Source organism: Plantactinospora mayteni, from assembly GCF_016862935.1.
In the GTDB taxonomy this organism is placed as follows: domain Bacteria; phylum Actinomycetota; class Actinomycetes; order Mycobacteriales; family Micromonosporaceae; genus Plantactinospora; species Plantactinospora mayteni.
In genome coordinates, this window is the sequence record NZ_BONX01000011.1 from 57,672 (window position 1) to 115,342 (window position 57,671).

50 protein-coding genes and 1 pseudogene (2 of these 51 cut by a window edge) are annotated in these 57,671 nt (G+C 73.3%); 28 read left to right on the plus strand and 23 right to left on the minus strand.

Annotated elements, in window-relative coordinates; translation table 11 throughout:
- Positions 1–661 carry the 3' portion of a response regulator transcription factor gene (locus tag Pma05_RS10580; RefSeq protein WP_130460771.1) on the plus strand. 8 nt of this gene lie to the left of the window's left edge, so 661 of the gene's 669 nt are visible here — the last part of the coding sequence; its start codon lies beyond the left edge, outside the window; the stop codon is at positions 659–661.
- A 103-nt stretch (positions 662–764) separates the two neighbouring features.
- On the opposite strand, the gene Pma05_RS10585 is transcribed toward Pma05_RS10580, so the two are convergent.
- From Pma05_RS10585 to Pma05_RS10610, 6 genes are all read right to left on the minus strand, one after another.
- Positions 765–1,205 (minus strand): DUF4395 domain-containing protein, encoded by a 441-nt coding sequence (locus Pma05_RS10585; RefSeq protein WP_203857168.1) that lies wholly within the window; start codon positions 1,203–1,205, stop codon positions 765–767.
- Between the two features lie 185 nt (positions 1,206–1,390).
- Positions 1,391–1,954: a TlpA family protein disulfide reductase gene (locus Pma05_RS10590; RefSeq protein WP_239312149.1), complete on the minus strand. Its 564-nt coding sequence runs from the start codon at positions 1,952–1,954 to the stop codon at positions 1,391–1,393.
- A gap of 131 nt (positions 1,955–2,085) precedes the next feature.
- Entirely contained in the window at positions 2,086–3,210 is a 1,125-nt protein-coding gene (locus Pma05_RS10595) for a glycosyltransferase family 4 protein (RefSeq protein WP_203857169.1), read from the minus strand.
- A complete protein-coding gene (locus Pma05_RS10600; RefSeq protein WP_203857170.1) occupies positions 3,207–4,466 on the minus strand; it encodes a M48 family metallopeptidase in 1,260 nt (419 codons plus the stop codon). The genes Pma05_RS10595 and Pma05_RS10600 overlap by 4 nt, the downstream gene beginning before the upstream one ends.
- A 104-nt stretch (positions 4,467–4,570) precedes the next feature.
- A complete protein-coding gene (locus tag Pma05_RS10605; protein WP_203857171.1) occupies positions 4,571–4,795 on the minus strand; it encodes a hypothetical protein in 225 nt (74 codons plus the stop codon).
- Between the two features lie 402 nt (positions 4,796–5,197).
- The gene (locus Pma05_RS10610; protein ID WP_239312171.1) at positions 5,198–6,538 is read right to left on the minus strand and encodes an NYN domain-containing protein; all 1,341 of its coding nucleotides are present in this window, start codon (positions 6,536–6,538) and stop codon (positions 5,198–5,200) included.
- Between the two features lie 658 nt (positions 6,539–7,196).
- Between Pma05_RS10610 and Pma05_RS10615 the strand changes: the two genes are divergently transcribed.
- From Pma05_RS10615 to Pma05_RS10640, 6 genes are all read left to right on the plus strand, one after another.
- Positions 7,197–8,963, plus strand: coding sequence for a DEDD exonuclease domain-containing protein (locus Pma05_RS10615; RefSeq protein ID WP_203857172.1), 1,767 nt, complete (start codon positions 7,197–7,199; stop codon positions 8,961–8,963).
- Positions 8,964–9,106: 143 nt separating this feature from the next.
- The gene (locus Pma05_RS10620; protein ID WP_203857173.1) at positions 9,107–10,888 is read left to right on the plus strand and encodes a RelA/SpoT family protein; all 1,782 of its coding nucleotides are present in this window, start codon (positions 9,107–9,109) and stop codon (positions 10,886–10,888) included.
- A gap of 55 nt (positions 10,889–10,943) precedes the next feature.
- On the plus strand, positions 10,944–11,477 hold the full coding sequence (locus Pma05_RS10625) for an NUDIX hydrolase (RefSeq protein ID WP_203857261.1): 534 nt from the start codon (positions 10,944–10,946) through the stop codon (positions 11,475–11,477).
- A 77-nt stretch (positions 11,478–11,554) separates the two neighbouring features.
- Positions 11,555–12,439 (plus strand): nucleotidyltransferase family protein, encoded by an 885-nt coding sequence (locus Pma05_RS10630; protein WP_203857262.1) that lies wholly within the window; start codon positions 11,555–11,557, stop codon positions 12,437–12,439.
- Positions 12,440–12,668: 229 nt separating this feature from the next.
- Positions 12,669–12,956 carry an Lrp/AsnC family transcriptional regulator gene (locus Pma05_RS10635; protein WP_203857263.1) on the plus strand — a complete coding sequence of 96 codons (288 nt, stop codon included), beginning with the start codon at positions 12,669–12,671 and terminating at the stop codon, positions 12,954–12,956.
- A gap of 198 nt (positions 12,957–13,154) precedes the next feature.
- Positions 13,155–14,156 (plus strand): alpha/beta hydrolase family protein, encoded by a 1,002-nt coding sequence (locus tag Pma05_RS10640; protein ID WP_203857174.1) that lies wholly within the window; start codon positions 13,155–13,157, stop codon positions 14,154–14,156.
- 235 nt (positions 14,157–14,391) lie between these two features.
- On the opposite strand, the gene Pma05_RS10645 is transcribed toward Pma05_RS10640, so the two are convergent.
- From Pma05_RS10645 to Pma05_RS10660, 4 genes are all read right to left on the minus strand, one after another.
- Positions 14,392–15,051: a DUF4142 domain-containing protein gene (locus tag Pma05_RS10645; RefSeq protein ID WP_203857175.1), complete on the minus strand. Its 660-nt coding sequence runs from the start codon at positions 15,049–15,051 to the stop codon at positions 14,392–14,394.
- A gap of 318 nt (positions 15,052–15,369) precedes the next feature.
- A complete protein-coding gene (gene trpD, locus Pma05_RS10650) occupies positions 15,370–16,431 on the minus strand; it encodes an anthranilate phosphoribosyltransferase (protein WP_203857176.1) in 1,062 nt (353 codons plus the stop codon).
- 61 nt (positions 16,432–16,492) lie between these two features.
- Entirely contained in the window at positions 16,493–16,903 is a 411-nt protein-coding gene (locus tag Pma05_RS10655) for a response regulator (RefSeq protein WP_203857177.1), read from the minus strand.
- Positions 16,904–17,046: 143 nt separating this feature from the next.
- Positions 17,047–17,967 carry a cytochrome c oxidase assembly protein gene (locus Pma05_RS10660; RefSeq protein WP_372441453.1) on the minus strand — a complete coding sequence of 307 codons (921 nt, stop codon included), beginning with the start codon at positions 17,965–17,967 and terminating at the stop codon, positions 17,047–17,049.
- A gap of 142 nt (positions 17,968–18,109) precedes the next feature.
- Here Pma05_RS10660 and ctaE point away from each other — a divergent pair, with 142 nt between their 5' ends.
- The 4 genes from ctaE to qcrB all read left to right on the plus strand — a co-directional run bounded on the left by ctaE (position 18,110) and on the right by qcrB (position 22,334).
- Positions 18,110–18,709 (plus strand): aa3-type cytochrome oxidase subunit III, encoded by a 600-nt coding sequence (gene ctaE, locus Pma05_RS10665; RefSeq protein ID WP_203857179.1) that lies wholly within the window; start codon positions 18,110–18,112, stop codon positions 18,707–18,709.
- Between the two features lie 75 nt (positions 18,710–18,784).
- Entirely contained in the window at positions 18,785–19,633 is an 849-nt protein-coding gene (qcrC, locus tag Pma05_RS10670; RefSeq protein ID WP_203857180.1) for a cytochrome bc1 complex diheme cytochrome c subunit, read from the plus strand.
- Positions 19,630–20,715, plus strand: a complete 1,086-nt coding sequence (gene qcrA / locus Pma05_RS10675; protein ID WP_203857181.1) for a cytochrome bc1 complex Rieske iron-sulfur subunit — start codon at positions 19,630–19,632, stop codon at positions 20,713–20,715. The genes qcrC and qcrA overlap by 4 nt, the downstream gene beginning before the upstream one ends.
- The gene (gene qcrB, locus Pma05_RS10680) at positions 20,712–22,334 is read left to right on the plus strand and encodes a cytochrome bc1 complex cytochrome b subunit (RefSeq protein ID WP_203857182.1); all 1,623 of its coding nucleotides are present in this window, start codon (positions 20,712–20,714) and stop codon (positions 22,332–22,334) included. Before qcrA ends, qcrB begins: the two co-directional genes overlap by 4 nt.
- Before the next feature lie 113 nt (positions 22,335–22,447).
- On the opposite strand, the gene Pma05_RS10685 is transcribed toward qcrB, so the two are convergent.
- Complete coding sequence (locus Pma05_RS10685) at positions 22,448–23,356, minus strand: alpha/beta fold hydrolase (protein WP_203857183.1); 909 nt, start codon at positions 23,354–23,356, stop codon at positions 22,448–22,450.
- Positions 23,357–23,415: 59 nt separating this feature from the next.
- Here Pma05_RS10685 and Pma05_RS10690 point away from each other — a divergent pair, with 59 nt between their 5' ends.
- Complete coding sequence (locus Pma05_RS10690; RefSeq protein ID WP_203857184.1) at positions 23,416–24,072, plus strand: TetR/AcrR family transcriptional regulator; 657 nt, start codon at positions 23,416–23,418, stop codon at positions 24,070–24,072.
- A 71-nt stretch (positions 24,073–24,143) separates the two neighbouring features.
- Here Pma05_RS10690 and Pma05_RS10695 read toward each other — a convergent pair whose 3' ends face one another.
- Positions 24,144–24,569 carry a cytochrome c oxidase subunit 4 gene (locus Pma05_RS10695; protein WP_203857185.1) on the minus strand — a complete coding sequence of 142 codons (426 nt, stop codon included), beginning with the start codon at positions 24,567–24,569 and terminating at the stop codon, positions 24,144–24,146.
- A gap of 10 nt (positions 24,570–24,579) precedes the next feature.
- Positions 24,580–25,542, minus strand: coding sequence for an aa3-type cytochrome oxidase subunit II (gene ctaC / locus Pma05_RS10700; protein ID WP_203857186.1), 963 nt, complete (start codon positions 25,540–25,542; stop codon positions 24,580–24,582).
- A gap of 171 nt (positions 25,543–25,713) precedes the next feature.
- Between ctaC and Pma05_RS10705 the strand changes: the two genes are divergently transcribed.
- Together Pma05_RS10705 and Pma05_RS10710 are read left to right on the plus strand one after the other, a co-directional pair.
- On the plus strand, positions 25,714–26,865 hold the full coding sequence (locus Pma05_RS10705) for a cysteine desulfurase family protein (protein WP_203857187.1): 1,152 nt from the start codon (positions 25,714–25,716) through the stop codon (positions 26,863–26,865).
- A gap of 74 nt (positions 26,866–26,939) precedes the next feature.
- Positions 26,940–27,173 (plus strand): sulfurtransferase TusA family protein, encoded by a 234-nt coding sequence (locus tag Pma05_RS10710; RefSeq protein ID WP_203857188.1) that lies wholly within the window; start codon positions 26,940–26,942, stop codon positions 27,171–27,173.
- Between the two features lie 68 nt (positions 27,174–27,241).
- Here the strand turns inward: Pma05_RS10710 and Pma05_RS10715 are convergent, their stop codons facing one another.
- The 3 genes from Pma05_RS10715 to Pma05_RS10725 form a co-directional block, all read right to left on the minus strand.
- Positions 27,242–28,216 carry a carbohydrate kinase family protein gene (locus Pma05_RS10715; RefSeq protein WP_203857189.1) on the minus strand — a complete coding sequence of 325 codons (975 nt, stop codon included), beginning with the start codon at positions 28,214–28,216 and terminating at the stop codon, positions 27,242–27,244.
- Between the two features lie 435 nt (positions 28,217–28,651).
- Positions 28,652–29,020 (minus strand): iron-sulfur cluster insertion protein ErpA, encoded by a 369-nt coding sequence (erpA, locus tag Pma05_RS10720; RefSeq protein ID WP_203857190.1) that lies wholly within the window; start codon positions 29,018–29,020, stop codon positions 28,652–28,654.
- Between the two features lie 306 nt (positions 29,021–29,326).
- Positions 29,327–30,463 (minus strand): glycerate kinase family protein, encoded by a 1,137-nt coding sequence (locus Pma05_RS10725; protein WP_203857191.1) that lies wholly within the window; start codon positions 30,461–30,463, stop codon positions 29,327–29,329.
- A 68-nt stretch (positions 30,464–30,531) separates the two neighbouring features.
- Between Pma05_RS10725 and nadA the strand changes: the two genes are divergently transcribed.
- From nadA to Pma05_RS10745, 4 genes are all read left to right on the plus strand, one after another.
- Positions 30,532–31,701, plus strand: a complete 1,170-nt coding sequence (nadA, locus tag Pma05_RS10730; protein ID WP_203857192.1) for a quinolinate synthase NadA — start codon at positions 30,532–30,534, stop codon at positions 31,699–31,701.
- Between the two features lie 258 nt (positions 31,702–31,959).
- Positions 31,960–33,315, plus strand: coding sequence for a UDP-N-acetylglucosamine 1-carboxyvinyltransferase (gene murA / locus Pma05_RS10735; RefSeq protein WP_203857193.1), 1,356 nt, complete (start codon positions 31,960–31,962; stop codon positions 33,313–33,315).
- 195 nt (positions 33,316–33,510) lie between these two features.
- The gene (locus tag Pma05_RS10740) at positions 33,511–34,119 is read left to right on the plus strand and encodes a DUF3043 domain-containing protein (RefSeq protein ID WP_203857194.1); all 609 of its coding nucleotides are present in this window, start codon (positions 33,511–33,513) and stop codon (positions 34,117–34,119) included.
- Positions 34,120–34,367: 248 nt separating this feature from the next.
- Positions 34,368–34,649 (plus strand): helix-turn-helix domain-containing protein, encoded by a 282-nt coding sequence (locus Pma05_RS10745; protein WP_203857195.1) that lies wholly within the window; start codon positions 34,368–34,370, stop codon positions 34,647–34,649.
- Here the strand turns inward: Pma05_RS10745 and Pma05_RS10750 are convergent.
- From Pma05_RS10750 to Pma05_RS10760, 3 genes are read right to left on the minus strand one after another with little or no spacing between them, the layout of a single operon-like run.
- A complete protein-coding gene (locus tag Pma05_RS10750; RefSeq protein ID WP_275414672.1) occupies positions 34,595–35,647 on the minus strand; it encodes an ABC transporter ATP-binding protein in 1,053 nt (350 codons plus the stop codon). The genes Pma05_RS10745 and Pma05_RS10750 overlap by 55 nt on opposite strands.
- Complete coding sequence (locus Pma05_RS10755) at positions 35,644–36,465, minus strand: ABC transporter permease (RefSeq protein ID WP_239312155.1); 822 nt, start codon at positions 36,463–36,465, stop codon at positions 35,644–35,646. The genes Pma05_RS10750 and Pma05_RS10755 overlap by 4 nt, the downstream gene beginning before the upstream one ends.
- Positions 36,458–37,312 (minus strand): ABC transporter permease, encoded by an 855-nt coding sequence (locus Pma05_RS10760; protein ID WP_203857196.1) that lies wholly within the window; start codon positions 37,310–37,312, stop codon positions 36,458–36,460. Before Pma05_RS10760 ends, Pma05_RS10755 begins: the two co-directional genes overlap by 8 nt.
- 238 nt (positions 37,313–37,550) lie before the next feature.
- On the opposite strand from Pma05_RS10760, the gene Pma05_RS42485 reads away from it, so the two are divergent.
- Positions 37,551–41,963 carry a WG repeat-containing protein gene (locus tag Pma05_RS42485; protein ID WP_239312157.1) on the plus strand — a complete coding sequence of 1,471 codons (4,413 nt, stop codon included), beginning with the start codon at positions 37,551–37,553 and terminating at the stop codon, positions 41,961–41,963.
- 184 nt (positions 41,964–42,147) lie between these two features.
- Positions 42,148–43,146 carry an aldo/keto reductase family protein gene (locus Pma05_RS10770; protein WP_203857197.1) on the plus strand — a complete coding sequence of 333 codons (999 nt, stop codon included), beginning with the start codon at positions 42,148–42,150 and terminating at the stop codon, positions 43,144–43,146.
- 107 nt (positions 43,147–43,253) lie between these two features.
- On the opposite strand, the gene Pma05_RS10775 is transcribed toward Pma05_RS10770, so the two are convergent.
- Positions 43,254–44,051, minus strand: coding sequence for a site-2 protease family protein (locus Pma05_RS10775; RefSeq protein ID WP_203857198.1), 798 nt, complete (start codon positions 44,049–44,051; stop codon positions 43,254–43,256).
- Between the two features lie 4 nt (positions 44,052–44,055).
- On the minus strand, positions 44,056–44,256 hold the full coding sequence (locus Pma05_RS10780; RefSeq protein ID WP_203857199.1) for a hypothetical protein: 201 nt from the start codon (positions 44,254–44,256) through the stop codon (positions 44,056–44,058).
- A 148-nt stretch (positions 44,257–44,404) separates the two neighbouring features.
- Between Pma05_RS10780 and Pma05_RS10785 the strand changes: the two are divergent.
- From Pma05_RS10785 to Pma05_RS10795, 3 genes and pseudogenes are all read left to right on the plus strand, one after another.
- A pseudogene (locus Pma05_RS10785) lies at positions 44,405–46,627 on the plus strand (bifunctional adenosylcobinamide kinase/adenosylcobinamide-phosphate guanylyltransferase); the annotation flags it as partial.
- A 193-nt stretch (positions 46,628–46,820) separates the two neighbouring features.
- A complete protein-coding gene (locus tag Pma05_RS10790) occupies positions 46,821–47,579 on the plus strand; it encodes an adenosylcobinamide-GDP ribazoletransferase (protein WP_203857201.1) in 759 nt (252 codons plus the stop codon).
- 85 nt (positions 47,580–47,664) lie between these two features.
- Positions 47,665–48,957, plus strand: coding sequence for a DUF2314 domain-containing protein (locus tag Pma05_RS10795; RefSeq protein ID WP_203857202.1), 1,293 nt, complete (start codon positions 47,665–47,667; stop codon positions 48,955–48,957).
- A gap of 149 nt (positions 48,958–49,106) precedes the next feature.
- On the opposite strand, the gene gcvT is transcribed toward Pma05_RS10795, so the two are convergent.
- Positions 49,107–50,294, minus strand: a complete 1,188-nt coding sequence (gene gcvT, locus Pma05_RS10800) for a glycine cleavage system aminomethyltransferase GcvT (RefSeq protein WP_203857203.1) — start codon at positions 50,292–50,294, stop codon at positions 49,107–49,109.
- A gap of 162 nt (positions 50,295–50,456) precedes the next feature.
- On the opposite strand from gcvT, the gene Pma05_RS10805 reads away from it, so the two are divergent.
- Complete coding sequence (locus Pma05_RS10805) at positions 50,457–52,040, plus strand: leucyl aminopeptidase (protein WP_203857204.1); 1,584 nt, start codon at positions 50,457–50,459, stop codon at positions 52,038–52,040.
- Positions 52,041–52,086: 46 nt separating this feature from the next.
- Here the strand turns inward: Pma05_RS10805 and Pma05_RS10810 are convergent, their stop codons facing one another.
- Entirely contained in the window at positions 52,087–52,410 is a 324-nt protein-coding gene (locus tag Pma05_RS10810) for a hypothetical protein (RefSeq protein WP_203857205.1), read from the minus strand.
- A gap of 269 nt (positions 52,411–52,679) precedes the next feature.
- Between Pma05_RS10810 and lpdA the strand changes: the two genes are divergently transcribed.
- The 4 genes from lpdA to Pma05_RS10830 form a co-directional block, all read left to right on the plus strand.
- Positions 52,680–54,068, plus strand: coding sequence for a dihydrolipoyl dehydrogenase (lpdA, locus tag Pma05_RS10815; protein WP_203857206.1), 1,389 nt, complete (start codon positions 52,680–52,682; stop codon positions 54,066–54,068).
- 70 nt (positions 54,069–54,138) lie between these two features.
- A complete protein-coding gene (gene sucB, locus Pma05_RS10820; protein WP_203857207.1) occupies positions 54,139–55,959 on the plus strand; it encodes a 2-oxoglutarate dehydrogenase, E2 component, dihydrolipoamide succinyltransferase in 1,821 nt (606 codons plus the stop codon).
- Positions 55,960–56,076: 117 nt separating this feature from the next.
- On the plus strand, positions 56,077–56,979 hold the full coding sequence (locus tag Pma05_RS10825) for a TIGR01777 family oxidoreductase (protein WP_203857208.1): 903 nt from the start codon (positions 56,077–56,079) through the stop codon (positions 56,977–56,979).
- A 320-nt stretch (positions 56,980–57,299) separates the two neighbouring features.
- On the plus strand, positions 57,300–57,671 hold the 5' portion of the coding sequence (locus tag Pma05_RS10830; protein WP_203857209.1) for a hypothetical protein. It continues 45 nt past the right edge of the window; the window shows 372 of its 417 coding nt (coding positions 1–372); the start codon lies at positions 57,300–57,302; its stop codon lies off the right edge, out of view.

Below are 57,671 nucleotides of genomic sequence, written 5' to 3' on the forward strand. Positions count from 1 at the left end.
CAGCCCCACACCGACCACTCGGACCAAGGTCCTGCTCGTCGACGATCACGACCTGATCCGTAAGGGCCTGCGGCACGCGTTCGAGCGGGACCGGCAGTTCGAGGTCGTCGGCGAGGCCGCCACCGCCGCCGAGGGGGTCCGCCAGGCCGGCGCCCTGCAACCCGATGTAGTGATCATGGATCTGCGCCTTCCCGACGGCAGCGGACTGGAGGCGACCCGGGCGCTGCGCAAGTCCAGCGCCACCATGGGCATCGTGGTGCTCACCATGTACGCGGGCGACGACCAGCTCTTCGGCGCCCTCGAAGCCGGTGCGAGCGCCTTCGTGCCGAAGACCGCCCCCGCCGACGAGGTCGTCGCCGCCGCCCGGCACGCGGCCTCCTCGCCGAGCGCGTTCACCGCCGCCGACCTGGCCGAAGCGATGAAGCGCCGGCTCGCCCCGTCCGGCCCGCAGCTCTCGCCCCGGGAGGGGCAGGTGCTCCGCCTGCTGGCCGACGGGATGAGCGTCGCCGGCATCGCCAAGCAGCTCTTCGTCAGCGAGTCGACGGCCAAGACGCACATCTCCAAGCTCTACGAGAAGCTCGGTGCCGCCAACCGGGCCCAGGCCCTGATGACCGCGCTCCGGCTGGGCCTGCTCGAAGCGCCGGACGCCCCGAAGTTCTGACCGTAGGCCGGTGGGGTCGCCGGGCCGGATGCGAGCGGCACAGCCGCTGGTGTCCCCAGGCCCGGCGACCCGCCCGGCACGAGTGGGCAGCCAGGGACGGTGGTCAGTTCGACGGGTTGGGTACCCGGGCGGGGATCGACCGGCCGGTCATCCGGCGGAACGCCAGGTAGGTCTCGCAGCCCAGGCAGAGCCCGAACGCCCCGTTGAGGAAGGCGGCGGCCAGGGCCAGGCACGACACGACCAGCCCCAGCCAGGTGACGCCGGAGAGATAACCGGCGGCGGCGACGAGCATGAAGCCCAGCCCGAGAAGCTGGGCGAAGCGTACCGGCGCCACGGGTTCCAGCTCGGCGGGGCGGGCCAACCGAGGCGCCACGACGGCCCGGAACAGCAGGCCGTACGGGCTGCGGCGCGGGTCGACAGCGCCGATCGCGAAGACCACCGCCTGGGCCAGGGCCAGCCAACCGGAGCCGGTGAGCAGGACGACGACCAGGACGAGCGTGGTGACGGCCGCGGCGAAGCGCGGTCCACGGGGGTCGAGCAACATGTTTCACCTCGGTGGGCAGGGACGGCGCCTGGTCGTCGACCACGGCGCTCGTCGGACGTGGGCGCGGGGGTTTGCCGCTGGTCGTGGGCGTGCTCAGTACCGGAGGTACCCGGGCGGACGGCGGGAGCCGACGGCCCGGCGCCAGGCCGGTACGGCCACCCGAACCCTCCCGGCGGCCCGCCGGGTCATGACGGTCTCCGGCCGAGCAGTGGCGCCACCGCCGCGAGGAGCTGGGCCCTGGCCGGTACTCCGGCGGCACGCTGGACGATCCGCCCGTCGGCGTCGACCACCAGCACCGTGGGGGTACGCCAGATGCCCAGGGCCCGCACCGCCGGCAACTGACTCGCCGCGTCGACCTCGACGTGCCGTACCCCGTCGAGAGTGCCGCTGACGTCGGCCAGGATCTGTCGGGTGGCCCGGCACGGCGCGCAGAACGCCGACGAGAACTGGAGCAGGGTGGCCGGGGCGCCCGGCCGGACCCCGAGCGCGGCCAGCAGTCCGGGGTCGACCGGCAGCCCGCCGGCGGCACCCGGCGCGGAACCGTCGCCACCCGCGGGGTCGGCTCCCGGGTCACCAGCCGGGACGAGAAGGCCGCCCGACGGGAGCGCGAAGCCGGCCCGGGCGAGCCGGCCGGCGGTCGACTGCCGCCGGAGTCGTCCGTCGCGGCGGCGGCGCCACAGGCCGAAGCCGGTAGCCAGCAGCAAGGTGGCCACCACCGCGACGGAACCGCTCAGTGCGGCGTTCTGCACGACTACAGACTGCCACGCCAGGGCGTCGATGACCATCATTGTGTTTGCCACGTGTTCCGGGCAAGGGTCCGCCGCCTGCCGAGCACCGAATCCCGGTCAGCCGGTCAGCAGCTCCGTGCACCGGATCCCGGTCAGCCGGTCAGCAGCTCCGTCATCCGCCGCGCCTGCCGCTCCCAGCGCCACTCCCGCTCGACCCAGGCGCGGCCGGCGGCACCCATCCGGCGGGCCAGCTCCGGGTCGGCGAGCAGGGTTGCCACCCGGTCGGCGAGCTGGTCGACCGCCCGGCCGTCGACGACGTAACCGGTCTCGCCCTCCCGGACCGCGTCCGGGGCGCCGCCGGAGTTTCCGGCCACCACCGGCAGCCCGGTCGCGGACGCCTCCAGATAGACGATGCCCAGGCCCTCGACGTCCAGCCCGCCGTTGCGGGTCCGGCACGGCATCGCGTAGACGTTCCCGGCGGCATAGTATGCCGGCAGTTCGGCGGTCGGCACCGAACCGGTGAAGACCACATCGTCGGCGACCCCGGCCCGGCGGGCGAGCCTCTCCAGCGCCCCCCGGTACGGCCCGCCGCCGACCACCAGCAGCGCCGCCCCCGGCACCCGGCGACGGATCTCCGGCAGCGCCCGGATCAGCGCGTCCTGCCCCTTGCGCCGTACCAGCCGGGAGACGCAGACCACCACCGGCCGGTCGGCCAGCCCGTGTCGGGCCCGCATCCCGGCGCCGTCCACGTCCGGGTGGTAGACGTCCACGTCCACCCCGGGAGCCAGCCGGCGCAGCTCGGTGCGACCGCGCAGCACCCGGTCCAGCCGGACGCGGGTGTATTCCCCCAGGTAGGTGGTGACGTCGACGCCGTCACCGATCCGGCACAGCGCCGCACGGGCGCCCGGCAGCGCCGCCCAGCCGACCTCGTGACCGTGCGTCTGGGCGACCACGCGGCCGATACCGGCCCGGCGGCGCAGCCCGGCGGCGAGCAGCCCCAACGGGGCCGCCGCACCAAACCAGACTGTGTCGCAGTCGTACGCCCGGGCCAGCTCCGCCGCCCGCCGCGCGACGTTTGGGGTCGGCAGCAGCACCCCGGTCGACTCGCGGACCACCTCGAACGGCTGGTCGGCGTCGAACTTGTCGGCGCCGCGCCAGGTGGAGGCGTAGACCACGACCGATCCGGCCGGTTGCCGGACCGCGAGTCCGTGCACGAAGGACTGGATCCCACCGGGGCGCGGCGGAAAGTCGTTGGTGACGAGTAGGGTCCTGGTCAACCGCCGGCTCCTCGGGCGTACGCGCGGGCTGCGGCCATGCGCTCCACTGTGGATGGGTGACTCGCCCGGTAGAGGTATTCCCACCGGGGCGGATCGGGGTCGGCGAGGTTGACGCTGGAGAGCCGCCGCTGCATCGCCTCGAAGGAGGCCGGGTCGCCGGTCAGCGCCAGGGCGTGTGCGTCGGCCCGCGCCTCGACCTGCCGGGAGACCCATGCCTGGGCCGGCGCCGCCACCAGACCGGCCACCGTCACCAGGGCGAGCAGCAGCGGAAACGCCCGTGGCTCGGCCACCGAGTCGACCCCGGCGGCCCGCAGCAGCGCACCCGACGAGCCGAGCAGATAGAGCGCGACGACCGCCGCCGCCGCGCCGAGCGCACCGGTGAGGGTGCCGGCCAGCACGTCCCGGTCCTTGGCGTGGCCCAACTCGTGCGCGACCACACTGGCCACCTCGGCGGGCGGCGCCTCGCGCAGCAGGGTGTCGTAGACGACGATCCGCCGGGTCGGACCGAACCCGGAGACGTACGCGTTGACCGCCCGGGTCCGCCGCGACGCGTCCGCGACCAGCACGTCCTTCACTGGTACGCCGTCGGTGTCGGCCAGCGCCATCAACTCGGTACGCAGCGGCCCTGGCTCCATCGGGGTGAACCGGTTGAAGATCGGCTCCACCAGCACCGGAAGGATGAAGGAGAGGAGCGTGACCAGCACCGCCGCGCCGGCTGCCCCGAACGCCCACCACCACCTCGGGGCCAGTCGGATCACCGTGTAGAAGCCGAGCAGCGCCACCGCGCCGATCACGGCGCTGACCGCGTAGGACTTGAGCAGGTCGACGGTCCACCCGCCCCAGCCCTGGGTGGAGAGCCCGTAGCGGGCCACCACCGCGTGCCGCCAGGCGGCGAACGGCAGGGTTACCAGGTCGGCCACCAGCACCACGCCCAGGCCACCGAGCACGGCCTGGGCGATCCAGTTGTCGCCGAAGGGGCGCCCGACCAGGGCGATCAGCTTCGCGCCGAGCGGGGTGAGGCCGAGCAGCAGGGCGACCACCAGCCCGACGGCCAGCGCACCGTAGCCGCCCGGGCGCAGCGCGGCGGCGAAGGCCCTGCCCCGAGCCACGTCGGCCGGATCCAGCTCGTCCAGCGCGGCGAGCTGGTCGGCGCGGGGCGCGGGCGGACGGTGCCACGGCACCAGCAGCGCCGTGGCGACGACGAGCAGCACCACGAGGGCGACGAGGGTCAGCCCGGCCCAGGCACGCGGCGTCATGCCGTCGCCCGTACCCGCTCGGTCATCCGATCCGCCCTTCGCCAGCCCGATCGCGCGGCCAATCCTATGCCGGACCGCCCGTCGGAATCCCGCTGGCGGCCGGACTACGCGACCCGGCGGCGTCGGCGCCGGTTGGCGAGCCGCAGCGGCGCCGAGACCGGGGCGTCCAGGATCTCGACGTCGAAGCCGGCCCGGGTGAAGACCTCGATCGCGTGCATCTCGTCGGCGGTCAGCGCGGCCTGCCCGGGTGGCTGGTCCAGCAGGGCACTCACCAGGCACCCGGAACAGGCCGCACCCCGCAGGGTGCAACCGTCGCAGTCGATGAGCATCTGCTCACTCCTCAAAGCAGCGGGAGACGGCGGTTGTCGTGACGCGGCCACCGTCCGTGACATCGACGCTAGAACAGGGGTACGACAAAACCTCCGTTGCCGCCCAACGCCCCCATCAGGATGATCAACGGACAAAGGGCGCCGGGCGTATCGCGGGCGCTCCCCGGGGTGGGGACAACGGTCGTCGGGAGCGCCTCGCCCAGCGTTCGTCGCCGACGTTCCTCGCCGAGCGGTTCGTCGCCAACGGTTCTCGCTCCGGGCGGAGCCGAGCGTTCTCGCTCCGAGCGTTCTCGCTCCGAGCGGAGCCGAGCGTAGCCGCCCGGGCAACGTCGCACGGCCCCCCGGCAACGGCACCGTCGGCCCGTCACCCGTCGGAGGCGGGTTGCCCGGCGGGCGCGCTGCTCAGGAGCGGGCGAGCCGGCGGAGCAGGGAGTCCGCGCCGAGCGGATAGGCGCCGTGCCGGCGTACCCCGTCGGCGACCTCGCGGTCGGAGGAGACCACCACGATCGGCCGGCCGGCCGGCTCGGCCCGGACCAGCCGGCGGATCAGGTCGTCGGCGGTCTCGCCCTTCCGGGAGAACAGCACCCGTACCCCGCGCGGCGAGGGCGGCAGCCCGTGCATCCGCTCGGCGCCGTCGAAGACGACCGTCACCTCGTCACCGGTCTGCGCCGCGATGCCGCCGAGGCCGGTGATCAGACGCTTGCGCTGCTGCTCCAGGGACATGTCGCCGAAGCCGCGCTTGGTGACGTTGTAGCCGTCCACCACCAGGTGCGCCCGGGGCAGCGCCAGCAACTCGTCCAGCCGGGCCGGGTCGTCGGTGTCCAGCGCACGGGCCGAGTTGGCGGCCGCCGGGCGCTCGGCGAACGCGTCGGCGACGTAGTCGGCCGGCAACCGGTCGGCGGGATCGAGGGCGAGTTCCCTGCGCAGCCCGACGGCGGCCCGGCCGATCGTCTCCAGCAGCAGCCAGAGCCGGGCGTCGTCGACCGAGCGGGCCTCCTTGGCCGTCTGCCGGACCGCACCGGCGGTCGCCTCGGCCTCGGCCAGCCGGGCCCGTACCCGGCGCAGCTCCGCCTCGTGGTCGGCCGTGGCCCGGTTGGCCCGGCCCTTCTCGGTGGCCAGCAGCTCGGCCGCCCGCCGCTGCCCGGCCTGGGTCTCCCGCAGCGTCCGGCCCAGTACCCGGTTCTCCTCGCGGAGCTGGCCCAACTCCTCCCGGAGCCGGGCCACCTCGTCGCGCAGCTTGTCCGCCTCCACCTTCGCCACCGCACGGTCGTGCTCGGCCCGGGTGGCCCGCTGTTCGGCCTCGCGGACCAGTTCGGCGACGACCGCGCTGTCCACCTCGGCCCGGACCGCCGCACCGGCATCCTCGACCAGGTGACGCCAGCCCGGCGGCCGGGTCAGGTAGGCGAGCGCGGCGACCTCCACCGGATCGGCGGCGGCCGGACTTCCCCCGGAGACCACCACGGACCCGAGTTCGCCGGCCTCGGAGAGCACCCGGCTGGCCACCCGCTGCCGGAACAGCGGGTCGGCGGCGAGCTGGGTGGCGATCGGTCCACCGCCGAGCCGGGCCCGCCGGTTCGGCGCGAACTTGGCGACCCGGCGCAGCGGCGGCGGCAGTTCGTCGGCGGGCAGCGTCGGCAGCGCGGCGGCGGCCAGGCTGACGATCCGGGCCCGGACCGGCTCCGGCAGCGTCGGCTCCGGCTCCCGATCACCCGCCTCCCGATCGGCCGACCCGTCACCACCCAGCTCACTACCGGCCGGCCCGCCATCACCCGCCTCCCGATCGACCGACCCGCCGCCACCCAGCTCACTACCGGCCGGCCCGCCATCACCCGCCTCCCGATCGACCGACCCGCCGCCACCCGGCTCACTGCCGGCCGGCCCGCTCCCGGTCAGGTCGGTGCCGTCCGGCTCATGGTCGGCCGGGTCGACGCTGGTCGCATCGGCGCTGGTCGGATCGGCGTTGGTCGGATCGGTGCCGATCGGATCGGTGCCGGCCAGGTTGCCGCCGGCCGGCTCGGGACCAGCCGGGTCAGGACCGGTCCGGTCGCCGCCGGTCGGCTCCGTCGGATGGTCGGTGGGTGGCACGGCTTCGCCGCCGGTGGAGCCGGGCGGGGTGTCGGTGAGCAGCGTGGGCTCCGGCTCCTCGGCACCGGGTACGGCCGGACGCGGCTCGTCGGTACCGTCGTCCCGCCCGGGATCGCCAGCACGCTCGGAGCGCGCGAGCTGCGCCGCCTCCTCCGGGAGGCGGTCGTCGGACGGTTCGGCGCGGGGCATGTCGCCAGTCTCCCACCGACACCCACCCGAGCGCCCGACACCTCAGATGATCTCGCCCCGTCGGCCCCCGGTAACGAGTGGTACGGATGATACGGAAGTGTCGTACGTGCCGCCTAACCTGCCCGCCGTGGTCCCACCTCAATATGTCCAGGGCACGTTGGACGGCCTGCCACCCGGCACTCCCGGCGCGGACGGCTGGCCCGACGAGGCGACATCGCTGCGCCAGACCACCTTCGTGGTGCTCGACCTGGAGACGACCGGGGGTGCCCCGGACGGCGGCGGGATCACCGAGATCGGCGCGGTCAAGGTGCGCGGCGGCGAGGAGCTGGGCATCCTGGCCACCCTGGTCAACCCGGGTGAGCCGATCCCGCCCTTCATCACGGTGCTGACCGGGATCACCCAGGCGATGCTGCTGCCGGCCCCGCCGGTCGAGGAGGTGCTGCCCAGCCTGCTGGAGTTCCTCCGCGGCGCGGTGCTGGTCGCGCACAACGCGCCCTACGACGTGGGTTTCCTCAAGGCGGCCTGCGCCCGGCACGGCTACACCTGGCCGAACCCGCGGGTGCTGGACACGGCGGCGCTGGCCCGCCGGGTACTCACCCGGGACGAGGTGCCCAACCGCAAGCTCGGCACCCTGGCGGCCTACTTCCGCACCCCGCACCAGCCGACCCACCGGGCGCTGGCCGACGCGCACGCCACCGTGGACGTGCTGCACGGGCTGATCGCCCGGCTGGGCGGGCACCGGGTGGAGACCCTCGGCGAGGCGATCGAGTTCGCCAGGGCGGTCACCCCGACCCAGCGCCGCAAGCGGCACCTGGCCGAAGGGCTGCCCAAGGTGCCCGGGGTCTACATCTTCCGGGCCGCCGACGACCGGCCGCTCTACGTCGGCACCTCCGGCGACATCGCCACCCGGGTCCGCAGCTACTTCACCGCCGCCGAGAAGCGGGCCCGGATCTCGGAGATGCTGGCCGCCGCCGAGCGGGTCGAGGCGGTCGAGTGCGCCCATCCGCTGGAGGCGGAGGTACGCGAGCTGCGGCTGATCGCGGCGCACGCTCCGCCGTACAATCGCCGGTCGAAGTTTCCGGAGCGGGTGGTCTGGCTCAAGTTGACCTCGGAGCCCTACCCGCGACTCTCCCTGGTCCGGTCGCTGGGCCCGGACGACGCGGCCTATCTCGGCCCGTTCAGCTCCCGCCGCTCGGCAGAGTTGGCCGCGGCCGGGGTGCACGACGCGGTGCCGCTGCGCCAGTGCACCCCCCGGCTCTCGGTCCGGACCACCAGCCCGGCCTGCGCCCTGGCCGAGCTGGGTCGCTGCCCGGCGCCCTGCGAGCACCGGATCTCGGTCGAGGACTACACGGCCCGCGCGGTCGAGCCGGTCCGCTCCGCCCTGGCGGACGACCCCCAGGTGGTGGTCGACGCGCTGCTGGCCCGGATCGGGGTGCTCGCCGACGCCCGGCGCTACGAGGAGGCGGCGGTGGTCCGGAGCCGGCTGGCGGCGGTACTCCGGGCCACCGTCCGGATGCAACGGCTGGTCGGGCTGACCCGGATCGGCGAGTTGGCCGCCGCCCGCCGGGCCGCCGACGGCGGTTGGGAGATCGCGGTGATCCGGCACGGCCGGCTGGCCGGGGCCGGCACCGCCGCGCCGGGCGTGCCGCCCCGGGGGGTACTCGACCTGGTCCGGGCCACCGCCGAGACCGTGCTGCCGGGGCACGGCCCGGTGCCGAACGCCTCGGCCGAGGAGTCCGAACGCATCCTGTCCTGGTTGGAGCGACCCGACACGCGGCTGGTGGAGACATCAACCGGTTGGGCCTCCCCGGCCAGGGGCGCGGGGCGGTTCCGTGACCTGCTGGTCCGGGCCGAGGCGGCGTCGTCGCGACAACTCCCGACCGAACGCACATAGGCAAGTGACCGATCGGACGACCTTCACTCCTTTAGGCTGTTAGAGAAGTGCAGTCCTGCCCGATTTCGGGGCTTGCGTTCGCACCGGCACTCCGGTGTGTCCGTCGGCACCGGACGCGGCGGTGAGTGAGGGGGTGGCTCCGCGTGGACCTCGAAGCCGGTCACGGTGCTGCCTTCGGAAGCGCCCGCCCGACGGAGATCACGCTGAGCAGGCGGCTGCGCTCGCTGCTCTCCTGGCCGTCCGCTGAGGACGATCCGGTGACCCACCTGGTCCGGGCCCACCGCAGCGTGCACCCCAGCGCCGACGTCGGGGTGCTGCGCCGCAGCTACGCCATTGCCGAGAGCATGCACCGGGGGCAGTTCCGCAAGAGCGGCGAGCCGTACATCACCCATCCGCTGGCGGTGGCGCAGATCTGCGCCGAGTTGGGGATGGACACCGTGACCCTGGTCGCCGCGCTGCTGCACGACACCGTGGAGGACACCCGCTACACCCTTCAGGCGCTCACCGGCGACTTCGGACGCGAGGTGGCGCACCTGGTCGACGGGGTGACCAAGTTCGACAAGGCGTTCTACGGCAAGGCCGCCGAGGCCGAGACGATCCGCAAGATGATCATCGCTGCGGGCAAGGACGTCCGGGTGCTGATCATCAAGCTCGCCGACCGGCTGCACAACATGCGTACCCTCGACGCCCGTTCGCTCGCCTCCCGGGCCCGGATCGCCCGGGCCACCCAGGAGGTACTGGTCCCGCTCTGCGACCGGCTCGGCATCCAGGCACTCAAGCGCGACCTGGACGACGTGGTGCTGCGCCACCTCGAACCCGAGGCATACTCCCGGATCGACGAATACGTGCAGAGCCGGCCGGACTGGGCCGGCTATCTCGTCGACGTGGTGGGCCAGGCCAAGGTGGTGCTCCGGCGCGACAAGATCGTCTCGACGGTACGGCGCCGGGACCGGCACTACTACTCGATCTGGAAGGACACCGTCGCCCGGGAGCAGACCACCCCGTTCGACCTGCCCCGGATCGCCATCGTGGTGGACGGGCCGGACACCGACTGCTACGCCGCGCTCGGCTCGATCCACGGGCTCTGGCGGCCGGTCGCCGGGCGGTTCAAGGACTACATCGCCGCACCGAAGAACAACCTCTACAAGTCCCTGCACACCACGGTGATCGGGCCGAACGAGCGGACCGTCGAGGTGCTGATCCGGACCAGGACGATGGACCAGTCCGCCGAGTACGGCATCGCCGCCGACTTCCGCTTTCCCAAGCTCGGCGTGGACGCCGCAGGCAGCGCCGAACAGCTCGACTGGCTGCAACGGGTGCTCAACTGGGAACGGGACACCGCCGACCCGGCGCAGTTCCTCCAGTCGCTGCGCTGCGACCTCGCCGAGACCCAGATCCAGGTCTTCGCCGAGGGCCGGCAGATCGTCCTGCCGGCCGGCTCCACCCCGGTCGACCTGGCGTACGAGCTGGGTCCGCACCGGGGCGACCACTGCCTCGCCGCGAAGATCAATGGCCGGCTGGCCCCGCTCTCGTCGGAGCTGGACGAGGGCGACGTGGTCGAGATCTTCAGCGAGACCGACGCGCAGGGCGAGTTCGACCTGGCGGTCGCCCCACCGGGGCCGCGCAAGGAGTGGCTCGGCTTCGTCAAGTCACCGCACGCGCAGATGCAGATCAACCGCTGGTTCGCCGAGCACCAGGAGCCGGCGATCTCGATCACCGACAAGGTCCGGCTCGGCCGGGCCACCATCGGGCTGACGCTGCGCAAGCACGACCGGGGGCTCGCCAACGACCTGCCGCTGCGCCGGCTGGCCGAGGAGCAGGGCTATCCCGACCTGGAAACCCTGCTGGTCGCGGTGGTGGACCGGACGGTCGAGCCGGACACGGTGGTCGAGCAGTTGATCGCGTTGGTGGACCACCAGGAGTGAGAGCTGTGCCCCGGGTCACACGCCGGGCCCGTACGCCATCTAGCCTGGTCCGGTGATCTCCCGCCGCTCGTCGACGCGCGCCGTCGGCTACAAGATCTTCTATCGTCTGCCCCTCGGGGTGCGCCGCCGGTTGGTCCGGCTGGCGGTGCCGAAGTACATCGTCGGCGCGGTCACCCTGGTCCACGACGCCGAAGCGGCGGCGCCGGGCCGGATCCTGCTGCTGCGCCAGCCCCCGGGTCGGGGGTGGACGCTGCCGGCCGGGCTGCTCCAGCGCCGCGAGGCCCCGCTGGTCGGCGCCGCCCGGGAACTGCACGAGGAGACCGGCATCGAGCTGCCGCTGACGGAGTTCCAGCCGGCCGTGCCGAACGCGGTGGTACACCTCAAGGGCTGGGTCGACATGGTCTTCGAGGTACGCGTCCCGGCCTCGACCACCGAACTGGTGGTCGACGGCGCCGAGGTCTTCGAGGCCGCCTGGCACCGGCTCGACGAACTGCCCCCGCTCAGCACCGCGACCGCCCGGCTGCTCGCCCACTACCGGATCGGCCCGCTCGCCGAGCCCGACCGGGCCGGCGCCCCACCACCGTCGTGACCACGACCCCCGGCCCGGCCCCACACCTCGGCCCAGCCCCGCATCCCGGCCCAGCCCCGCATCCCGGTCCGGCGCGGATCGGCTCCGCCTCGCTCGGCGGCGGCGTCGAGGTCTGCGCCGTGGTGCTTGCCGCCGGGGAGGGTCGCCGGCTGCGCCCGCTCACCGAACACCTGCCGAAGGCGCTCTGTCCGGTGGGGAACGTACCGCTGCTGGACCGGGCGCTCGATCGGGTGTCAGCGCTCGGCTTCGACACTCCGGCCACGGTCGCGGTGAACGCCTGCTATCTCGGCGCGCAGGTGGTGTGGCACGTGGGCGGCCGGGCCGCGCTCTCGGTCGAGCCCGGTGACCCGCTCGGCACCTCCGGCGGGGTGGCCAACCTGCGAAACTGGATCGACGGCCGGGGCGTACTCGTCGGAAACGCCGACGCCTTTCTGGCCGCGCCCGACTCGCCACCCGGACCGGACGTCGCCGCGCTGCTCGCCGGATGGGACGGCACGACGGTACGGCTGCTCGGCCAGCCGGTCGACGGGCCGTCCCGCCCCGGCGACTTCGGCCGGTACCGGTTCGCCGGCTTCTCGCTGCTGCCCTGGACCCGGGTACGCGACCTGCCGGTCGAGCCGACCGAACTGGTGCACACCGTGTGGCGCCCCGCCGAGGCGGCCGGCGAACTGGAGGTCGTCGAGTTCTCCGGCCGGTACCTCGACACCGGCAGCCCCGCCGACTACCTGGCGGCGAACCTGCACGCGGCGGGCGGCGGCAGCCTGGTCGACCCGACCGCCGAGGTGACCGGCGAACACCGGTCGGCGGTGATCGGCGCCGGCGCGGTGGTCCGGGGCACCCTCGAACGCTGCGTGGTCTGGCCCGGCGGCCTGGTCCGGGCCGACGAGCACCTGACCGACGCGGTACGGGTCGGCAACAGCCTGACCGTCCCGGCGTCGGCCACCCCGCCGCCGGCCCGGTAGCCGCCGCGCGCCGTCCTTTCGGGTCCTCGGTCCCGCAGACCGGTAACCGCCGCCGGGCCGGTAGCCGCCGCGAGGCCGGCAGCCGCCGCCAGACAAGGTAACGCCGCCGGGCCGGTAGCCGACGGCGGTCAGCAGAAGCTCTAGCATGGGCGGGCAGCCGCGACACGGCACCCGTGCTCCGGCCGGCGTGGGCTGCGCCAGCGAGCACGTCGACGAGAGGAGTCCCCCGGTGATCACCGCGATCGTCCTGATCGACTGCGCCACCGACTCGATCCCCGAGGTGGCCGAGGCGCTGGCCGCGGTGCCCGGCGTCAGCGAGGTCTACTCGGTCGCCGGCAACGTCGACCTGATCGCGATCGTCCGGGTACGCGAGTTCGAGCAGATCGCCGAGGTGATCGCCGGACGGATCTCGAAGGTGCCGGGCGTGGTCGGCACCGAGTCGCACATCGCCTTCCGGGCGTACTCGCAGCACGACCTGGAGGAGGCGTTCGCGATCGGCCTCCCCGACCCGGACTGACCCGCCGCATCCGACCCCGACTGCCCCGCCGCATCCGAACCGGGCTCACCCCGCCGCGTCCGACCCGGGCTCACCCCGCCGCGTCCGACCCGGGCTGACCTCGCCGCATCCGCCCCGGACCGACGCCCGGTGCGCGGCTCCGGGGCTGGGGCGAACGACGGCTACCCGTCGGTAACGTAACCCCGCTACGCTCGCCGGATGACCGCCACGCCGGACCATCCCCCGAAGCAGAAGCCGACGCCGACGCAGAAGCAGCAGCCGACGCCGACGCCGGATCAGGACCCGGCTCGGAATCAGGACCCGGCTAGGAATCAGGACCCCGCTCCGGATCTGGCCCCGGCTTCGACCCCGGACTACGAAGAGTCCTTCGTCGACCGTGACGGCGATCGGATCGCCCTGCGCGGCTATCCCGACCCGGTCGGCGTACCGGAGGCGCCGGTCGTGCTGGTCTGGCCGGCCATGGGGGTACGGGCCAGCTACTACGCGCCGTTCGCCGCCGCGCTCCGGACCGCCGGCTTCGCCGTGGTCGTGGCCGACCTGCGGGGCACCGGCGCCAGCACCCCGGCACCGAGCCGCGCCTCCCGGTACGGCTACGCGGAGCTGGCCGGCGACGTCGGCGCGGTACTGGAGAGCCTGAAGCCGCGGCTCGACGGCCGGAGGCGGATCCTGCTCGGCCACTCGCTCGGCGGGCAGGCCGCGCTGCTGCACCTGGCGCTCGACCCCGGAGTACGGGTCGACGGGTTGGCCCTGGTGGCGGTCGGTCTGCCGCACTGGCGAGCCTATCCCCGCAGCCGTCGCCTCCCAGTCCTCGCCCTTACCCAGTTCATCCACGGCTGCGCCACGGCCCTGGGCACCTGGCCCGGCTGGCGCTTCGGCGGCCGGCAGGCGCGCGGGGTGATCCGGGACTGGGCGTACACCGCCCGGACCGGCCGGTTTCCCCGGCTCGACGGGGTCGACACGGAGGCGGCGGTGCGGGCCGTCCGTACTCCGGTGCTGGCGGTGAGCGTCGACCACGACCAGTACACGCCGCACGAGACGCTTGACCGACTCTGCGACAAGCTCGTCGCCGCGCCGGTCCGGCGGATCCGCCACACGGTGGCCGACAGCGGCGTCCGGCTCGACCATTTCCGCTGGGTACGGTCCTCGACTCCGATCGCCGCGCAGGTGGCGACGTTCGCCGCCGACCTGCCGACCCGATAGCCGGTCGCCGCGCAGGTGGCGTTCACCGCCCACCTGCCGACCCGATAGCCGGTCGCCGCGCAGGCGACGTTCACTGCCCACCCGCCGACCCGGTTGCGAAACCCGACCCGACCGTCGTGCCGGGCCGACCGTCGTGCCGGGCCGACCGTCGTGCCGGGCCCTCGGCGGGCGCGGCTACGGGTCCCCCGGGTAAGCGTCCGGAGGACCCGTCATGCTGCCACGTCCCCGCGTCTGACTAGCTGATGGTCGGGCTCGGCGTGACCGTGCCGCCCGGCGCCGGAGCACCGGAGCTGATTCCCGGACTCGGTGCCACCGTGGTGCCACCCGGGATCGGGATGCCCAGACTCTGGGCCACCGCCACCAGCGCGTTGTGGTGCGCCTGGAGCACCGGAGCCGCCTGCTGCGCCACCTGCTTGGCCGACGGGTCGGAACCCTGGGTCAACTCGGCCTGCACCAGCTGCATCGCCTGGGTGTGTGCGGTCAGCTGGGAAGTGACCCACTGCGTGTCGAAGTCCGCGCCCGTGACGTTCTGCAACTGATTGATGACCGCCTGCTGCTCACTGGTCACCTTGTTCGGCAGCGTCAGGGAGGCCCCCGAGGCGACGCTCTGCACCTTCTGGTCGAGCTGGGTGTGATCCGTCACGAACCGACCGCCGAGGTCCTTGATCTCCTGGCTCGCCCCCTTCTGCTTCGCCAGGTTGCCGGTGGCGATCTCCGCGAGGTTCACCTGGTGCATCGACTGTAGGAACTGTTTGTCCTGCGCCGACAGTGAAGCGGACGGCGTGGCCGACGGTGTCCCCGACGGTGCGGCGGCAGCGCTGTACGCGGCACCGGCCGGTACGAGGCCGAGCACCGCCATCGAGACGAGCACACCCAAGCGTTTGACGACCAACATGTTTGTTCCCCCCTCCGTCGTTGAACTTCGGGGATACCCGGTTGACCCGTGCACACGCGGACCGATGGCAGTCGAGATCGGCCAGGCCCGGCACGATCCCGCCCAGCCCGCACCACCCCGTGTTTGCCGCTCCCCCCACCGGGTACCCCGCACCCGGCGCTATGCGGCGCGTCCCGGCGAAGATCACGCTACTTCCGGGAAGGAGTGCCTGCGGCCAACGCGGAGGCCACTCCTTCCCCGAACGAGCCTCCCCGAACCAGCCCTTCCCGAACCAGCCCCGTCCCGAACGAGCGCGACGTTGCTCGGGAAGGCTCGCGCCTACCGCTCGTCGGCCTTGGCGGCCTTGGCGACGTCGACCCAGGCGTCGAGGGTGCGGGCGGCGGCGCCGGAGTCGATCGACTCGGCGGCCCTGACCAGGCCGTCCCGCATCGCCGGCAGCAGGCCACCGGCGAACCCGCCGTTGGCCGCCAGTGCCGCGGCGGCGTTGACCAGCACCGCGTCCCGGACCGGGCCGCGCTCGCCGGCCAGCAGTCGGCGGGTCACGTCGGCGTTGAAGGCGGCGTCACCACCGCGCAGGTCGCCGGGGGCGGAACGGGGCAGGTCGAGGTCGGCGGCGTCGGCCACGGTCTCGGTGACCCGGCCCTGGTGCGCGATCCACAGCCGGGTCGGCGCGGCGGTACTGAACTCGTCGAGCCCGTCCTCGCCGCGCATCACCAGTACCGCGTCGCCGCGCCGGGCGAAGACCTCGGCGACCACCCGGGCCATCCGGGGGTCGAAGCACCCCACCGCGCCGGACCGGGGCCGGGCCGGGTTGGTCAGCGGGCCGAGGAAGTTGAAGACGGTCGGCACGCCCATCTCGCGCCGGGGCACGGCGGTGTGCCGCATCCCGGGGTGGAACCGGGCGGCGAAGCAGAACCCGATGCCGACCTCGGTCACGCACCGGGCCACCCCGGCCGGCCCCAGGTCGAGCGGTACGCCGAGGAATTCGAGCAGGTCGGCGGCGCCGCACGAGGAGGAGGCGGCCCGGTTGCCGTGCTTGACGACGCGTACCCCGGCGCCGGCCACCACCATCGCGGTCATGGTGGAGATGTTGACGGTATGCGCTCGGTCACCACCGGTGCCGACCACGTCCACGGCGTCGGCCCGGAGCGACTCCGGCAGCTCCACCAGGGTGGCCCGGCCCAGCATCGCCTCGACCAGGCCGGCCAGTTCGGCCGGGGTCTCCCCCTTGGCCCGCAGCGCCGTGGCGAACCCGGCGATCTGGACCGGGGTCGCCGACCCCGACATGATCTCCCCCATCGCCCACGAGGTGTCGGCGGTGGAGAGTTCCTCGGCGCGCAGCAGCGCGGCGAGCAGGTTGGGCCAGGTCCGTTCCCCCATGCGGGCCTCCCGGGCGGGGCGGGTGGTTGGCGGTGTGTGCTGGTGTGCGTGCCCCGGAGCCCTAGGAGAGCGTGCTCGCCCCGCTGGCGCGGGCGCGGAGCAGGCCGGCCACGGTCTGGCCGGTGGTCACCGGGTCGAGCGGGTGCACCAGGGTGGCGTCGACCTGGGCGTAGGCCGCGAGCCAACGGTCGGCCGCCCGGGCGATCACCAGGCAGGTCGGCGGGGCGTCGTCCCGGTCGTCCTTGATCTGCCGGGCGATGCCGAGCCCGCCGGACGGGGTCGCCTCGCCGTCGAGCAGCAGCAGATCGATCTCGTACTCGTCGACCAGCCGGATGCACTCGTCGTAGTCGGCCGCGTCGACGAACTCGACGGCCAGGTCGGCCGCCGGCCGGGTGCCGACCGCGAGCCGCATCCGGTCCCGGACCTCCGGGTCGTCGCTGTAGAGCAGGACGGTGTACTGACGATCGCTCATCGGCGCTGGGCTCCCACCTCGTAGCTGCCCGCCGATCGTACCGGTCGGCTCCGGGGCCCGACCGGCCCGCCCGGCGCCCGGGGCCGGCACCGCCCGAATCCCGGGACATCGGGTACGCCGAACGCCGCACCCGGCCCGGGCCGTTACACCGCGCTGCCGGCAGCCCGTTCCCGGGCCTCCTGGCGGTCCAGTTCCCGGTCCACCCGGCGGGCCTCCCGCTCGGACTGCCGTACCCACTGCACCACCAGCACGGCCAGCATGGTGACGCTGACGAACTCGCCACCGGCCCAGAGGATGCCGCCGGCGACCTTCTGGTCGCTCCACGGATCGGACCAGGCCAGCCCGAGCGACGGGTACCAGTCGCCGCCGAAGAGCGTGCTGCTCTGCATGACCGTGAGCCCGAGCACGGTGTGGAAGGGCACCGAGAGCAGCATCAGCAGCGCCCGGGCCGGGTACGGCCAGCGGCCGGGCAGCGGGTCGAACCCGACCAGCGGCCAGAAGAAGAGGCAGCCGGTGAGGATGAAGTGCGCGTGCACCAGCTCGTGGCCGAACGAGCTCTCCAGGGTCCACCGGTAGATCCCGGAGAAATACAGCACGAACGGGTTGACCACGAAGATCGCGTAGGCGAAGAGCGGGAAGGAGAAGACCTTCGCCACCCGGCTGTGCAGCACCGCGAGCAGTCGCCGCCGGGGTGCTTTGCCGAGGGTACGCAGCGCCAGCGTCACCGGGGCACCCAGCGCAAGGAAGATCGGCGCCACCATCGACAGCACCATGTGCTGGACCATGTGCACCGACAGCAGGCTGGTGTCGTACGCGCCCAGCCCGCTCAGCGTCACCGCGGCGATCCCGCCCAGCCCCGGCCCGAGGAAGAGCACGGTACGCAGCACCGGCCAGGAGTGCCCGCGCACCCGCAGCCGGTGTACGCCGTACAGGTAGCAGCCGGCGGCCAGCACCAGCCCGACGGCGAGCCAGCTGTTCAGCGTGCTCTCCGTGAAGATGGCGGAGATGGTGAACGGCGTGGTCTCGGCGCCCCCACCGGCGAGGACGGCCGGTGCCGGGGGCAGCGCCGAGGCGGAGCCGGGATCGAGGTGCAGCACGATTTTCAGGCTAGGCCAGACGAACCGGGCGAGGCACGTCACCCCGTCCGACGAGGCAGTTAGGCCACCCCGACGATGGCCGATGCCGATCAGGGGCAATAATGACCGCGTGACTGCGGCCTCAGCCATTGACAAGAGCCGGATCCACTCGCTGACCCGACCCAACATGGTCAGCGTCGGGACGATCGTGTGGCTCTCGAGCGAACTCATGTTCTTCGCGGCGTTGTTCGCGATGTACTTCTCCATCCGGGCGGCGGCGCCCGAGCAGTGGGAGAAGCACACCGAGGTGCTGCAAATCCCGTACGCGACGACGTTCACGGTGATCCTGGTGCTCTCCTCGGTCACCTGCCAGATCGGCGTCTTCGCCGCGGAGCGGGGTGACGTGCACGCGCTGCGCCGCTGGTTCACGATCACGTTCCTGATGGGCCTGGTCTTCGTCCTGGGCCAGCTCAACGAGTACCGCAACCTGGTGCACGAGGGCGTGAAGATCAACGGCGACGGGTACGGCTCGGTCTTCTACCTGACCACCGGCTTCCACGCGCTGCACGTGACCGGCGGTCTGGTCGCCTTCATCATCTTCATGATCCGGACCACCATGGGCCGGTTCACCCCGGCGCAGGCGACCTCGGCGATCGTCGTCTCCTACTACTGGCACTTCGTCGACGTGGTCTGGATCGCGCTCTACGGCATGATCTACTGGCTTCAGTGATCTTGGAGCTGTCACGTTCCGCCCCGTTGCCCCGTCCCTGAGACAAGGTCGAGAAAACCGTTAAGGACACAGGCCATGACTTCTGACACCCCCGGCGGCGACCGCTCCCGCGGGCTGCTCTCGCGGCTTCGCCGCGCGCGGTCCAGGCCGCGTGGCAAGGCCCGCCGTCGACTGGGCGCCGCGGTCCGGCTGCTGGCCGCACTCACCCTGGCCGGCGGCGCCTACACCGTCTTCGCGCCCGGCCTTTCGGCGCAGGACACCCCGCAGCTCACCTCGGCGGCGCAGGAGGGCAAGGCGCTCTTCGACACGAGCTGCGTGAGCTGCCACGGCCGCAACGCGCAGGGCGTCGAGGGGCGCGGGCCGAGCCTGATCGGCGTCGGCGCGGCGTCCGTGGAGTTCCAGGTGAGTACCGGCCGGATGCCGCTGACCCGGCAGGAGGCCCAGGCCGAGGAGAAGCCGCCGGTCTTCAACGCCGACCAGACCACCCAGCTCTCCCAGTACGTGCAGGAACTCGGCGGCGGGCCGCAGCTCCCCGAGGGTGACAACCTGCACCGCGACGGGGACGTGGCCGAGGGCGGCCGGCTGTTCCGGATCAACTGTTCCTCCTGCCACACCTTCGGCGGTGGCGGCGGCGCGCTCTCCTCCGGCAAGTTCGCCCCGGACATCAAGTCCGCCGACGACCGGCAGATCTACGCCGCGATGCTGACCGGCCCGCAGAACATGCCGGTCTTCGGCGACAACCAGCTCCGGCCGGAGCAGAAGGCCGACATCATCGCGTACGTCCAGCAGACGCTGGCCGAGGACCGCGACCCGGGTGGGTTCAACCTGGGCCGGCTCGGCCCGGCCACCGAGGGTGTGGCGATCTTCCTGGTCGGCATCGTCGCACTGGTCTTCGCCGCGCTGTGGATTGCGGGGAAGTCATGAGCACGCGTACGGACGAGCACACCTCGGGCACGACCGACGCGATCGACGTGAACGACCCGCAGGTCACCCGGTTCGACATCGTCCGGGAGGGCGCCCGGCGCGACGATATCGAGATCGTCCACTACGAGGCGCAGTTCCCGGTCCCCGGCACCAAGGCCGAGCGCCGGATCACCCGCACCATCGCCCTGATGTTCCTGCTGGTCGGCCTCTTCGCCACGGCGTTCGTGGTGGCGTACATCTGGTGGCCGTGGCAGTACAAGCCGGGCACCGGCGCCGGCAAGCTCTACACCCCGGTCCTCGGCCTGACCCTCGGGCTGGCGCTGCTGCTGGTCGGCTTCGGCATCCTGGCCTGGGGCAAGAAGCTGCTGCCCAAGGAGGTGTCGATCCAGGATCGGCACATCGAGCCGGCCAGCGACGAAGAACGCAAGATCACCGGTAACACGCTGGTCTACATGGCTGACGAGCTGGGCGTACGCCGTCGCCCGCTGCTGGGCATCTCGCTGCTCGCCGGCCTGGCCCCGGTGGGCGCGGTCGCCGCGGCACCGCTGATCGGTGGCCTGATCGAGCAGCCGCACAAGAACAACCAGTACTTCACCACCGGCTGGAAGCCGATCGACGGCAAGCTGATCCACCTGACCCACCACGACGGCACCCCGGTACGCCCGGAGGACGTCAGCCCCGGCGGACAGATCACCGTCTTCCCCGGCATCGAGGGCGGCGCCACCAACAAGCACGCCGACTCCCCGGTCCTGCTGATCCACCTCCGGGAGAACGACGCGGCCCAGGCGAAGGCGGCGAACGACCAGGACGGCAAGCAGAACTTCATGTGGGGCAACTACATCGCCTACTCGAAGATCTGCACCCACGCCGGCTGCCCGGCCAGCCTCTACGAGCAGCAGACGAACCGGCTGCTCTGCCCGTGCCACCAGTCCCAGTTCCTGATCACCGACAACGCCCGCCCGATCTTCGGACCCGCGAGCCGGCGGCTTCCTCAGCTTCCCCTGGCCGTTGAGGAAGGCTTCTTCGTCGCGCAGTCCGACTTCACCGAGACGGTCGGGCCCGACTTCTGGGAGCGGCCATGAAGCGTCGTAGGTTCGATCTGGCGGCGGTGCCGGGCAAGGCGGCCCGGGAGGTAGACGACCGGCTCCAGGTGAACACCCCACTGCGGTCCCTGCTCAACAAGGTCTTCCCGGACCACTGGTCGTTCCTGCTGGGCGAGATCGCGCTCTTCTCGTTCATCGTGCTGCTGCTCACCGGCGTCTACCTGACGCTGTTCTTCGAGCCGTCGCTGCGCGAGGTGACCTACGACGGCAGCTACCGGCCGTTGCAGGGCACCCACATGTCCGCCGCGTACGCCACCTCGCTGGACATCTCGTTCGACATCCGCGGTGGCCTGGTCATGCGGCAGATGCACCACTGGGCGGCGCTGCTGTTCATGGCGTCGATCATCGTGCACATGATGCGGATCTTCTTCACCGGAGCGTTCCGCAAGCCGCGCGAGATCAACTGGATGATCGGCTACCTGCTCTTCTGGGTCGGCTTCCTGGCCGGCTTCACCGGATACTCGCTCCCGGACGACGGGCTCTCCGGCACCGGCCTGCGGATCGCCTCGGGCATCATGCTCTCGATCCCGGTGATCGGCACCTGGGTCACCTCGGCGATCTTCGCCGGTGAGTTCCCGGGCGAGATCATCATCAGCCGGTTCTTCATCGCCCACGTGCTGCTGATCCCGGCCCTGCTGGTAGGTCTGATCAGCGCGCACCTCGGACTGGTCTTCAAGCAGAAGCACACCCAGTGGCCCGGCCCCGGCCGGACCAACTCGAACGTGGTCGGCGAACGGATGTTCCCGCGCTACGCCCTCAAGCAGGGCGGCTTCTTCATGATCGTCTTCGGGGTGATCGCGCTGCTCGGCGGGCTGGTCCAGATCAACCCGATCTGGCTCTTCGGCCCGTACGAGGCCGGCGTGGTCTCCGCGGCCAGCCAGCCCGACTGGTACGTGATGTTCCTGGACGGGTCGACCCGGCTGATGCCGCCATGGGAGATCAATATCCCGATCGGCGACGGCTACGTCATCCCACCGCTGTTCTGGCCCACCGTGGTGCTGCCCGGCATCCTGACCATGGTGCCGCTGTTCTATCCGTTCATCGAGGCGCGGCTGAACAAGGACCGGGAGATCCACAACCTGCTACAGCGCCCGCGTGACGTGCCCGGCCGGACCGCCCTCGGCGTGATGGCGGTGTCGTTCTGGCTGGTGCTGACGCTCTCCGGCGCCAACGACGTGATCGCGGACAAGTTCTTCATCAGCCTGAACGCGATGACCTGGGCGGGCCGGATCGGGTTGATCATCGTGCCGCCGATCGCGTACTACGTCACCTACCGGATCTGCCTCGGGCTCCAGCAGCACGACCGGGAGGTGTTGGCGCACGGCGTCGAGACCGGCATCATCCGCCGGCTCCCGAACGGGCAGTTCGTGGAGGTGCACCAGCCGCTCGGCCGCACCGACGAGCACGGACACAGCGAACTGGAGTACGTCGGCTGGGTCGTACCGAAGAAGATGAACCGGCTCGGCGCGCTGGGCCCGGCGATCCGGGGCTTCTTCTACCCGATCGAGAAGCCGGCCGAGGCGCCGGTCTCGCCCGGCCACCCGCCGGTCGAGCCGCGCCCCGAGCGCCAGGAGATCAGCAGCGGCGACCGCCGCTGAACAAGTTCCGCCCACGTGGCGCCCGCCGGACTTCCGGCGGGCGCCACGCTCGTTTCCGGGTACGTCCGCCGTTTCCGGGTACGTCCGCCGCGCCTCGTGCCGGGTGCCCAGCCTCACCGGGTCCGAACGTCGGGGGTGTGGGATTCGACGAAGTCGAGGACGAGCCGGTTCACCAGGGCCGGCCGTTCCATCGGCAGGCCGTGCCCCGCGCCCGGCACGATCTCGGCCCGCACGCCGGGGATCAGCGCTTCGGCCCGGGCGATTGCCCGCGCCGGGCGGAGCAGAGAGCTGCGGCTCCCGACCAGCAACCGGGTCGGCACCCGTACCGCACGCAGCTCGTCGTCGGTGAGCCGCCGGGCGGCCGGCCGGTTGGTACGCCAACTGCGGGCAGCGATCATGATCGGCGCCAACTGCTCGGCGGACTCCACCAGGGCGTGGTTGGCCAGCAGGTGCGCGAGCCGACGCCGGGCCCGGCGGGGCGCCACCGAGGCGGCCGCGCCGAGCAACAGGTTGAGGTAGAACCGGGTCGGTACCTTCGCCAGCCCGCCTGGATCCAGCAGGGTCACGGTGGCCAGCCGCTGCGGCGCGTACACCGCCTGGTTGAGGGCGAGCCAGCCGCCGTAGGAGAGGCCCACCAGGTGTACGTCGTGCAGCCCGAGCCCGGCCAGCACCGCGTCGAGCCAGCCGGCGTTTCCGGCCGAGCCGACCACCACCCGCCGCTGCACACTGCGGCCCGGATCGTCGATCGTGTCGACGGCGTAGACCGGGTGCCGCTCGCCCAGCGCGGCGACCTGCGGATACCAGTTCGAGGAGTTGCCGGTGGCGCCGTGCAGCAGCACGATCGGCGCCCCGGTCTCCGGCCCGTACCGGTGCACGTGGACAGTGCCGAAGTCGGTCGGCACGTCGAGTTCCCGGCGCGGTTCGGGCCAGGCCCGCATCGCCGTGTCGTACGCCCGGAGGAACCTCTGTCGGGCCTGCTCGGTGCTGAACCTTCCGATCCGCTGTCGACCGCTCGCCGTCATTCCCCGACCTCCACTCCCGTTGGTGATACGACTGTATAGTACGTTCGTACCACCAAACGATGTCGAGAGGGGTGGCCGAGGTGCCGAGGCTGGCCAACCACGAGCAACGCCGGGCGCAGATCGTCGACGCGCTACTGCGGATCGCCGCCACCCGGGGACTGCACGCCGCCAGCATGCGTACCGTCGCCGCCGAGGCCGGGGTGACGGTCAGCACCGTGCAGTACTACTTCCACAGCAAGGAGCAGCTGCTCTTCGCCGGGCTGCGTCACCTCGCCGAGGCGCTGGGGCGGCGGCGGGCCGAGGCGGTCACCCGGGCGGCCAGAACGGGAGCCGACGACGCCGTCCCGGTCCGGGACCTGCTCGACGGCTGGCTGGGCCAGCTCATCCCCGCCGACGACGAGCAGCGGGCCGCGTACACGGTCTTCGCCGCCTACCACGCCCTCGCGCTGACCGACCCGGCGCTGGCCGCCCTCCCCTACGCCCGCAACTCCGGCGACCTGGAGCGGGCCATCGCCGACCGGCTCGACCGGGCGGGCCGGGCCGGCGAGCTGGCGCCGGGCCGGAATCCGGAGGCGGAGGCCGGCAACCTGCTCGCGCTCGCCACCGGTCTCGCCGACAGCGTCATGGCGGGCCTGCGTAGCGCGTCGGCCGCCCGAGCCCTGCTCGGATACCACCTCGACCAGATCTTCGCCACACGGCCCGCTCAGCACGGCTGACCGGGCACCAACGACGACGACCCGCAGCCCTCGGTGGGCCACGGGTCGTCGGAGAGGCTGACGTGCGCCGGTCAGTGCTCCGCGGTACGCCGGGTGCCGGAGTAGTACTCGAAAAGCAGGCCGCAGGCGCCGAAGATAACCGCGATCATGCCGGTGGCGATCAGCCACCACTGCCAGAACACCAGGCCCAGCCCGGCGACGGTGGCGGCGACGGCCAGCCCGAACGGCCAGTAGCTGCCCGGGCTGAAGAAGCCGAGCTCACCCGCGCCGTCCGAGATCTCGGCGTCCGCCCGGTCCTCCGGACGCGGGTCGATCCGCCGCGACACGAACCAGAAGAAGCCGCCGCACATCGCGGTGAGCAGGAACGACAGCGACAGCGCGACCGTACCGATCCACTCCAACCGCCCGTCGACAGCGGTCGTCCACAGCCCGTAGACAACCGCCGCGATGGCCAGGAAGAGCGAGACGACGCTGAACAGCTTCCACTCGGTCTTCATTTGGCGCTCCTCAGCTTCCCGCGCTGGCGTTACCGAAGTTGTTGGTGTCCCGCTTGGTGTCGAACGGCCGGGTGGTCTGGGCCAGCGGCGGCTCACCGATGGCGACCAGGGCGTCCTGGGTCGACTGGCCGGCCCGCTTCGCCTCGATGAACCGGTCGTACTCGTCCGGCGAGACGACCCGCAGCTCGAAGTTCATCATCGAGTGGTACGTGCCGCACAGCTCCGCACAGCGGCCGACGTACGCCCCCTCGGTGTCGAGGTTGGTGACCTCGAAGACGTTGCGGACGTTGCCGGGGAAGACGTCCCGCTTGAACAGCAGCTCCGGCACCCAGAACGAGTGGATGACGTCCTTGCTGGTCTCCTCGAACCGGATGCTCCGGCCGGTCGGCAGCACCAGGATCGGGATCACCTCGGTGGTGCCCAGCGTCGAGGCCACCGTGTTGGCGTCCTCGCCCGGCTTGTCCAGGTAGTTGAACTGCCAGTTCCACTTGAACGCGACCACCTCGACGGTCACGTCCGGGTTGCTGGTGGTCTTGTTCACCCCGGTCTGCACGATCGCCGTGTAGTAGAAGAGCACGGCGACGATCAGGATCGGCGCGATGGTGTAGAGGAACTCCATCGGCATGTTGAACCGGGTCTGCACCGGCAGCGCCTCACCCCGCTTGCGGTAGCGGATGACGCACCAGAAGATCAGGCCCCAGACGAAGACGCCGACCGCCAGGGCCGCGATCGTCGAGCCGATCCAGAGGTCGTACATGCGGTGGGACTCGGGGCTGATGCCGCCCTGCGGCCAGCCGAACCCGTCGAACGTCCGGCCGACGTCACAACCGGTCAGCAGGGCGAGCAGCGCGGCGCCACCGGCTCCGAGCCCGGCCAGCCGGCCCATCGACGGGCGTGGGCCGCGCCCTCGGGCGTCCCGGGGACTGCTCTGCCGTACGGCCGACGGCCGTACCTCCGAACCCCTTGCGACCACCTGGTCCTGCCTCCCTAGCGCGCCGCGGCGTCCGGATTGTCGACACCGGCGGCAAAGGCGTCACCGACGGTCGCAGATTACTCGACCTGCGTCGGCTGGACGGCCTTGGGGTCCGCGTCCCCACTCCGCCGGGGGATCTTGCCCGATCCCCCGGCGCGCTACGGTTTCCTGGTGAACGAGCCTCCGGCGTACTTCGACGCGGCCTCTGCCGCACCGCTGCACCCGGTGGCCCGGCAGGCGATGCTCGCCGCCCTGGCGGACGGCTGGGCCGACCCGGCCCGGCTCTACGCGCCGGCCCGCCGGGCCCGCCAGCTCCTCGACGCGGCCCGGGCGGCCACCGCCGAGGTGCTCGGGGTACGCCCCGACGAACTCTCCTTCACCCCCAGCGGTACGGCCGCGGCGCACGCCGCAGTGCTCGGCGGGCTGGCCGGGCGTCGCCGGGCCGGTGGCACGCTGGTGCACTCGGCGATCGAGCACTCCGCGGTACTGCACGCGGCGGAACGGCACGTGGCCGGTGGCGGCTCGGCCGAGTCGGTCCCGGTGGACCGGTCCGGGCGGCTCGACCTCGACGCCTGGTCGGCCGCGGTGGCCGCCCCGGGAGTGGCGCTCGGCACGCTGATCAGCGCCAGCCACGAGGTGGGTACGGTGCAGCCGGTCACCGAGGCGGCCCGGGCCTGCGCGGCGGTCGGGGTACCGCTGCACCTCGACGCCGCCCAGTCTGTGGGCCGGCTGCCCGTGCCGGAGGGCTGGTCGATGCTGTCGGCCAGCGCGCACAAGTGGGGCGGCCCGCCCGGGGTGGGGCTGCTGGTGGTCCGCAAGGGCACCCGCTGGGAGTCGCCCTATCCGGCGGACGAGCGGGAGGCCGGTCGTACCCCCGGGGTCGGCAACCTGCCGGCGATCGTGGCGGCGGCGGCAGCGCTGCGGGCGGTGCACGCGGAGGCGGCGGCCGAGGCCGCCCGGCTCGGCCCGCTGGTCGACCGGATCCGCGCCACCGTGCCGGCGACGGTGCCCGACGTGGAGGTGGTCGGCGACCCGGTGCACCGGCTGCCGCACCTGGTCACCTTCTCCTGCCTCTACGTCGACGGCGAGGCGCTGCTGCACGCGCTGGACCGGCGCGGCTTCGCGGTCTCGTCCGGCTCCTCCTGCACCTCGTCCACGCTCCGCCCGTCACACGTGCTGGAGGCGATGGGGGTGCTGTCGCACGGCAACGTCCGGGTCTCGCTGCACCGGGAGAGCACCGAGGCGGAGGTGGACCGGTTCCTCGCCGAACTGCCGGGGATCGTGGCCGGGCTGCGCGCCGAGGCCGGCGTGGTCGGACTCTGAGACCGGCCGGATTCGGAAGGGACGGATGCGAGTGCCGGGAGGTCAGCCGTGAACGGGGTGCCGGGAGGTCAGCGGTGAACGGGCCGGACGAGGTCGTCGACTGTCTCGGCCAGCGCTGCCCGCTGCCGGTCATCGCGGCGGCCCGGCGACTGCCCCAGCTCCCGGTCGGCGGCGTGCTCCGGGTACTCGCCGACGACCCGGCCGCGGCGATCGACATTCCGGCCTGGTGTCGGATGCGGGGACAGGAGCTGGTCGACACCTCGACCGTCGACGGCTCCCCCGCGTACGACATCCGCCGCGCTCACTGAGCGGAGACCGGCGGCACGGGGTGACCGCCCCGTGCCGCCGTACCGGCCTGACGTGACCCGGTGACGCCTCAGCCCAGGTGCTGCCGGACTTCCTCGGCGGCCTCGTCGCCGTACGACTCCGCGAGGCGCTTGACGAAGAGGTCGGCCCGGACCTCGTACTCCTGGGTGCCGACGGTCTCCAGCACCAGCGTGGCGAGGAGGGAGCCGATCTGGGCGGACCGCTCCAGGCTCAGTCCCCAGGAGAGGCCGGCGAAGAATCCGGCCCGGAAGCCGTCACCCACCCCGGTCGGGTCGGCGGCCTGCAACTCGCGGGCGATCGGCACGTGGATCCGCTCGATGTCCCGTCCGGCGATCTCCACGCCGTCCTTGCCCAGCGTGGTGACCCGGATTTTGACCCGCTCCAGCAACTGGTCGTCGGTCAACTTGGCCTTGCTCTGCAACAGCGACTTCTCGTAGTCGTTGGTCAGCAGGTAGTCGGCACCGTCGATCAGGCCGAGTACGTCGGAGCCCTTCATCCGGGCGAGCTGCTGCGACGGGTCGGCGGCGAAGGCGTACCCCCGCTGGCGGCACTCCTCGGAGTGCCGCTGCATCGCGGCCGGGTCGTTGGCGCTGACCAGCACCAGGTCGAGCCCGCCGACCCGGTCGGCGACCGGGGCCAGCTCGATGTTGCGGGCCTCGCTCATCGCGCCGGCGTAGAAGGAGGCGATCTGGCACATCTCGGTGTCGGTGGTGCAGACGAACCGCGCCGTGTGGGCGACCTCGCTGACGTGCACCGAGGCGCAGTCGACGCCGTGCCGCTCCAGCCAGGACCGGTAGTCGTCGAAGTCGGCGCCGACCGCGCCGAGCAGCACCGGACGCAGGCCGAGCTGCGCCATCCCGAAGGCGATGTTGGCGGCGACCCCGCCCCGCCGGAGCACCAGCTCGTCGACGAGGAAGGAGAGCGAGACCTTGTGTAGCTGGTCGGCGATGAACTGATCGGCGAACCGGCCCGGGAAGTGCATCAGGTGGTCGGTGGCGATCGAGCCGGTGACGGCGATCTTCATGTCGGCCCTCGGGGGTCGGAGTCGGAATTGCGGCCGGGTCAGCCTACCGGTCCGTCGTCCGCCGCGCCCCCGATCGATCGGGTACCGGCCAGCCGAACGTCACCCGCAGCTCGCCGCCCGGCAACCCTGGCTGCCGCAACGGGTGCCGGGACGCGCGGGTGCGGAGCCGCCCGGGGCTCACCGGCGCCCGGATCGCGCCGACGACGCAGTGCCGCCCCGCTCACCGGCGCCCGGCCCCGCTACGACGACAAGCCCTCGACGGGACGGGCGCGGTGCTCGCCGGACCCCGGGGACGCCGAACGGGCCGCTCCCGGCGCGGCGGCGTGACGGACTCTCCGGGTAACGTCACGCCGCCCGCGCGGGGCGACCCGCTCAGGCGACCAGTATGTAACGGTGGATCGGGGTGTACCGGCTAAAACCGGGACAAAGCACCGATCAGTGGAACGAATCACCGCACGCGCACGAGTTCTGCGCGTTCGGGTTGTCGATGGTGAAGCCCTGGGCGTCGATCCGGTCGGCGAAGTCGATGGTGGCGCCGGTCAGGTAGGGCGCGCTCATCCGGTCGACGACGACCCCGACCCCGCCGAAGTCGCTGACCACGTCACCGTCGAGCGAGCGCTCGTCGAAGAAGAGCTGGTAACGCAGGCCGGAGCAGCCACCCGGCTGCACCGCGACCCGCAGCCGCAGGTCGTCGCGGCCCTCCTGCTCGATCAGGGCCTTCACCTTCTGCGCCGCGACGTCGGTCAGGACGACGGTGCTCGGAGCGGTTTCCGCGGTCGACTCGGTCTGCGCTGGCGTTGTCACGATGAAAGTCTCCCCTGCGCCGGTGCGATATTTATCCGTACTGGCCAACGCTAGCCGGCTGGCCGGTGATTCCCAATGTGGGTACGGCATCGATTCTAGGCTGATGCGGCGCAGGTCACCGTGGCTCGGGTGGAACCCGCCCCGGTGTGCCGGATCGTCCCGGCCGCCCCGACGAATGTGACGAACACCCCAGAGCGACTCGACCGGCCCCGGCTCGGTCCGGCTCGCGCCCGCCGGGTCGCCCGGTCGACGGCCCACGAACGTCGCTCCGTCCGCAGGTCGGCGAGCGGGAACGCGATTTGCCCGTCAGCGGCTCCACTGCCCGGCCAGTCGGGCCGCCAGCACCCGCAGGCCCTCCGCCGGCCGACTCATCGCCCGCTCGACGCCGCCGTGCGGCTCCCCACCGAAGTGGTCGACCAGGCTGTGCGTCTCGGTAACCCCGGCCGCCGCCGACTCCCGCCGCCCGGCGCTGACCCGGCCGGCCAGCACCACGCAGGGCACGCCACGGTCCCGGGCCGCCCCGGCCACCCCGGCGACCACCTTGCCGCGCAGCGACTGGTGGTCGAAGGAACCCTCCCCGGTGATCACCAGGTCCGCCTCGTCGTAGCCGGCGTCCAGCCCGGTCAGCCGGGTGACCAGGTCGATGCCCGACTCGCACCGGCCGCCGAGGGCGAGCAGCGCCGCACCGAGCCCGCCGGCCGCGCCGGCACCGGGCAGCCCGGCCAGGCCGGGTGGGCAGCCGGGCAGGTCCCGCTCCAGCACCTCGGCGAAGCGCCGCAACGCGTCGTCGAGCAGGAGTACGTCCTCCCGGGTCGCGCCCTTCTGCGGCCCGAAGACGTTCGAGGCTCCGGTCAACCCGGTCAACGGGTTGTCGACGTCGGTCGCCGCGACCAGTGCCATCCCGCGCACCTGCGGCCGTCCGGTCAGCCCGGCAACGGCCAGCAGCGCGGCTCCGCCGTACGGGAGGGCCAGCCCGGAGGCGTCCACCGGTACGGCGTTCAGCGCGGCCAGCAGCCCGGCACCCGCGTCGTTCACGGCCGAGCCGCCCAGCCCGACGACGGCACGCCGGGCCCCCGCCTCGGCGGCGGTGGCGAGCAGCGCGCCGAGGCCGTACGAGGTGGCCCGCAGCGGGTCACGCTCGGCCGAGGCGAGCAGGTGCAGGCCGCACGCCTGGGCGCTCTCCACGTACGCCGTACCGTCGGCGGTGAGCAGGATCTCCCCGTCGACCGGCCGGCCCAGCGGGTCGACGGTGCGGACCGGCACCCGACGACCCGGCAGCGCGGCGGCGAGCACCTCCACGAAGCCCGGCCCGCCGTCGGAGAGTGGCCGCAGCACCAGGTCGTCGCCGGGGGCCACCTCCCGCCACCCGTCCCGGACCGCCTCGGCCACCTCGGACGCGGAGAGGGTACCGGCGAACTTGTCCGGACAGATCAGGATCCGCATGGATCACGAGTGTGGCAGCCCACATCGGGGCGGCCGGAAAGCGGCCCCGGCTGTGGAAGCATGGGAACGTGACTTCGACGTGGGTAGAGCCGTCCAGCACCGCCACCGCCCTGCTGCTGCTCGGCCGTGGTGCCGACCCGGCCAGCGAGCGCGGGGTCGACTGTCCCGGCGAACTGCCGCCGCCGAGCGACCCGAACCTGGTCGCCCGGGCCCGCGCGGCGAAGGCGGCGCTCGGTGACCGGGTCTTCGTGCTCGGCCACCACTACCAGCGCGACGAGGTCATCCAGTTCGCCGACGTGACCGGCGACTCGTTCAAGCTCGCCCGCGAGGCCGCGGCCCGGCCGGACGCGGAATACATCGTCTTCTGCGGCGTGCACTTCATGGCCGAGAGCGCGGACATCCTCACCACCGCCGCCCAGCGGGTGATACTGCCCGACCTGGCCGCCGGCTGCTCGATGGCGGACATGGCGGCGCTGCCGCAGGTCGAGACCGCCTGGGAGGCGCTGGCGGAGCTGGGTGTGGCCGGCTCGACGGTGCCGGTGACCTACATGAACTCGTCCGCCGACATCAAGGGCTTCGTCGGGCGCAACGGCGGGGTGGTCTGCACCTCGTCGAACGCCGAACGGGCGCTGCGCTGGGCGTTCGAGCGCGGCCAGCGGGTGTTCTTCCTCCCCGACCAGCACCTCGGCCGCAACACGGCGGTGCTGAAGATGGGCCTGGACGCCGACGACTGCGTGCTCTACGACCCGCACAAGCCGGGCGGCGGGCTGACCGCGAAGCAGCTCCGGGAAGCCAAGATGATCCTGTGGCGGGGGCACTGCTCGGTGCACGGCCGGTTCACCAGGAGCAGCGTGGACGAGGTCCGGATGCGGGTGCCCGGCGTCAACGTGCTGGTCCACCCCGAGTGCCGGTACGACGTGGTGACCGCGGCCGACCACGTCGGCTCGACGGAATACATCATCAACACCATCGAGGCGGCGCCGGCCGGTTCGGCCTGGGCGGTCGGTACCGAACTGAACCTGGTACGCCGACTGGCGAACGCCCACCCGGACAAGCAGGTCATGTTCCTGGACCGGACCGTCTGCTACTGCTCGACGATGAACCGGATCGACCTTCCGCACCTGGTCTGGTCGCTGGAGGAGCTGGTCGCCGGCCGGGTGCCGAACCAGATCACCGTGGACCCGGACACCGCGCACCACGCCCGGGTGGCGCTGGACCAGATGCTGGCCCTGCCGTAGCGGACGTGGTCAACTACGCAAGGTAATCGTCGGGGTACGGATTCCTGCCGCTGTCCCCGTTTCGTGCCATCCGTCGCGCTGTGACCGCTCTTTTTTCGTAACCGAGCGCTATGCTGCCCGGGGCCGTGAGAGAGCTCGGGCCGGAGGGCGTGATCGCGCCGCGCCGGCCGGGCCACGGGGCGACGGCTGAGTGGACCGGATGGTTCACCCTCGCGGACAGCATCGACGTAGAGCAGCATCGACCCGCTGGAGGTTGCGTTGACGGACGACGTCCTGGTCGTACACGGAGGTACGCCCCTTTCCGGGCAGATCCGAGTGCGCGGCGCGAAGAATCTCGTCTCCAAGGCGATGGTCGCCGCCCTGCTCGGCGACGAGCCGAGCCGGCTCTTCGACGTGCCGCGGATCCGCGACGTCGAGGTGGTCCGGGGGCTGCTCGAACTGCACGGCGTCAAGGTCACCGACGGCGTCGAGGACGGCGAACTGGTCTTCGACCCGGCCAACGTCGAGAGCGCCAGCACGGACGAGATCAACGTGCACGCCGGGTCGAGCCGGATCCCGATCCTGTTCTGCGGTCCGCTGCTGCACCGGCTCGGCCACGCGTTCATCCCCGACCTGGGCGGCTGCCACATCGGCCCCCGGCCGATCGACTTCCACATCCAGGCACTGCGGCAGTTCGGCGCGGTGGTGGACAAGGCGCCCGAGGGGATGCACCTGACCGCACCGAGCGGCCTGCACGGCACCAAGTTCGAGCTGCCGTACCCGAGTGTGGGCGCCACCGAGCAGGTGCTGCTGACGGCGGTACTGGCCGAGGGCGTCACCGAGCTGCGCAACGCGGCCGTCGAGCCGGAGATCATCGACCTGATCTGCGTACTCCAGAAGATGGGCGCGATCATCAAGGTGCACACCGACCGGGTGATCGAGGTGCAGGGCGTGGCCCGGCTCGGCGGCTACACCCACCGGCCGATCCCGGACCGGATCGAGGCGGCGAGCTGGGCCGCCGCCGCGCTGGCCACCGGTGGCCGGGTCGAGGTGCTCGGCGCCGAGCAGGCCGACATGATGACCTTCCTCAACGTGTTCCGCTCGGTCGGCGGGGCGTACGAGGTCACCGACACCCGGCCGCCCCGGCAGGGCAGCCTGGGCCAGGAGGGCGGGATCCGGTTCTGGCACCCCGGCGGCGAGCTGCGGGCGGTGGCGCTGGAGACGGACGTGCACCCGGGGTTCATGACCGACTGGCAGCAGCCGTTGGTGGTGGCGCTGACCCAGGCCCGGGGCCTGTCGATCGTGCACGAGACGGTATACGAGCAGCGGCTCGGCTACACCGAGGCGCTGAACAAGATGGGCGCGACCATCCAGGTCTACCGGGACTGCCTCGGCGGTACGCCCTGCCGGTTCGGCCGCCGCAACTTCAAGCACTCGGCGGTGATCGCCGGGCCGTCGAAGCTGCACGCCGCCGATCTGGTGATCCCCGACCTGCGGGCCGGGTTCAGCCACCTGATCGCCGCGCTGGCGGCCGAGGGCACCTCCCGGGTCTACGGGGTGGATCTGATCAACCGCGGCTACGAGGACTTCGAGGCCAAGCTCGCCGACCTCGGCGCGCACGTCGAGCGGCCGTAGCCGACGCTGTCCACGGGCACCCGGGGCCAGTGCATCGGCACGGGCGTCCGGGGGCAGTGCGGCGGCACGGGCACGCGCGGACAGCGGAGACCGGAGGCCGGGTGAGCAGCGTCTCACCCGGCTCTGGACGGCAGCGGCTGGCCGTCGGCGTACCGCGAGGTGCGGGTCGGGCCGACGGTTGGCTACCCTTGCCGCGTGCCGTCGCTGTTTCGCCGTAAGCCCACCGACCTCGTCGAGGACGCCACCGCTCAGGTGACCCCCGAGGAGGAGTCCACGCCTGCCCGTCCCCGGGGCCACACCCCGAGCAAGAAGGAACTGGGCCAGGAGACGCCGAAGCGGCCGAGTGCCGGTCGGCGTGCCGCCGGCGACGCCAAGCCGCTCACCAAGCAGGAGGCCCGGGAGCGGCGCCGGCAGGTGCGGGCCGAGTCGGCGGCCGAGTTCCGCCGGGAGGGCGGCCCCCGGGACCGGGCCCCGGAGCGCGGGCTCGCCCGCGACGTGGTGGACTCCCGGCGTACCGTCGGGACCTGGTTCTTCGGCGGCGCCCTGGTGGTGCTGATCGGTTCGGCGAACACCATGCCACCGGAGGTGCGGTTCGCCTCCAACCTGCTCTGGGGTCTGCTGGCCATCGCCCTGGTGATCGACTCGGTGTTGATCTCGCGGAAGGTCAAGAAGCTGGTCCGGCAGCGGTTCCCCAAGACCGACCAGCGGATGGGTTCGCTCTACCTCTACGCGATCATGCGCTCCATCACGTTCCGCCGGATGCGCGCCCCGGTCCCCCGGGTCAACCTCGGCGACGCGATCTGAGCCACCCGGCCGGTCCGGTCACGGCACGCCGAGGACCCGCCGCAGGGCCGCCGGACGCGTCACGCCGAGCCGCCGGAGCAGGGCTGGGCGCGTCACGGGACGCCGAGCAGGCGGAGCAGGGCCGCCGTGCCGGCCGCCGCGACCACCACGGCGACGAACGGGGCACGGCGCCAGGCCAGTACGGCGCCGACGAGTACTCCGGCCGATGAACACCTGACACGTGTTCGTCAAGCCGAACGGATGGACCGATGAACCGGACGCAGTCCCGTTCCGACAGTTCCCCCGTGCCCGCCATCGCCGCCGCGCTGCGCCGGGAGCGGGAACGCACCGGCATCTCCCTCGCGGAGTTGGCCCGCCGGGCCGGGATCGCCAAGTCGACCCTGTCCCAACTCGAGGCCGGCAACGGGAACCCGAGCGTGGAGACGGTCTGGGCCCTCGGCGTACCGTTCACGTTCCCGGGCGACGTCCCGCACCGCTACGAGGCGCTCGCCCCCGGCACCTTCGCCGTGCTCGTGATGGAGCACTCCTGAACCGCACCGCTGTCGACCGGGGTGGGTGTGCGGTAGAGCCGGGCGACCACCTCCTCGATGTCCGGCTCCACGATGGCGATGTCCCGCAGCGCGGCGACCCGGGCCAGCCCGGCCACCACGTCGGAGGCGGTCGCCGACTCGCAGGCGAAGACCAGCCGCCGCCCGTCGGCCTCGGTACGCAGCAGCGGCGCACCGGGTAGCACCGGCGGCTCGGCCAGTGGCTCGTCGAGGTCGGCGACGACCTGCCGGCGCGAGCCGTACCGCGTGTGCAGCGCCTCGATCGACCCGTCGTGCACCACCCGGCCGTGGTCGATCACCACCAGCCGCCGGCAGAGCCGCTCGATGTCGGCCAGGTCGTGTGTGGTCAACACCAGCGTGGTGTCGCCGGCCGCGCCGAGTTCGGCCAGGAAGCCCCGGACCGCCTGCCGGCTCACCACGTCGAGCCCGATCGTCGGCTCGTCCAGGAAGAGCACCTCCGGGCCGTGCAGCAGCGCGGCGGTCAACTCGCCCCGCATCCGCTGGCCGAGCGAGAGCTGCCGGACCGGGACGTCGAGGAAGCCGTCCAGGTCGAGTTCGGCCCGGCAGCGGCGCAGCCGGGCGGCGTGCTCGGCGGCCGGTACCCGGTAGACGTGCCGGAGCAGGTCGAAGGAGTCCCGCAGCGGCAGGTCCCACCAGAGCTGCGAGCGCTGCCCGAAGACCACCCCGATGCGCAGCGCCAGCCGGGTGCGCTGGGCCACCGGCGCCAGCCCGCAGACGCGTACCCGGCCGGACGAGGGGCTCAGCACCCCGGTCAGCATCTTGAGCGTGGTCGACTTGCCGGCGCCGTTCGGGCCGATGTAGCCGACCATCTCGCCGCGCCGGACGGTCAGGTCGATCCCGTCGACCGCGCCCACCACCCGCTTCGCCCGGCGGAACCGGCCGGCCCGGACGCGTACCACGAACTCCTTGCGCAGGTCGCGGGTCTCGATCACCGGGGCGTCCGGTGGGGTCGCGGTCACGAGCCGGTGCTCCGGTAGTGGCGTACCCCGAAACGCCAGACCGCGGCGGCGAGCCCGGCGGCCGGCAGCGCGACGCCCGGCGCGACCCAGCCCACCCAGCCCGGCAGGCCGAGCGGGTCAGCCCGGCCGAGCAGCGCCAGCGCCGGGTAGTAGGACACGAAACCGAACCCCATGCCGTACGCGAACAGGGCTCGAAACCAGCCACTGTAGACAGTCATCGGGTACGTGGTGAAGTCGCGGCCACCGTAGGTGAACGCCGCGCCCACCTCGCCGGAGTCGATCCACCAGAACGACAGCGACGCGGTGGCCACGAAGATCGCGCCGAAGAACACCACCCCGGCCAGCGGGGTCAGCACGGCCAGCGCCACCCGGCCCGGCGTCCACGCCAGCTCGGCGGTGGCCAACGCGACCACCAGTACGCCCGCCCCGAAGACGGCCCGGGACGCCTTGCGCAGCGGCAGGTCCATCAGCAGCAGTTGGGGCAGCGCGCCGAGCGGGCGGACCAGGACCGCGTCCAGCAGGCCGGTCCGGACGTACTGGCGGAGCGACTCCACGTTGCCGACCATGAGATCGGCGGCGGCGAAGGCGGCCGACGAGAGCCCCACCATCACCATCGCCTCGGTCCGGTCGAAGCCGCCCAACTCCCGGGTGACCCGGAACAGCACCAGCACGGTGAGCACGTCGAGCACGGTGGCCCCGACATTGCTGACCAGGTCGACCACGAACGAGGTGCGGTACGACGCCTGCGACCGGGCCTGCCCGCGCAGCAGCGCCAGATAGGCCGGCCCCCGGCGCAACCGGTACGTCCACTCAGCCACCCTGCACCACCAGCCGGTGCTCGGCCCGACGCTGCACCAGATGGCAGGTCAGCAGGACCAGCCCGACCCAGAGCAGTTGTACGGCCACCATTCCAGCCTGGATCCCCGCCCCGTCCCGCTCGACGAGTACGTCCAGTGGGGTCTGCAACAGGCTCGGGAACGGGGTGGCCAGCCAGAGCGGTACGGCGATCCAGTCCGGCAGGAACCGCAGCGGGAAGTAGAGCCCGGCCAGTACCCCGGAGCCGAGGGTCCAGAGGATCATCGCGCCCCGGGCGTCGTGCAGCCAGTACGCGGTCGCGTTCACCAGGAACCGGCAGCCGAAGCAGATCACCACCGCCAGCCCGACGGAGAGGGCGAAGAGCGGCACGGTCTGCCACCGGGTCGGCAGCGCAAGGTCGAAGAAGAGCAGCCCGGTGAGTACCGGTGGCAGGAAACGGGTCAGCACGGCGTACCCGGCCCGGCCGAGGTCGGTGGCGAGGTAGCTGACCACCGGGTGCACCGGGCGGAGCAGGTCGCTGGCGACCTCGCCGGTACGGATCCGGTCGGCGAGTTCGGTCCACCGCCAGAGCAGCACCACGGCGAGCAGACCCTGTCCCACCCAGACGAAGGTGGCCAACTGGGCCGGGCTGTAGCCGGCGGCGGCGCCACCGGCACCGCTGGCGACGGCGAGCAGGACGTAACAACGGAGGAAGCCGAAGACGGTGTTGGTGAAGGCGCCGGCAAGAGTAGCTTGCCGGTATGTAGAGTACCGACGAAACCCTGATCCGGTTATGGCAGCAAATGTCCGGAACCATGGGATGATGTTTCGGCTGATGGGTGGTGCCACAGTGGCGGTGACCGAGCCCACGCCGTTACCCTCCTTCCGCGACCACGCTGCACCGAGCCGGGTGACTTTACCCGGAACGCCCGGCTGCCCAGCGAGATTTTTCGACGAGGTGACACCCCGTGAGTGAGCGACGCGAGCCGGCTTCCCCGGCCGCGTCGCGCGCGGTTCGGCATACCGCTCGCGGCATCGGGTTCCAGACCGCTCGCGGCATCGAGTCCCACACCGGTCGGCACAGTGGCGTACGGCCTGGAGCGCCGGTATGAGCGGTCGATACTCCGGCCGCTGGGGCGAGGCCGCCGAACCGTCCTGGGTGGTCGAACCGACCGCGGAGTGGGCGCCGCAGTTCCCCGGTCAGCGCTATCCCGGCGACATCGGCCACCAGCGGCGTCGTCGGCCGGCCGGGCGGGCACCGGTACCGACCGGTCGGGCCAAGGTGCCGCCACCGGGCAGCCGCCCCGGCGAACCGGAGCCGTTCGGCCGCCCCGAGCCGGTCGCGAAGGGCCGCCCAGAGCCGGCCTCCAACGGCCGCTCGGACGCGCCGCCGAACGGGCGCCCCGACACGCCGCCCGGCGGGCGTCCCGAGGCGCTGCCGAGTGGGCGTCCCGGGCAGCCGGCCGGCGCGCATCCGTCGGCCCGGGCGGACGGGCCGCCGCGCGAGACGCGTACCGGACGCCTCGACCGCTGGGACAGCCGATCCGCCGGCTGGAACCCGCCGCCCGACTCTCGGGACGACGGCCCGGACTCCTGGGACGAACCGTCGAACGGACGTGGCCGGCCCCCGGCCGAATACCGCACCGGCGGCTCGGTACCGGTCGGTCGAGACGACCGGCGGCCACCCGGCGGTGGCGAGCCCGGATCGCGCGGAGGTCGCGGCGAGAGCGGCTTCGCCGGCGGCCGGGCCGCGTCGCAACACGATCCGCACCGCTCCGGCGACGACCGGCCGGGCCGCCCCAGCGCTCCGCCTGAGCGGCGCGGACGGTGGCTCACCGGGCCGGCGTCCGAGGAGACCCAGCCGCTGCCGGACCGTCGTCCGATGCCGTCGGACGGCCGGCCCGGACCACGGGACGGCCGGGGTCGGGCCGGGCCGGGTGGACGTCCGGCCATGCCGGCGGCGTTCGACGGCTCCCCCGGCCCGGAGCGGGGCATTCCCGGCCCGGAGCGGGGCACTCCCGGACAGGATCGGGCCGACGGTTGGGCGGCCCGATCCGGCGGCCAACCGCATCCGGGGAGCCGCGAGGTGCCGCCGGGTCGCACCCCGCCCCGGGCCCGGCCCGACCGCCCCGGCTCCGAACCTCCGGTCCGACGGCCCGCCGCCGGGCCGTCCGGTGCACCCAGTTGGCCGGCCCAGCGTGGCCCGGTCCAGGAGCCGCGCGAGGGACGGCGCTTCCCGGACCTGGGTTCCGGCCGGCCGCCGGCACGCGACCCGCGCGAGACCGATCCGGCCGTCCGGCCGGGCCCGGTGCCCCGGGGCGACCGGGTCGGGTCGACACCGCCGGGCGTCGACCGGCCGACCACCGAGCGGCCCGGCGTCCATCGGCCCGGCGTCGACCGGCCGGCCACCGACCGGCCCGGCGTCGACCGGCCCGCTGCCGCGGAACTCGCACCGGGATACGGGCGTCCAGACCGGACGCCGGTCTCGGGTGCCGACCGGGTCCCACCGCGCACCGGCCAGCCGGACGACGCGCCGATCCGCCCGGACCGGGGCGCCGGATATCCGGCCGTCGCCGCCGGACCGGCGAGCCCGACCGAGCGGGTCGGGCCGACCACCCCACCCCGGACCGGGGAACCGCCCCGGACCGGGGAACCCGCCCGCGCCGCCGACCAGCCTCGCCCGGTCGAGCCCGCCCGCCGGATCGAACCGACGCACCCCGTCGAGCCGGTACGCCGGGTCGAGCAGTCCCGGCCGATCGAGCCCCGCCCGGTCGACGCCGGCCGGTCGGTCGAACCACCCCGCCCCGTCGAGCCACCCCGCCCGGTCGACCCGACCCGCCCGGTCGAACCACCCCGCCCCGTCGAGGCGGCCCGACCGGTCGAACCACCCCGGCCCGTCGAGCCGACCCGCCCGGTCGAACCACCGCGCCCCGTCGAGCCACCCCGCTCGGTCGAGGCGGCTCGGGCTGTCCAGGCACCGCGTCCGGTCGAACCGACCCGGCCTGTGGAGCCAGCCCCGCCGGCCGACGCGGTCCGGGGCGCCGAGCCGGCCCGTACGGCCGAGCCGCCGGCCCGGAGCGTCGAACCGGTCCGGCCGGCCGAGCCGCCCCGTACCGTCGAATCGGGTCCGTGGCTCACCCCGCCTCCCGCCGAGCCGGCCAGCCCGGTCGAACCGGCGGCCTCGGCGGACCCGCCGCGCGAACGGGCGGCGGGCTGGCTGACCCCGGCCACCCCGTCGGACCCGGCTCCTCGGCCGCCTCGACAGCCGTCCGCCGACGAGACCGGCCAGCGCCCTCCGGTCACGCCACCCCCGACCACGGGCCTACGGCTGGAGTTCCTGCCCGCGCCGACGCCCGCCAGCACACCGTCCCCGGCCACACCCGCCGAGTCGACGCCGCCCGCCAGCCCGTTCCCGGGCGCAGCGGTCGGGGCGGACGCCGGCGGGCCGGTCGAACCAGCCGCCGCCACCCCGGCGGCGGGTCCCGTCATCGAACCCGCCTCGCCCGTCCCCTCGTCCGGTCCTCCGATCGAACCGGCCGGCGCCGGGCCCGCACCGGAGTCCGGACGGGCCACCGACCTGAGTGAGACTTCCGTACCCTCCATGCCAAAGACCGGACCTGTCGCGGACCACGCCCCAGTCGGACCGCTCACCGATGCCGCCCCGGCGGCCCCCTCCCCCACCGTGCTGGGTACCGATCCGGCCTCGGCCGCCGACGAAGGTGCCGGCGTGACAGCCCAGCCGCGCGACGGCGACCCGGAGCTGACCGTCGACGCCGGGGCACCAGCGTCCCCGGCCGGCGCCCCGGCACCCGACGAGGCACCGGCCCCGGACACCCCGGCAGACGGATCCGCGAAGAGCGTGCCGCCGGCAACGGCAGCCGCCGTCGGCCCGCCGGACGTGGCGGCCGGCTCCGGACCGCAGTCCACCGCACCGGTCTCCGGGCCGCCGGCCACCTCGGCATCCGGACCGCCCGCTGCCGCACCCACCTCCGGGCCGCCGGCCGCGGCGCCCACCTCCGGGCCACCACTGGCCACCTCGCCGCCGGGCTCGCCGGTCGTCGAGGCCAGCCCCGACACGGTGCTGCCGACCGGGCCGGCCGCCGGGGCGGCGACCGCACTGAGCGCGCCCACCATGCTCACCCCGATCATCCGACCGGGCGGGAAACGAGGACCGGCCGAGCCGGAACCCGCCGACATACCGGCGGAGCCGGGAGCCACCGACCCGGAACAGGTGCTCGCGTCGTACGAGTGGCGGTTCCACCACGAGACGCTGCGGGAGCTGGTCGAGGACCCCGAGTCGCTGCGGGCGATCCGGGACCGGTTGACGGAGAAGCTCGAACCGGCGAAGGACAACGGCACCCGGGCCCGGCTGCTGAGCCTGCGAGCGGTGGTCTCCCGCATCCTCGGCGACCTCGGCAAGGCGCTCTCGGACGGCAAGCTGGCGCTGGCCCACGCCGAGGCGACCGGCCAGTTGCGGCGGATCGCCATCGCACAGGCCCGGCTGGCGCACGTACTCCAGTGGCGGGGGGACTTCGCCGAGGCGGACCGGCTCTTCGAGGAGGCGAACTCCTCCGAGCTGCCGGACCGGCTGCGGGCCACCATGCACGAGCACGCCGGACGGTCCTGCTACGACCAGGGCCGCTACATGGAAGCCTGCAACCACTTCGAGAAGGCGCTGGAGCTGCGCAAGGTCGAGGACCCGGACCTGATCGCCCGGACCGAACTCGCGCTCGACGCCGTCTTCAACAAGGTCGCCCAGAACGGCTGGGGCCCGTACCCGCGTGACCGGGACGAGATCCTCCAGGTGCACCGGCCACCGGTGCCGAAGTTCAGCGAGAAGGTGCAACGCTGGGGCTACGCCGACCCCGACGGTCAACTGGCGATCGCGCCGAGCTATGCCGACGTGCAGCCGTTCCGGGACGGGGTGGCCTGGGTACGCCGGCCCGAGACCCGCACCTGGGAGCTGATCGACGAGACCGGTGAGCTGCTGATCGACGCGTCGACCGGATATCTCGGCGTCGGTTCCTTCTCCGACGGGCTGGCCTGGGTCTCCCGGGACGGCACCGGCGGCTGGATCGCGATCGACAAGTCCAACAAGGTCGTCATCCCGGCCGGTTTCGAGGACGTACGCCCGTTCCGGCGCGGTGTCGCCGCCGTCCGGCGGGGCGGCTGGGGCGCGGTCGACCGGAGCGGCAAGGTGGTGCTGCCGACCCGCTACACCGGCTTCACCACCGCGCTCACCGACGGCCGGTACGTCGACGGCTTCACCGACGAGGGCCTGGCGATCGTCGACGCGGGCGGGCGCAAGGGCGTGGTGGACCGGTCCGGGCAGGTGCTGGTCGCCCCGGCCCACCCGGCGCTGGTCATCCACCCGGTGGCGTTCCTGATCGGCAACGGCACCGGCCAGTGGGGTGCGCTCGACCGCCGGGGCGAGCCGTTGATCGACGCGGTGCACCCGAGCCGGAACGACGTGATGGAGGAGATCGACCGGCTGCTCGCCGACACCAAGCCGGTGCTGTGATCCGACAGCGAGCAGGTGCGGTGAGCCGACCCGAGCCCGGGTTGTGATCCGACAGCGAGCCGGTGCGGTGACCCGACAGCGAGCCGGTGCGGTGATCCGAGCGCCGGGTCCGGGCTGTGATGCGCCTTCCGCGCGCCGTCGCCCAAGGTGATCCACTCGGGGTACGAGGACTAGGGTCGGAGGTATGGAATTCCGACACCTGGGCCGCTCGGGCCTGCTGATCAGCGAGATCTCGTACGGAAACTGGATCACCCACGGCTCCCAGATCGAGGAGGAGGCCGCGCTCTCCTGCGTACGCGCGGCTCTGGAGGTCGGTATCACCACCTTCGACACCGCCGACGTGTACGCCGGCACCAAGGCGGAGGCGGTGCTGGGCCGGGCCCTGAAGGGCGAGCGCCGGGAGGGTCTGGAGATCCTCACCAAGGTCTACTGGCCGACCGGCCCGGGCCGGAACGACCGGGGCCTGTCCCGCAAGCACATCATGGAGTCGATCAACGGCTCGCTGCGCCGGCTCCAGACCGACTACGTCGACCTCTACCAGGCACACCGGTACGACTACGCCACGCCGCTGGAGGAGACGATGGAGGCGTTCGCCGACGTCGTGCACTCCGGCAAGGCGCACTACATCGGCGTCTCGGAGTGGAAGGCGTCGGAGATCCGGGCCGCACACGCGCTGGCCCGCGAACTGAAGATCCAGCTCATCTCCAACCAGCCGCAGTACTCGATGCTCTGGCGGGTCATCGAGGGCGAGGTCGTGCCGACCAGCCAGGAGCTGGGTGTCAGCCAGATCGTCTTCTCGCCGATCGCCCAGGGCGTGCTGACCGGAAAATACCTGCCCGGCCAGGAGCCGCCGGCCGGCTCCCGGGCGACCGACACCTCCGGCGGGGCGGGCTTCATCGCCCGGTTCATGTCCGACGAGGTGCTGACCCGGGTGCAGCGGCTCAAGCCCCTCGCCGAGCAGGCCGGTCTCAGCATGGCCCAGCTCGCGGTCGCCTGGGTACTCCAGAACCCGAACGTCTCCTCGGCGATCGTCGGCGCCTCCCGCCCGGAGCAGGTGCACGACAACGTCAAGGCGGCCGGGGTGAAGCTCGACGCCGAGTTGCTCAAGGCGATCGACGAGATCGTCGACCCGATCACCGAACGGGACCCGGCCAAGACGCAGAGCCCGGCCCAGCGGCCCTGATCATGCGCCGGCCGTGAACGTGCGGCCGTGCTGACCTCCGCCAGGTCTTGTCGAAGGCCCTCGCTCGGCACCCGCGCCGGGCGAGGGCCTTCGGTATACCGTCCGGGTCAGTCCTGCCAGAAGCGGATCAGGCGCAGGCCCTCGGCGTAGAGGTAGTCGGGCAGGCCGATCAGGTCGCCGACCGCGAAGACCCCGTCGAAGAACCAGCCGCCGACGCGCGGGTTCCAGAGCAGGGCGAAGAGCAGGATGAAGCCGTACGGGGCCATCAGGTCGTAGCCGCGCCGCCACTGCGGGTTCAGCCACGGCTGGAGGACGTTGCCGCCGTCCAGCCCCGGTACCGGCAGCAGGTTGAGGATGCTCGCGGTGAGCTGGAGGAAGCCGAGCAGCGCGACCCCGGACCAGAACTCGGGCCGGGCGAAGACGTCCACCCCGATCGCGAACGGTACGACCAACAGCAGCGCGAACAGCACGTTGGTGGCCGGACCGGCGAGGCTGACCAGCGAGTGCCGGAGCCGGCCGGGGATCTCGTGCCGGTCCACCCAGACGGCACCGCCGGGCAGGCCGATGCCGCCGAGCAGCACCACCACCACGGGCAGGATGATCGACAGCAGCGGGTGGCTGTATTTCAGCGGGTTCAGGGTCAGGTAGCCACGGTGCGCCACTCCCCGGTCGCCGGCCCGGAACGCCACCACGGCGTGTGCGTACTCGTGCAGGCAGAGCGAGACCAGCCAGCCCGAGACGACGAAGAGGAAGACGTCGAGCCGGACGTTGCCGTACCCGTTCCACGCCATCGCGCCGCTGGTCACGAAGAGCGCGACCAGGGCCAGGAAGATCGGGCTGGGTCGGAACGCCTCCAGCGGCACGCCGAGGACCAGTCGGTCCCGGCCGCGTTGGTCGAAGTTCATCCCGTCACTCGACCACGGGCAGCAGGCTCATCCGGTATTCCACCCGGTCGTCCTCGACCAGCAGCACCGAGGCGACACCCGCGGCGGCGAGTTCGCGCCAGGTCTGGCCGATCCAGGACTCGGCGTCGGCCTGGCTGCTGAACGCCTCGGCCGGTCCGTTCACCGGATCGCCGTCCGCGCCCTCGTACCGCCAGCTCCACGGCATGTCGCGTCTCCCCTCGCCGATCTTCCGCGCCGACAAACCTCCGCCAGCCTAGTCGGCCGGCCGGTGTCAGCCAGCCAGAGCGGTCCGGAGGGGTTCCGCACCCGTACCTCACCGCGAGCTGTCCAGCCAAGCGCTCTAAGGTACGGGCATGTCCGTTGACGGGTGGAGCAGGCTCCTGGTGCTGGGCGGGATCCGTTCCGGCAAGTCCGAGTTCGCCGAGTCGCTGCTGAAGGACGTACCGGTTGTCCGTTATGTCGCGACGGCCACGACCGATCCGGACGACCTGGACTGGACGGCCCGGATCGACGCCCACCGACTCCGCAGGCCGGCGGGCTGGACGACCGAGGAGGCCAACGCCGATCCGTCCCGGCTCGCCGAGCTGATCGCCGAGGCCGGGCCAGGCGACACGCTGCTCGTCGACGACCTCGGCGGCTGGGTGACCGTGCTGCTCGACCCGGCGCACCAGCCCGCCGACGACGTCGCCACGATCGGCGAACTCGGCGCCGCGATCCGGACCTGCCCGGCCCGGCTGGTGCTGGTCAGCCCCGAGGTGGGGCTGTCGACGGTGCCGGTGACCCCGCTCGGGCGGGCCTTCGCCGACGCGCTCGGCACCACCAACCGGGCGGTCGCGGACGCCTGCGACGCGGTGGTGCTGGTGATCGCCGGGCAGCCGGCCTGGCTGAAGGCGGGCACGGACCAGCCGCCGCCGGCCCCGGACGGCGCCGGCCAGCCCGGCGTACCGGCGCAGGCCGACCGGGCCGCCGCCGATCGGGCCGCCGCCAATAGGGCCGCTGCCAATAGGGCAGCCGCCGATCGGGCAGCCGCCGATCGGGCAGACCCTGCCTCCTCGGCCTGGACCGAGGTGCTGGGCGCGGTTCCGCAGGTACTCCGCCCGACCGTGATCCCGGCACCGCCGGCCGAACCGGCAACGTCCACGGGGACGGGAGCGGCGACGGGCTGGACCGCGCCGACCATGGCGCTGCCGATGGTCGCCACCGGTCTGGTCATCCAGGCCGGGATGGACCTGCCGATGCCGGACGAGTACGCCGGTCCCGCCGCCGTCGACCGGCTCGGCACGCTCGACCTGCCCGGCGCCGGCCTCGGCCACCTGGACCGGGTGGTCTCGTTCGCCGCCGCCACGCAGGGTACGGCGACTCCGCAGCCCTGGCGCTCGGTCCGGGTGTTGCTGGTGCACGGCGATCACGAGGGCAGCGCTTCCGCCGGCGCGGTCCCCGGTGAGTCCGCCCGCCGCGCCGAACAGGCCCGCCAGGGCACGGGGCCGGTCGCCCGGCTGGCGGCCGAGGCCGGCGCCACCCTCCAGGTGGTGGAGGCACCGCTGTCCCGGCCGATCGAGGAGGGCCCGGCGCTGACCGTCGCCGAGGTCGAGGCGGCCCTGCGCTACGGCTGGCGACTCGCCGAGGAGGCGGTGGACGCGGGCGTGGACCTGCTGGTCCTCGCCGCCTCGGGTGCCGGTACCGAGGCCGCCGCCGCAGCCGTACTGGCCGCCACGGCCGGCGCCGAACCCTCGGCGGTACTCAGCCGGGTGGTGACGCTCGGCGGGCAGGTGGACGACGAGGCGTGGATGCACCGCTGCGCGGCGGTACGGGATGCGATGCACCGCACCCGACGCAGCCCCCGGGACGCCAAGGACGTACTCGCCGAACTCGGTGGCGGCGACCTGGCGATCGCCACCGGCATCCTGCTCGGCGCGACGGCCCGGCGTACCCCGGTGCTGCTGGACGGGCCGGTCGGGGTGGCGGCGGGCCTGGTCAGCCGGGACCTCGCCGGCCAGGCCCGGCACTGGTGCCTGCTGCCGGACCACGGTGACCAGCCGGCGGTCAAGCTCGGCGCCGACGTGCTCGACCTGAGCCCGTTGCTGGACCTGCGACTCGGCCTCGGTGAGGGTGCCGCCGCGCTGGCCGCGCTGCCGCTGCTGCGCGCCGCACTGACCCTCGCCGCCACCCTGCCGGTGCATCCGAGCCTGGCCACCGACCAGCCGGCCGACCCGGCGGGCAACGGCGGGACCGATCCGGCGCGCGACGGCTCACACCCGCCCGTCCCTGACCCGGCCGAACCATGGACCCCGGAACCGGCGGCCGACCGCCCCGGACCGGACGACGACTCACACCCGCCCATGCCGGACCCCGCCGAACCATGGACCCCGGAACCGGCAGCCGACCGCCCCGGACCGGACGACGGTTCGCACCCGCCCATGCCGGACCCGGCCGAACCGTGGGCCCCGGGCCCGCCGGCCGACCGCCCCGGGCGGGACGACAACCCGGACGGCGACCAGGAGTTCATCGAGCCGCCGCCGGCCGGCCCCGGCCCGACCGCCGTACCGGAGGACGCCGCCGGGCAGCCGCCGACGGGCGACTCACTGCCGGCGCAGCCGGCGACGGACGCGCCCCTGCCGGGGCAGCCGGCGACCGGCGAGTCACTGCCGGCGCAGGCGTCGGCGGACGCAGCGCTGCCGGGGCAGGCGTCGACGGAGCGGCCGGGCACCGGCGCCGGGCCGGCGGACGACCGGGAGGGTGGGCGCCGGGACGACGCCACCGTGCCACCGGGTGTCTGAGGGCCGGTTCGCGGCCGGCGGCCGGCTGGCACTGACCACCTTCACCGTCGCGCCGCTGCGGGCCGGTCGGGTCGACCGCGCCTCCGCCGGTACGGCGATGACCCTCGCCCCGCTGGTCGGCGCGCTACTCGGGCTGCTCCTCGCCGGGGTGCTCGGCGGGCTGGGGGCGATCGCCCCGCCGCTGGTCGCCGGTGGGGTGACCGTGGCGGTGGCGGCGCTGCTGACCAGAGGGCTGCACCTGGACGGGCTGGCCGACACCGTTGACGCGCTCGGGTCGTACCGCTCCGGGGACGAGGCGCTGCGGATCATGCGGCAGCCGGACGTCGGCCCGTTCGGGGTGACCGCGCTACTCCTCGTACTCCTGCTCCAGGCGGCGTCGTTCGCGGCGCTGGCCGCCCGGCCGTGGACGGCGCTGGCCGCCGGGGCCGCGACCGGCCGGCTGGCGGTGAGCTGGGCCTGCCGGCGCGGTGTCCCGGCGGCCCGCCCGGAGGGGCTCGGCGCGCTGGTGGCCGGTACCGTCGGCCCGGCCGCGCTGGTCGGGCTCTCGGCCGGAGTGGCGCTGCTCGCCGTGCCGGCGGTGCCGGGCCGCCCCTGGCAGGGGCCGCTCGCGGTCGCCGTGGCGCTGGCCGGCACGCTGCTGCTGGTCCGGCACGTGGTACGCCGGCTCGGCGGCATCACCGGCGACGTGCTCGGCGCCGTCGTCGAACTCGGCAGCACGCTGTTCTACCTGGGTGTCGTGCTGACCGGCTGACCGGACCGGCGAACGCGGGTAGCGTTCGCGAAAAGGACACCAGCACGATTACCAGGCCGACAGATCGGTCGAGCGGGGGAACGTAATGCTCATCACGGACGATTTCCTGCCCGTGCCGGTCCCGGAGTCGTTGACCGCGACCTACCTGGTGCCCACCACCGGCCAGGTCGACCCGGCCCCGGCCGAGGCGGTGGCGGCGCTCGGCGGCCGGCTCCCCGGGCCGGTGCACGACCTGGCCCGGCAGATGCTGGACAGCCCGCTCATGACGGTCGACACCCGGCCGATCGCCGAGTTCCCGCACCTGCCGCCGGACCTGCTCACCGCGTTCGGGGCCACCGACACCCAGTTGGCCCGGCTGGACGCCGCCACCGACCTGGTGGTGGTACAGGCCAGCTACCGGCCCGGCTGGCCGCCCGCGCACGAGTGGGCGGCCCGTACGGTCGCCTGTGCCATCGCCGAGTCCCTCGGTGCCGACGTGGTGGACGTCTTCGCGTTGCAGTTCCTCGACCCGGCCACCGCGCTGCGCTCGCTGCCCGACGCCGAGGGCCGGGTACGCCTGATCGACTGGGTGCTGGTGCCGTACTCGTCGGACGACGGCGGGCTCTGGTTCACCACCAAGGGGCTGCGCCGGTTCGGGCTGCTGGAGTTGCAGGCGCAGGGGGTGCCGACGCACCTGACCCGGGCCTGGGGCGCGGTGATGACCGGGGTGGCCCGACGGCTGCTCCGGGCCTGGACCGACGGGCTCACCGACAGCGAGGTGCCGGCCTTCGTCCAGTTGCCGGTGGTCACCTCGGTCAGCGGGCACGACATCGCGGTGGCGTACGGCAACCCGCAGCAGCACGACACCACCGGCCCGGCGGCGCTGCGGCTGGAACTCGATCCGGCCACCGACCCGGACGCCGACTCGTTCCTGACCCTGCTGCCGCCGGTCGGCCACCCCGGCCCGACCGGGCGATACTTCGCCGCGGTCTGCGCCGCCCTGTTCGGTGCCGCCGCCCAGTCCGACGTCCGGTACGCCCGGCCGGACGACGCGATGGCCCGGGCCATCGCCACCGCCCGGGACGGCTTGCCCGGCATCCGGGAGCGGTTCCTCGCCGACACCCTGCCGGACGGCGTCCAGTTGCTGGTCAAGTACGGCCTGCCGACCGACGAGGGGCCGGAGTTCGTCTGGGCCGGGGTCACCTCGTGGGCGACCCCGGAGCGGATCGTCGGCGCGAGCGCCTGCGACGCCACGGCCGATCCGGCGGTCCGGGTCGGCCAGCCCGTCGTGGTGGACGCCGTCGACGTGGTCGACTGGGCCCTGCTGGACGGCAGCGGGGTGATCGAGGGCGGCTGGACGCAGGCCGTACTCGACGCCGGCGACCGCTCCCAACGCTGACCCGCCGGCCGCGCCCCCACCCTGCGAACCCCCCGCCCCCGGATTGGGGAATCTCGACGGGGTGCAGACCCCACTGGGATTCCCCAATGTCGAGCGGGCCGGGGCCGAGGCCGGACGGGAGGGCGGGACGAGGGCGAGGCGGTGGGGTGTTACTTCACCGAGGGTTGGACGAAGGGTGGGCGGACGATGCGCATCGCGGCGCGGCGGCCTCGGACGTCGACCTCGACCTCGTCGTCCTGGCCCAGGCCGGCGGCGCTGTCGAGCAGGGCGAGGGCGATGCCAGCCTTCCGAGTGGGCGAGAAGGTGCCGCTGGTGACCGTGCCGACGGGCGTACCGTCGGCGGCGAGCACCGTCATGCCCGGCCGGGGGATGCCCCGGTCCAGCGCCAGCAGCCCCCACAGGGTGCGCCGGGGCCCGGCCGCCTTCTCGGCGAGCAGGGCGTCCCGGCCCCAGAACGCCGGCTTGTCCCAGCCGACCGCCCAGCCCGCCCGGGCCTGCACCGGGGTGATCTCCGGGGAGAGGTCCTGGCCGTGCAGCGGGTAGCCCATCTCGGTACGCAGGGTGTCCCGGGCGCCCAGCCCGCAGGCGCGGATCCCGTACGGCTCGCCGGCCGCCAGCAGCGCGTCCCAGACCGTGGTCGCCGCCTCGGCCGGGACCACCAGTTCGTACCCGTGCTCGCCGGTGTAACCGGTCCGGCAGACCACCAGTGACACCAGGTCTCCGTCCGGGGTGGCCGCCCCGGCGGTGGAGAGGCCGAGTTCGGCGGTGGAGAAGCTCATGTAGCCGTGTCCGGTCGGCAGTCCGAGGGTGCCCAGCAGTTCGGCCGAGCGCGGCCCCTGCACCGCCAGTACGGCGTACGCCTCGTGTTCGTCGGTCACGGTGATCCCGGCCGGGGCGGCGGCGCGGAGCCGGCGTACCACCTCTGCGGTGTTGGCGGCGTTCGGGATCAGGAAGACGTGCTCGGGGCCGTGCAGGTAGGCGATGATGTCGTCCAGTACCCCGCCGGTGACCTCGTCGCAGCAGAGCGTGTACTGCGCCCGTCCCGGCCCGATCCGGCCCAGGTCGTTGCTGAGGCAGGCGTTGACGAAGTCGGCCGCCCCCGGGCCGGTGACCCGGGCCTTGCCCAGGTGGGAGACGTCGAACACACCGACCCCGGTACGCACCGCGGTGTGCTCCCGGAGGACTCCGCCACCGGCGTACTCCAGCGGCATGGACCAGCCGCCGAAGGCGGCGAACTTGGCGCCGAGCGCGGCGTGCCGCTCGTGCAGCGGCGATCGGCGGAGTGCGTCGGCGGGAGGTTCCGGGGTCTCGCCGGTCACCTGGGTCGGGTCGGTCATGGGTCGCAACCTACCTGCGAGCCGGCTCATGGTTAGCATCGGCGGGACCCGTCCGGCGGACCGTCGGCGGGACAGCCCATTCGTCCGGCGGGTAGGTTGCGCCGGAGACCACTTCGCCGGGCCGCAACCAGGCGGCCGGCCACGCCCGTCCGGAGCCGCGCAGTGACATCGCCCAGCACCAGCCTCAGCCTGGTCGACACCGACCCCGCCGAACTCGCCGTCGACGCCATCGTCATCGGCTTGCACAGCCAGACGGTGCAGGACGTGGGTCCCGCCGCGGACTTCGCCGGAACCCTGCTCCTCGCGACCGGCGCGGAGAGTATCGCCGCAGCGTTCGACGGCCGGCTGACGGAGACCCTGGCGCTGCTCGGTGCCACCGGCAGCCCGGGCGAGGTGATCAAGCTGGCCACCCTGGGCACCATCACGGCGCCGCTGGTCGCCGCCGTCGGGCTCGGCCCCGAGCCGACCGGTGCGGCCCCGGCACCGGAGACCCTGCGCCGGGCCGCCGCCGCGGCCGTCCGGGCGCTGGCCGGCGCCGAGCGGGTCGCGCTGACCCTGCCGGTACCCGACGACGAGGACGGCCCGGCCGCGCTGCGCGCCACCGCCGAGGGTGCGCTGCTCGGGGCGTACCGGTTCGCCGGCTACAAGACCCGGCCGCAGCCGACCCGCCGCCCGCCGGTGGCCGCGATCGCGGTGCACGTGCCGGACGCCGGTGACGACCGGGCCCGGGCGGAGATCACCCGGGCCGGTGTGGTGGCCCGGGCGGTCGCCCGGACCCGGGACTGGGTGAACACGGCCCCGAACGAGCTGCGCCCGCCGTCCTTCGCCGACTCGGTGGCCGCCGCCGCCCGGGAGGCGGGACTCGGCGTGGAGGTCCTCGACGAGCAGGCGCTCGCCGACGGCGGCTACGGCGGCATCCTGGCCGTCGGGCTCGGCTCGGAGGCGCCGCCCCGGCTGGTGAAGCTCTCCTACGACCCGGCCGCCGCCGGTGCCGACGGGTCGGTGAAGCGGCTCGCGCTGGTGGGCAAGGGCATCACCTTCGACACCGGCGGTGTCTCGATCAAGCCGGCCCAGGGCATGTGGGAGATGAAGTCCGACATGGCCGGCGCGGCGGCGGTCGCCGCCACCATGCTGGCGATCGCCGAGCTGAAGCCGGCGGTCGCGGTCACCGGATACCTGCCGATGGCCGAGAACATGCCGTCGGCCACCGCGTACCGGCCGGGCGACGTGGTGACGATGTTCAACGGCAAGCGGGTCGAGGTGCTGAACACCGACGCCGAGGGCCGGATGGTGCTCGGCGACGCGATGGCCCGGGCCTGTGCGGACGGCTGCGACTACCTGGTCGAAACCTCCACGCTGACCGGCGGCCAGGTAGTCGCGCTCGGCAAGCGGGTGGCCGGGGTGATGGGGAGTACCGAGCTGTGCCAGCGGGTCCAGCAGGCCGGTGACGCGGCCGGCGAGCCGGCCTGGCCGATGCCGCTGCCGGACGACGTCCGGAAGGGAATGGACTCCGAGGTCGCGGACATCTCGCAGGTCAACGCGACGATGGACCGGGCCGGCCACATGCTCCAGGGCGGGGTCTTCCTGCGCGAGTTCGTCGCCGACGAGGTGCCGTGGGCGCACATCGACATCGCCGGGCCGAGCTACCACGCGGGCGAGCCGACCGGGTACTGGACCAAGGGCGGCACCGGAGTGCCGGTGCGTACCCTGCTGGAGCTGGTCGACGACATCGCCGCGAACGACTGATCCGGGCCGGCTCCCGGCCCCGCCGCGCGGGGCCGGGCTCGGCCGGTCAGCCCGTGGTCCGCTTGCGGCGCTCGTTGAAGTCGCGCATCCGCTGCGGATAGCCGACCAGCCGGACGTCGTAGACCGGGATCGCCAGTTTGTGGGCGAACCGCCGGGCGCCGTCCGGGCCGTCGATCCGGCGCCGGGTCCATTCACCGTCGTGCGCGATCAGCATGACGGTGGTCTCGGTCACGGTCGTCCGGGGCTCGATGAACGCCTCGACACCGCGCTTCGACCGGACGAACTGTTCAAGATGGTCAAGATCCGCACGGCTGGCGGGACGATCACCCGCCGCGACAACCGCCTTCTTGCGTCGGCGAAACCAGGCCAACCCGACCCTCTCCTCCCCGGCACGCCGCCCTGCGGCGAAAGTGGCGACTTCCGCGGCAAGCGTACGTCCCGACGACGTGTCCTTGGGCACCTCGGTACGCGGCCCGCTTCCACTAGTGACAAGATGACCGAGGTGGGCGGTCCCCGGTCCCAACTGGTAAGTCCGGAGAAAGTCCACGCCCCGCCGGCCGGAGAACCCGACCGGGGGCGGCGGTATGCCCGGTTGACCGGCATCACCCTCGTAGCAGCGACGCGACCTGGGAGTTAACTGTGAGCGAGCCGAACGGCGGAACGTTCGATGTCGTCATCCTCGGAGGTGGCAGCGGCGGGTACGCGGCGGCGCTGCGCGCCGCCCAACTGGACCTCTCGGTCGCGATGATCGAGAAGGGCAAGGTCGGCGGCACCTGCCTGCACAACGGCTGCATCCCTACCAAGGCGCTGCTGCACGCGGCGGAGATCGCCGACCAGACCCGCGAGTCGGAGCAGTTCGGCGTCAAGGCCGAGCTGGTCGGCATCGACATGCCCGGCGTCAACGCCTACAAGGACGGCGTGATCTCGCGGCTCTACAAGGGCCTGCAAGGGCTGATCAAGGGCGCCAAGATCACGCTGGTCGAGGGCGAGGGCAGGCTCGTCTCCGCCGACACCGTCGAGGTGGCCGGCACCCGCTACACCGGCCGCAACATCATCCTGGCCACCGGCTCGTACGCCCGGACCCTGCCCGGTCTGGAGATCGACGGCGAGCGGGTGATCACCAGTGACCACGCGCTGACCCTGGACCGGGTACCGACCTCGGCGATCGTGCTCGGCGGCGGCGTGATCGGCGTCGAGTTCGCCAGCGTCTGGAAGTCCTTCGGGGTCGACGTCACGATCATCGAGGCGCTGCCCCGACTGGTGGCGGCCGAGGACGAGGAGTCCTCCAAGGCGCTGGAGCGAGCGTTCCGCAAGCGCGGCATCGGGTTCAAGACCGGCAAGCGCTTCGAGAAAGTGGAGCACACCGAGAAGGGCGTCAGGGTCACCATCGAGGGCGGCGAGACCGTCGAGGCCGAGGTACTGCTCGTCGCGGTCGGCCGTGGCCCGAACACCGCCAACCTCGGTTACGAGCAGCAGGGCGTCAAGCTCGACCGGGGCTTCGTGCTCACCGACGAGCGGCTGCGTACCGGCGTGCCGAACGTCTACGCGGTCGGCGACATCGTGCCCGGCCTCCAGCTCGCGCACCGGGGCTTCCAGCAGGGCATCTTCGTGGCCGAGGAGATCGCCGGCCGCAACCCCGCCGTGATCGACGAGAACGGCATCCCCCGGGTCACCTACTCCGACCCGGAGCTTGCCTCGGTCGGGCTCACCGAGGCCCGGGCCAAGGAGCAGTACGGCGCCGACAAGGTGAAGACCTACAACTACAACCTCGGTGGCAACGGCAAGAGCCAGATCCTCAAGACCGCCGGCTTCGTCAAGCTGGTCCGGGTCGACGACGGTCCCGTGGTCGGCGTGCACATGGTCGGCGCCCGAGTCGGCGAGCTGGTCGGCGAGGCGCAGCTCATCTTCAACTGGGAGGCGTACCCGGCCGAGGTGGCGCAGCTCATCCACGCCCACCCCACCCAGAGCGAGGCGCTCGGCGAAGCCCACCTGGCCCTGGCCGGCAAGCCGCTGCACGCACACGCCTGACCACAGAATCTCCGCGCCGCCCGGCGACAACCGGGCCAGGATCGCACAGGCCACGAAGGAGTCGTTAAAGATGCCGGTATCGGTCACCATGCCCCGGCTGGGCGAGAGCGTCACTGAGGGCACCGTCACCCGGTGGCTGAAGCAGGAGGGCGACCGGGTCGAGGTCGACGAGCCCCTGCTCGAGGTTTCCACCGACAAGGTCGACACCGAGATCCCCTCCCCGGCGGCCGGCGTGCTGGCCCGGATCGTGGTGAGCGAGGACGAGACCGCGGAGGTCGGCAGTGAGCTGGCGGTGATCGACGGCGACGGTGGGCCGGGCGGCGAGGCCCGGCCGGCCCAGCCGGAGCCGGCCGAGCCCGAGCCCTCCCCGGCCGAGGCCGCCCCGTCGGCCGAGGTGGCGGAGCCGGCCAGTCAGCCGGAGCAGCCCGAGCCGGAGACCGTCGCGGCGCAGACCGCGCCGGCCGGCGACTCGGGCACCGTCGTCAAGCTGCCGGCGCTGGGCGAGAGCGTCACCGAGGGCACCGTGACCCGCTGGCTGAAGGAGGTCGGCGACACCGTCGAGGCCGACGAGCCGCTGGTCGAGGTCTCCACCGACAAGGTGGACACCGAGATCCCCTCCCCGGTCGCCGGCACCCTGCTGGAGATCCGGGTCGGCCAGGACGAGACCGCGCCGGTCGGCGCCGACCTGGCGGTGATCGGGGTCGCCGGCGGCGCCGCACCGGCGAAGCCCGCCCCCGAGGCCGCGAAGCCGGCCCCCGCCCCCGAGCCCGCGAAGCCGGCGGCGGAGCCGGCCCGGCCGGCGGCACCGGCGGCCGGTGCGTCCTACCAGACTCCGGCACCGGAGACCGAGCGTTCCGCGCAGCCGGTCCGGACCGAGCAGGCGGCCCAGCCAGCCCCGGCGCCCACCCCGGCCCCCACGCCGGCTCCGGCACCATCCGGCGAGAACGGTGCCGGGTACGTCACCCCGCTGGTCCGCAAGCTCGCCAGTGACCAGGGCGTCGACCTCGCCACGGTCAGCGGTACCGGGGTCGGTGGCCGGATCCGCAAGCAGGACGTACTCGAGGCGGCGGAGCGGGCCCGCGCAGCGGCACAGGCCCGGGCCGCCCAGCCGGCCGCGGAGGCCGCCGCTCCGGCCGTACCCGCGGCGAAGGCGGCACCGAGCCCGCTGCGGGGCAGCACCCAGAAGCTGCCCCGGATCCGCGCGGTCATCGCCAGGCGGATGCAGGAGTCGCTGCACGAGATGGCGCAGCTCACCACGGTCGTCGAGGTGGACGTCACCAGGGTCGCCCGGCTGCGGGCCAAGGCCAAGGACACGTTCTTCCAGCGGCACGGGGTCAAGCTGTCGTTCCTGCCGTTCTTCGCGCTGGCCGCCGTCGAGGCGTTGCAGACCTACCCGGTGGTCAACGCCCGGATGGACCTCGACGGTGGGACGATCACCTATCCGGAGGCGGAGCACCTCGGGATCGCGGTGGACACCGAGCGCGGCCTGATGGTGCCGGTGATCCACAACGCCGGTGACCTGAACCTGGCCGGGATCGCCCGGCGGGTCGCGGACCTCGCCGAGCGGACCCGAACCAACAAGATCAACCCGGACGAGATCGCCGGTGCGACCTTCACGCTGACCAACACCGGCAGCCGGGGTGCGCTCTTCGACACCCCGATCGTCCCGGCGCCGCAGTCGGCGATGCTCGGCACCGGCGCGGTGGTCAAGCGTCCGATGGTGGTCACCGACCCGCAGCTCGGCGAGGTGATCGCGCCGCGCTCGATGGTCTACCTGGCGCTCTCCTACGACCACCGGCTGGTCGACGGCGCGGACGCCGCCCGGTTCCTGACCGCGATCAAGGAGCGGCTGGAGGCCGGCCAGTTCGAGGCCGAACTCGGGCTGTCCTGACCGCACCAACGCGTCGTGCGGGGCGTCCGGCCGTCGGCCGGGCGCCCCGCACCCGTTTCCGTCGGACGCCGGCTGCGCGACGACGCCGTTGCGGACCGCGTGGGCGAAGATACGGAGATGCGTATCCTGATCGCCGGCGCGTCCGGCTGGCTCGGCACCCGTCTGACCGATCGGCTCCGGGCGGCGGAGCACGACGTCGTCCGGCTGGTCCGGCGCCCGGCGCAGGGGCCGGAGGAGGTGCGCTGGGATCCGGCCGCCGGCCAACTCGACCCGGCGGCGCTCTCCGGTGCCGACGCGGTGGTCAACCTGGCCGGCGCCAACGTCGGCGACCAGCGCTGGACCCGCGGCTTCAAGGAGATACTCCGGGCCAGCCGGGTCGACAGCACCGCGACGCTGGCCCGGGCGATCGCCGCGCTGCCGGCCGAGCGGCGTCCCCGGGCGCTGCTGAACGGCTCGGCGATCGGCTGGTACGGCGACACCGGCGACCGTCCGGTCGAGGAGGAGGAGCCGGCCGGCGACGGTTTCATGGCCGACCTGTGCCGGGTCTGGGAGGCGGCGACCGCACCAGCCGAGCAGGCCGGGGTACGGGTGGTACGACTGCGCATCGGCCTGCCGCTGGAACACTCCGGTGGGCTGCTCAAACCGCAGCTGCTGCCGTACCGGCTCGGGATCGCGGGCAAGTTCGGCAGCGGGCGGCAGTGGATTCCGTGGATCTCGATGGCCGACTGGCTGGCCGCGATGACCTTCCTGCTGGAGCGCGAGGAGATCGCCGGGCCGGTCAACGTCGTCGGCCCGACGCCGGTGACCAACGCCGAGTTCACCAGGGAGCTGGGCCGGGCACTGCGCCGGCCGACCGTGATGCCGGTGCCCGCGATCGCGCTGCGGATCCTGCTCGGCGAGCTGTCGGTCGAGCCGTTGCGCAGCCTCCGGGTACTGCCCGGGGTGCTGAACCGGGCCGGCTTCGCGTACCGGCATCCCGACCTGCCCAGCGCGCTGGGTGCGGCGCTGGCCGGGCGCTGAGCGGGGCCGGAGACTGCGAATCAGCGCACGCCGGGATGCCGCAGCAGCCAGGCCCGATACTGCGAATCAGCGCACGCTGGACGCGGCACCGGCCCGGCCGGAGACTGCGGATCAGCGCACGGTGGACGCGGCACCGGCCCGGCTGGGGAATGCGAATCAGCGCATGCTGACGGCCTAAACAGCCACCAGAAGCGAGAAGGTGTGTAAAAGTAATTTCACCTTCCGTACCGGACAAAATCTCCGGCACCGGACGGCCGCCCGGCGGGTCCGGTCGGGAAGGCGATCCGCGCCGCGAGCGGCGCCGCCAGGCTGGAGGCTCGATGACCGTGCAGGACCGGACCGGCCGACCGGCCGTCCCGACCCGACCGCGCCGGGCGGTCGCCGCCGCACTCGCGTTCTCCGTCGGCCTGGCCGTCGCCGGTACGGCGGTCGCGGCGGCCAGCCGGCCAGCCGGCCGGACCGCTGTCGCGCTGGCCGCCGCCGAGCCGCCGGAACCCGGCACCGTCACCTTCCGGGTGGTACCCGCGCCGACGACCGCGCCACCGACCCCGCCCACGCCGCAGCCGCCCACCCCTCGGCCGACGCCCTCGGGCCACCTTCCGGTCACCGGCGGCGGCGGTGACCCGGCCTCGGGCTGGCTGCCGGCGCTCGGCGCACTGCTGGTGCTCACCGGCACGCTGATCGTGGTGGCC

Coding starts and splice junctions, on each gene's coding strand:
- Pma05_RS10585 (WP_203857168.1), bottom strand. CDS start 1,205: ATGTTGCTCGACCCCCGTGGACCGCGCTTCGCCGCGGCCGTCACCACG.
- Pma05_RS10600 (WP_203857170.1), bottom strand. CDS start 4,466: ATGACGCCGCGTGCCTGGGCCGGGCTGACCCTCGTCGCCCTCGTGGTG.
- Pma05_RS10605 (WP_203857171.1), bottom strand. CDS start 4,795: ATGCTCATCGACTGCGACGGTTGCACCCTGCGGGGTGCGGCCTGTTCC.
- Pma05_RS10640 (WP_203857174.1), top strand. CDS start 13,155: ATGACCGCCACGCCGGACCATCCCCCGAAGCAGAAGCCGACGCCGACG.
- Pma05_RS10645 (WP_203857175.1), bottom strand. CDS start 15,051: ATGTTGGTCGTCAAACGCTTGGGTGTGCTCGTCTCGATGGCGGTGCTC.
- trpD (WP_203857176.1), bottom strand. CDS start 16,431: ATGGGGGAACGGACCTGGCCCAACCTGCTCGCCGCGCTGCTGCGCGCC.
- Pma05_RS10655 (WP_203857177.1), bottom strand. CDS start 16,903: ATGAGCGATCGTCAGTACACCGTCCTGCTCTACAGCGACGACCCGGAG.
- qcrC (WP_203857180.1), top strand. CDS start 18,785: ATGACTTCTGACACCCCCGGCGGCGACCGCTCCCGCGGGCTGCTCTCG.
- qcrA (WP_203857181.1), top strand. CDS start 19,630: ATGAGCACGCGTACGGACGAGCACACCTCGGGCACGACCGACGCGATC.
- qcrB (WP_203857182.1), top strand. CDS start 20,712: ATGAAGCGTCGTAGGTTCGATCTGGCGGCGGTGCCGGGCAAGGCGGCC.
- Pma05_RS10685 (WP_203857183.1), bottom strand. CDS start 23,356: ATGACGGCGAGCGGTCGACAGCGGATCGGAAGGTTCAGCACCGAGCAG.
- Pma05_RS10690 (WP_203857184.1), top strand. CDS start 23,416: ATGTCGAGAGGGGTGGCCGAGGTGCCGAGGCTGGCCAACCACGAGCAA.
- Pma05_RS10695 (WP_203857185.1), bottom strand. CDS start 24,569: ATGAAGACCGAGTGGAAGCTGTTCAGCGTCGTCTCGCTCTTCCTGGCC.
- Pma05_RS10715 (WP_203857189.1), bottom strand. CDS start 28,216: ATGAAGATCGCCGTCACCGGCTCGATCGCCACCGACCACCTGATGCAC.
- Pma05_RS10725 (WP_203857191.1), bottom strand. CDS start 30,463: ATGCGGATCCTGATCTGTCCGGACAAGTTCGCCGGTACCCTCTCCGCG.
- Pma05_RS10745 (WP_203857195.1), top strand. CDS start 34,368: ATGAACCGGACGCAGTCCCGTTCCGACAGTTCCCCCGTGCCCGCCATC.
- Pma05_RS42485 (WP_239312157.1), top strand. CDS start 37,551: ATGAGCGGTCGATACTCCGGCCGCTGGGGCGAGGCCGCCGAACCGTCC.
- Pma05_RS10770 (WP_203857197.1), top strand. CDS start 42,148: ATGGAATTCCGACACCTGGGCCGCTCGGGCCTGCTGATCAGCGAGATC.
- Pma05_RS10775 (WP_203857198.1), bottom strand. CDS start 44,051: ATGAACTTCGACCAACGCGGCCGGGACCGACTGGTCCTCGGCGTGCCG.
- Pma05_RS10780 (WP_203857199.1), bottom strand. CDS start 44,256: ATGCCGTGGAGCTGGCGGTACGAGGGCGCGGACGGCGATCCGGTGAAC.
- Pma05_RS10795 (WP_203857202.1), top strand. CDS start 47,665: ATGCTCATCACGGACGATTTCCTGCCCGTGCCGGTCCCGGAGTCGTTG.
- gcvT (WP_203857203.1), bottom strand. CDS start 50,294: ATGACCGACCCGACCCAGGTGACCGGCGAGACCCCGGAACCTCCCGCC.
- sucB (WP_203857207.1), top strand. CDS start 54,139: ATGCCGGTATCGGTCACCATGCCCCGGCTGGGCGAGAGCGTCACTGAG.
- Pma05_RS10825 (WP_203857208.1), top strand. CDS start 56,077: ATGCGTATCCTGATCGCCGGCGCGTCCGGCTGGCTCGGCACCCGTCTG.